Source organism: Methylobacterium sp. PvP105, assembly GCF_017876975.1.
GTDB lineage: Bacteria > Pseudomonadota > Alphaproteobacteria > Rhizobiales > Beijerinckiaceae > Methylobacterium > Methylobacterium radiotolerans.
In genome coordinates this window covers 1-55,429 of the sequence record NZ_JAGIPA010000007.1, presented here as the reverse complement: position 1 = coordinate 55,429, position 55,429 = coordinate 1, and the positions used below count along the sequence as shown (strand labels likewise).

59 protein-coding genes, 1 tRNA gene and 5 pseudogenes (1 of these 65 cut by a window edge) are annotated in these 55,429 nt (G+C 61.1%); 42 read left to right on the top strand and 23 right to left on the bottom strand.

Annotated features, from left to right (window positions below):
• On the bottom strand, positions 1–2,411 hold the 5' portion of the coding sequence (gene mobF, locus J3A75_RS36285) for a MobF family relaxase (RefSeq protein ID WP_209651400.1). The gene continues 523 nt to the left of window position 1, outside the view; 2,411 of the gene's 2,934 nt are visible here — the first part of the coding sequence; it begins with the start codon at positions 2,409–2,411; its stop codon lies beyond the left edge, outside the window.
• On the bottom strand, positions 2,408–2,779 hold the full coding sequence (locus J3A75_RS36280; protein ID WP_312892966.1) for a hypothetical protein: 372 nt from the start codon (positions 2,777–2,779) through the stop codon (positions 2,408–2,410). The genes mobF and J3A75_RS36280 overlap by 4 nt, the downstream gene beginning before the upstream one ends.
• Before the next feature lie 314 nt (positions 2,780–3,093).
• Here J3A75_RS36280 and J3A75_RS36275 point away from each other — a divergent pair, with 314 nt between their 5' ends.
• The 3 genes from J3A75_RS36275 to J3A75_RS36265 are packed head-to-tail and all read left to right on the top strand — an operon-like array spanning position 3,094 to position 4,884.
• The gene (locus J3A75_RS36275) at positions 3,094–3,486 is read left to right on the top strand and encodes a hypothetical protein (RefSeq protein WP_209651399.1); all 393 of its coding nucleotides are present in this window, start codon (positions 3,094–3,096) and stop codon (positions 3,484–3,486) included.
• 5 nt (positions 3,487–3,491) lie between these two features.
• Positions 3,492–4,301, top strand: coding sequence for a chromosome partitioning protein (locus tag J3A75_RS36270; protein WP_209651398.1), 810 nt, complete (start codon positions 3,492–3,494; stop codon positions 4,299–4,301).
• On the top strand, positions 4,285–4,884 hold the full coding sequence (locus J3A75_RS36265; protein ID WP_209651397.1) for a hypothetical protein: 600 nt from the start codon (positions 4,285–4,287) through the stop codon (positions 4,882–4,884). Before J3A75_RS36270 ends, J3A75_RS36265 begins: the two co-directional genes overlap by 17 nt.
• A gap of 167 nt (positions 4,885–5,051) precedes the next feature.
• On the opposite strand, the gene J3A75_RS36260 is transcribed toward J3A75_RS36265, so the two are convergent.
• Complete coding sequence (locus J3A75_RS36260; RefSeq protein ID WP_312892965.1) at positions 5,052–6,632, bottom strand: type IV secretory system conjugative DNA transfer family protein; 1,581 nt, start codon at positions 6,630–6,632, stop codon at positions 5,052–5,054.
• Between the two features lie 828 nt (positions 6,633–7,460).
• Between J3A75_RS36260 and J3A75_RS36255 the strand changes: the two genes are divergently transcribed.
• Positions 7,461–8,267, top strand: a complete 807-nt coding sequence (locus J3A75_RS36255; protein ID WP_209651396.1) for a hypothetical protein — start codon at positions 7,461–7,463, stop codon at positions 8,265–8,267.
• Positions 8,268–8,444: 177 nt separating this feature from the next.
• On the opposite strand, the gene J3A75_RS36250 is transcribed toward J3A75_RS36255, so the two are convergent.
• Positions 8,445–8,708: a hypothetical protein gene (locus tag J3A75_RS36250; protein WP_209651395.1), complete on the bottom strand. Its 264-nt coding sequence runs from the start codon at positions 8,706–8,708 to the stop codon at positions 8,445–8,447.
• Positions 8,709–8,829: 121 nt separating this feature from the next.
• On the opposite strand from J3A75_RS36250, the gene J3A75_RS36245 reads away from it, so the two are divergent.
• The 7 genes from J3A75_RS36245 (at position 8,830) to J3A75_RS36215 (ending at position 13,330) form a co-directional block, all read left to right on the top strand.
• Positions 8,830–9,576 (top strand): LuxR family transcriptional regulator, encoded by a 747-nt coding sequence (locus J3A75_RS36245; RefSeq protein WP_209651394.1) that lies wholly within the window; start codon positions 8,830–8,832, stop codon positions 9,574–9,576.
• Positions 9,577–9,667: 91 nt separating this feature from the next.
• Entirely contained in the window at positions 9,668–10,321 is a 654-nt protein-coding gene (locus J3A75_RS36240) for an acyl-homoserine-lactone synthase (RefSeq protein ID WP_209651393.1), read from the top strand.
• Positions 10,322–10,605: 284 nt separating this feature from the next.
• Complete coding sequence (locus J3A75_RS36235; protein ID WP_209651392.1) at positions 10,606–10,890, top strand: HU family DNA-binding protein; 285 nt, start codon at positions 10,606–10,608, stop codon at positions 10,888–10,890.
• A 333-nt stretch (positions 10,891–11,223) separates the two neighbouring features.
• Positions 11,224–11,484 carry a DUF3892 domain-containing protein gene (locus J3A75_RS36230; protein ID WP_209651391.1) on the top strand — a complete coding sequence of 87 codons (261 nt, stop codon included), beginning with the start codon at positions 11,224–11,226 and terminating at the stop codon, positions 11,482–11,484.
• Between the two features lie 60 nt (positions 11,485–11,544).
• Positions 11,545–11,727, top strand: coding sequence for a DUF3606 domain-containing protein (locus J3A75_RS36225; RefSeq protein WP_209651390.1), 183 nt, complete (start codon positions 11,545–11,547; stop codon positions 11,725–11,727).
• A gap of 573 nt (positions 11,728–12,300) precedes the next feature.
• Positions 12,301–12,720: a hypothetical protein gene (locus J3A75_RS36220; RefSeq protein ID WP_209651389.1), complete on the top strand. Its 420-nt coding sequence runs from the start codon at positions 12,301–12,303 to the stop codon at positions 12,718–12,720.
• 283 nt (positions 12,721–13,003) lie between these two features.
• Positions 13,004–13,330 (top strand): HU family DNA-binding protein, encoded by a 327-nt coding sequence (locus tag J3A75_RS36215; RefSeq protein ID WP_209651388.1) that lies wholly within the window; start codon positions 13,004–13,006, stop codon positions 13,328–13,330.
• A 15-nt stretch (positions 13,331–13,345) separates the two neighbouring features.
• Here the strand turns inward: J3A75_RS36215 and J3A75_RS36210 are convergent, their stop codons facing one another.
• The 3 genes from J3A75_RS36210 to J3A75_RS36200 form a co-directional block, all read right to left on the bottom strand.
• Positions 13,346–13,813, bottom strand: coding sequence for a hypothetical protein (locus J3A75_RS36210; protein WP_209651387.1), 468 nt, complete (start codon positions 13,811–13,813; stop codon positions 13,346–13,348).
• A 102-nt stretch (positions 13,814–13,915) separates the two neighbouring features.
• A complete protein-coding gene (locus tag J3A75_RS36205) occupies positions 13,916–14,497 on the bottom strand; it encodes a recombinase family protein (protein ID WP_209651386.1) in 582 nt (193 codons plus the stop codon).
• Positions 14,498–14,852: 355 nt separating this feature from the next.
• Positions 14,853–16,111 (bottom strand): IS3 family transposase gene (locus tag J3A75_RS36200; RefSeq protein ID WP_245372227.1). Its coding sequence is split into 2 segments (ribosomal slippage): positions 14,853–15,764 and positions 15,767–16,111, totalling 1,257 coding nucleotides; the frame shifts between segments, so codons are not numbered across the junction.
• 75 nt (positions 16,112–16,186) lie between these two features.
• Between J3A75_RS36200 and J3A75_RS36195 the strand changes: the two genes are divergently transcribed.
• From J3A75_RS36195 to J3A75_RS36155, 9 genes are all read left to right on the top strand, one after another.
• Positions 16,187–16,369 (top strand): recombinase family protein, encoded by a 183-nt coding sequence (locus J3A75_RS36195; RefSeq protein ID WP_312892968.1) that lies wholly within the window; start codon positions 16,187–16,189, stop codon positions 16,367–16,369.
• A gap of 593 nt (positions 16,370–16,962) precedes the next feature.
• Positions 16,963–18,120, top strand: coding sequence for a TauD/TfdA family dioxygenase (locus J3A75_RS36190; RefSeq protein ID WP_209651384.1), 1,158 nt, complete (start codon positions 16,963–16,965; stop codon positions 18,118–18,120).
• A 104-nt stretch (positions 18,121–18,224) separates the two neighbouring features.
• Positions 18,225–18,977: a phosphocholine cytidylyltransferase family protein gene (locus tag J3A75_RS36185; protein WP_209651383.1), complete on the top strand. Its 753-nt coding sequence runs from the start codon at positions 18,225–18,227 to the stop codon at positions 18,975–18,977.
• Positions 18,978–19,100: 123 nt separating this feature from the next.
• Positions 19,101–19,886 carry a formyltransferase family protein gene (locus J3A75_RS36180; protein WP_209651382.1) on the top strand — a complete coding sequence of 262 codons (786 nt, stop codon included), beginning with the start codon at positions 19,101–19,103 and terminating at the stop codon, positions 19,884–19,886.
• 115 nt (positions 19,887–20,001) lie between these two features.
• Positions 20,002–20,790: a methyltransferase domain-containing protein gene (locus J3A75_RS36175; RefSeq protein WP_209651381.1), complete on the top strand. Its 789-nt coding sequence runs from the start codon at positions 20,002–20,004 to the stop codon at positions 20,788–20,790.
• A gap of 16 nt (positions 20,791–20,806) precedes the next feature.
• Positions 20,807–22,018: an MFS transporter gene (locus tag J3A75_RS36170; RefSeq protein WP_209651380.1), complete on the top strand. Its 1,212-nt coding sequence runs from the start codon at positions 20,807–20,809 to the stop codon at positions 22,016–22,018.
• A 264-nt stretch (positions 22,019–22,282) separates the two neighbouring features.
• Complete coding sequence (aepX, locus tag J3A75_RS36165) at positions 22,283–23,194, top strand: phosphoenolpyruvate mutase (RefSeq protein WP_209651379.1); 912 nt, start codon at positions 22,283–22,285, stop codon at positions 23,192–23,194.
• An 11-nt stretch (positions 23,195–23,205) separates the two neighbouring features.
• Positions 23,206–24,396 carry a phosphonopyruvate decarboxylase gene (gene aepY / locus J3A75_RS36160; protein ID WP_209651378.1) on the top strand — a complete coding sequence of 397 codons (1,191 nt, stop codon included), beginning with the start codon at positions 23,206–23,208 and terminating at the stop codon, positions 24,394–24,396.
• 16 nt (positions 24,397–24,412) lie between these two features.
• Positions 24,413–25,507 (top strand): 2-aminoethylphosphonate aminotransferase, encoded by a 1,095-nt coding sequence (locus J3A75_RS36155; protein ID WP_209651377.1) that lies wholly within the window; start codon positions 24,413–24,415, stop codon positions 25,505–25,507.
• Positions 25,508–25,541: 34 nt separating this feature from the next.
• On the opposite strand, the pseudogene J3A75_RS36150 reads toward J3A75_RS36155, so the two are convergent.
• Positions 25,542–26,526 (bottom strand): annotated as a pseudogene (locus J3A75_RS36150) (IS630 family transposase).
• A gap of 182 nt (positions 26,527–26,708) precedes the next feature.
• On the opposite strand from J3A75_RS36150, the gene dxr reads away from it, so the two are divergent.
• The 4 genes from dxr (at position 26,709) to J3A75_RS37180 (ending at position 30,404) form a co-directional block, all read left to right on the top strand.
• Positions 26,709–27,875, top strand: coding sequence for a 1-deoxy-D-xylulose-5-phosphate reductoisomerase (dxr, locus tag J3A75_RS36145; RefSeq protein ID WP_209651376.1), 1,167 nt, complete (start codon positions 26,709–26,711; stop codon positions 27,873–27,875).
• 125 nt (positions 27,876–28,000) lie between these two features.
• Positions 28,001–28,363, top strand: coding sequence for a cupin domain-containing protein (locus tag J3A75_RS37470; RefSeq protein ID WP_354405182.1), 363 nt, complete (start codon positions 28,001–28,003; stop codon positions 28,361–28,363).
• Entirely contained in the window at positions 28,360–29,724 is a 1,365-nt protein-coding gene (locus J3A75_RS36135; RefSeq protein WP_209651374.1) for a hypothetical protein, read from the top strand. Before J3A75_RS37470 ends, J3A75_RS36135 begins: the two co-directional genes overlap by 4 nt.
• 38 nt (positions 29,725–29,762) lie before the next feature.
• Positions 29,763–30,404 (top strand): NUDIX hydrolase, encoded by a 642-nt coding sequence (locus J3A75_RS37180; protein ID WP_209651373.1) that lies wholly within the window; start codon positions 29,763–29,765, stop codon positions 30,402–30,404.
• Positions 30,405–30,579: 175 nt separating this feature from the next.
• Here the strand turns inward: J3A75_RS37180 and J3A75_RS36125 are convergent.
• From J3A75_RS36125 to J3A75_RS36110, 5 genes and pseudogenes are all read right to left on the bottom strand, one after another.
• Positions 30,580–32,424 (bottom strand): annotated as a pseudogene (locus J3A75_RS36125) (Tn3 family transposase); the annotation flags it as partial.
• Between the two features lie 12 nt (positions 32,425–32,436).
• Positions 32,437–32,643: pseudogene (locus tag J3A75_RS36120) on the bottom strand (transposase); the annotation flags it as partial.
• Between the two features lie 292 nt (positions 32,644–32,935).
• Positions 32,936–33,160 (bottom strand): hypothetical protein, encoded by a 225-nt coding sequence (locus J3A75_RS36930; protein ID WP_245364981.1) that lies wholly within the window; start codon positions 33,158–33,160, stop codon positions 32,936–32,938.
• Complete coding sequence (locus J3A75_RS36925) at positions 33,109–33,702, bottom strand: immunity 50 family protein (protein ID WP_245364982.1); 594 nt, start codon at positions 33,700–33,702, stop codon at positions 33,109–33,111. Before J3A75_RS36925 ends, J3A75_RS36930 begins: the two co-directional genes overlap by 52 nt.
• Positions 33,699–35,036 carry a DUF6968 family protein gene (locus J3A75_RS36110; RefSeq protein WP_209651372.1) on the bottom strand — a complete coding sequence of 446 codons (1,338 nt, stop codon included), beginning with the start codon at positions 35,034–35,036 and terminating at the stop codon, positions 33,699–33,701. Before J3A75_RS36110 ends, J3A75_RS36925 begins: the two co-directional genes overlap by 4 nt.
• Positions 35,037–35,082: 46 nt before the next feature.
• On the opposite strand from J3A75_RS36110, the gene J3A75_RS36105 reads away from it, so the two are divergent.
• Together J3A75_RS36105 and J3A75_RS36100 are read left to right on the top strand one after the other, a co-directional pair.
• Positions 35,083–35,529 carry a hypothetical protein gene (locus J3A75_RS36105; protein WP_209651371.1) on the top strand — a complete coding sequence of 149 codons (447 nt, stop codon included), beginning with the start codon at positions 35,083–35,085 and terminating at the stop codon, positions 35,527–35,529.
• Between the two features lie 233 nt (positions 35,530–35,762).
• Positions 35,763–36,161: pseudogene (locus J3A75_RS36100) on the top strand (transposase); the annotation flags it as partial.
• A 192-nt stretch (positions 36,162–36,353) separates the two neighbouring features.
• Here J3A75_RS36100 and J3A75_RS36095 read toward each other — a convergent pair.
• On the bottom strand, positions 36,354–36,632 hold the full coding sequence (locus J3A75_RS36095) for a hypothetical protein (RefSeq protein ID WP_209650993.1): 279 nt from the start codon (positions 36,630–36,632) through the stop codon (positions 36,354–36,356).
• A 428-nt stretch (positions 36,633–37,060) separates the two neighbouring features.
• Between J3A75_RS36095 and J3A75_RS36090 the strand changes: the two genes are divergently transcribed.
• From J3A75_RS36090 to J3A75_RS36055, 8 genes are all read left to right on the top strand, one after another.
• Positions 37,061–37,627: a TetR/AcrR family transcriptional regulator gene (locus J3A75_RS36090; protein WP_163006161.1), complete on the top strand. Its 567-nt coding sequence runs from the start codon at positions 37,061–37,063 to the stop codon at positions 37,625–37,627.
• A gap of 193 nt (positions 37,628–37,820) precedes the next feature.
• A complete protein-coding gene (locus tag J3A75_RS36085) occupies positions 37,821–38,024 on the top strand; it encodes a hypothetical protein (protein ID WP_209650994.1) in 204 nt (67 codons plus the stop codon).
• A 388-nt stretch (positions 38,025–38,412) separates the two neighbouring features.
• Complete coding sequence (locus tag J3A75_RS36080; protein ID WP_209651017.1) at positions 38,413–38,721, top strand: transposase; 309 nt, start codon at positions 38,413–38,415, stop codon at positions 38,719–38,721.
• Between the two features lie 26 nt (positions 38,722–38,747).
• Complete coding sequence (locus J3A75_RS36075) at positions 38,748–40,421, top strand: IS1182 family transposase (RefSeq protein WP_209650995.1); 1,674 nt, start codon at positions 38,748–38,750, stop codon at positions 40,419–40,421.
• Between the two features lie 199 nt (positions 40,422–40,620).
• A complete protein-coding gene (locus J3A75_RS36070; RefSeq protein WP_209651370.1) occupies positions 40,621–40,884 on the top strand; it encodes a DUF1883 domain-containing protein in 264 nt (87 codons plus the stop codon).
• Between the two features lie 63 nt (positions 40,885–40,947).
• Positions 40,948–41,343, top strand: coding sequence for a hypothetical protein (locus tag J3A75_RS36065; RefSeq protein ID WP_209651369.1), 396 nt, complete (start codon positions 40,948–40,950; stop codon positions 41,341–41,343).
• 183 nt (positions 41,344–41,526) lie between these two features.
• Positions 41,527–42,045, top strand: coding sequence for a hypothetical protein (locus tag J3A75_RS36060; RefSeq protein ID WP_209651368.1), 519 nt, complete (start codon positions 41,527–41,529; stop codon positions 42,043–42,045).
• A 103-nt stretch (positions 42,046–42,148) separates the two neighbouring features.
• On the top strand, positions 42,149–42,553 hold the full coding sequence (locus J3A75_RS36055) for a TIR domain-containing protein (protein ID WP_209651367.1): 405 nt from the start codon (positions 42,149–42,151) through the stop codon (positions 42,551–42,553).
• Positions 42,554–42,658: 105 nt separating this feature from the next.
• On the opposite strand, the gene J3A75_RS36050 is transcribed toward J3A75_RS36055, so the two are convergent.
• Positions 42,659–43,012, bottom strand: a complete 354-nt coding sequence (locus tag J3A75_RS36050) for a stability/partitioning determinant (RefSeq protein ID WP_209651366.1) — start codon at positions 43,010–43,012, stop codon at positions 42,659–42,661.
• Positions 43,012–43,698 (bottom strand): ParA family protein, encoded by a 687-nt coding sequence (locus J3A75_RS36045; RefSeq protein WP_209651365.1) that lies wholly within the window; start codon positions 43,696–43,698, stop codon positions 43,012–43,014. Before J3A75_RS36045 ends, J3A75_RS36050 begins: the two co-directional genes overlap by 1 nt.
• Before the next feature lie 259 nt (positions 43,699–43,957).
• Between J3A75_RS36045 and J3A75_RS36040 the strand changes: the two genes are divergently transcribed.
• The 6 genes and pseudogenes from J3A75_RS36040 to J3A75_RS36015 all read left to right on the top strand — a co-directional run bounded on the left by J3A75_RS36040 (position 43,958) and on the right by J3A75_RS36015 (position 47,561).
• Positions 43,958–44,227, top strand: coding sequence for a type II toxin-antitoxin system ParD family antitoxin (locus J3A75_RS36040; RefSeq protein ID WP_209651364.1), 270 nt, complete (start codon positions 43,958–43,960; stop codon positions 44,225–44,227).
• Between the two features lie 79 nt (positions 44,228–44,306).
• Positions 44,307–44,510: pseudogene (locus tag J3A75_RS36920) on the top strand (type II toxin-antitoxin system RelE/ParE family toxin); the annotation flags it as partial.
• A 494-nt stretch (positions 44,511–45,004) separates the two neighbouring features.
• Entirely contained in the window at positions 45,005–45,820 is an 816-nt protein-coding gene (locus tag J3A75_RS36030; protein WP_209651363.1) for a GntR family transcriptional regulator, read from the top strand.
• A 173-nt stretch (positions 45,821–45,993) separates the two neighbouring features.
• A complete protein-coding gene (locus J3A75_RS36025; protein ID WP_209651362.1) occupies positions 45,994–46,215 on the top strand; it encodes a hypothetical protein in 222 nt (73 codons plus the stop codon).
• 298 nt (positions 46,216–46,513) lie between these two features.
• The gene (locus J3A75_RS36020) at positions 46,514–46,747 is read left to right on the top strand and encodes a hypothetical protein (RefSeq protein WP_209651361.1); all 234 of its coding nucleotides are present in this window, start codon (positions 46,514–46,516) and stop codon (positions 46,745–46,747) included.
• A gap of 109 nt (positions 46,748–46,856) precedes the next feature.
• Entirely contained in the window at positions 46,857–47,561 is a 705-nt protein-coding gene (locus J3A75_RS36015; RefSeq protein WP_209651360.1) for an SH3 domain-containing protein, read from the top strand.
• A gap of 94 nt (positions 47,562–47,655) precedes the next feature.
• Here J3A75_RS36015 and J3A75_RS36010 read toward each other — a convergent pair whose 3' ends face one another.
• The 7 genes from J3A75_RS36010 to J3A75_RS35980 form a co-directional block, all read right to left on the bottom strand.
• Complete coding sequence (locus J3A75_RS36010) at positions 47,656–47,793, bottom strand: hypothetical protein (protein ID WP_209651359.1); 138 nt, start codon at positions 47,791–47,793, stop codon at positions 47,656–47,658.
• Positions 47,794–48,038: 245 nt separating this feature from the next.
• On the bottom strand, positions 48,039–48,671 hold the full coding sequence (locus tag J3A75_RS36005) for a RidA family protein (RefSeq protein WP_209651358.1): 633 nt from the start codon (positions 48,669–48,671) through the stop codon (positions 48,039–48,041).
• 501 nt (positions 48,672–49,172) lie between these two features.
• On the bottom strand, positions 49,173–50,093 hold the full coding sequence (locus tag J3A75_RS36000) for a DNA adenine methylase (protein WP_209651357.1): 921 nt from the start codon (positions 50,091–50,093) through the stop codon (positions 49,173–49,175).
• Positions 50,090–51,424, bottom strand: a complete 1,335-nt coding sequence (locus tag J3A75_RS35995) for a hypothetical protein (protein WP_209651356.1) — start codon at positions 51,422–51,424, stop codon at positions 50,090–50,092. The genes J3A75_RS36000 and J3A75_RS35995 overlap by 4 nt, the downstream gene beginning before the upstream one ends.
• Positions 51,425–51,563: 139 nt before the next feature.
• On the bottom strand, positions 51,564–52,127 hold the full coding sequence (locus J3A75_RS35990; RefSeq protein WP_209651355.1) for a recombinase family protein: 564 nt from the start codon (positions 52,125–52,127) through the stop codon (positions 51,564–51,566).
• Complete coding sequence (locus tag J3A75_RS35985) at positions 52,124–52,414, bottom strand: type II toxin-antitoxin system RelE/ParE family toxin (protein WP_209651354.1); 291 nt, start codon at positions 52,412–52,414, stop codon at positions 52,124–52,126. The genes J3A75_RS35990 and J3A75_RS35985 overlap by 4 nt, the downstream gene beginning before the upstream one ends.
• Entirely contained in the window at positions 52,411–52,662 is a 252-nt protein-coding gene (locus tag J3A75_RS35980; RefSeq protein WP_209651353.1) for a type II toxin-antitoxin system ParD family antitoxin, read from the bottom strand. Before J3A75_RS35980 ends, J3A75_RS35985 begins: the two co-directional genes overlap by 4 nt.
• 1,907 nt (positions 52,663–54,569) lie before the next feature.
• Here J3A75_RS35980 and J3A75_RS35975 point away from each other — a divergent pair.
• The gene (locus tag J3A75_RS35975) at positions 54,570–55,085 is read left to right on the top strand and encodes a hypothetical protein (protein ID WP_209651352.1); all 516 of its coding nucleotides are present in this window, start codon (positions 54,570–54,572) and stop codon (positions 55,083–55,085) included.
• A 191-nt stretch (positions 55,086–55,276) separates the two neighbouring features.
• Positions 55,277–55,352: transfer RNA gene (locus J3A75_RS35970), tRNA-Ile, on the top strand.
• The last annotated feature ends 77 nt before the right edge of the window (positions 55,353–55,429 follow it).

The window sequence follows — 55,429 nt, the reverse complement described above, 5'->3', positions numbered from 1 at the left end:
CCCTGCGCCGCGTAGACTGTGCCGGCATACGCGTGCACGATCTTGGGTTGTGGCCGCGCACGGCCGAACCGCGGTTGCTGCGCCAGATCCGACCACGCCGCCTCGATCACCCGTCCGTCTTCCAGCGCCAGGCGCAGACGCGCGCCTCCCTCCGGCTCCGCCGTGATCGCCTCGACACGGGCACGGTTGCCGTTGCGCAAACCGAGATGGGAGAGGCTCTCGCCAAAGCGCAGGGTGTCTCCGACCGCGATCGCCAGCGGCACGAGCTTATCTACGCGGTCACGCGCCGGCAGGGTGATCAGGTCGGGTCCGAGGCGTCCCTCGGCGCGCAGCGCGGCTCGTACCCGCACGTTCAACGCAGCCGCGTCGGCGTTGCGCCGGGTCACGATCAGCACATCGTCGCCGTGGGCGGCGCGCTGCTCACCCCAGATCGCGATCACGCGCGCCTGCGCCGCGTCGACGCCAGCGATCAGTTCGACCCGATCCTCGGCCACGTAGGCGCGCAAGCCTGCCTCGGCATCGCCGCGTGCCATCGCCACGGAGGCGGCGCGCTGCCAGTCCACCGTCTGACGCCGCACGTCTTCGAGCACGGCCGAGCGCCCGACCACCTCGGCGACCACCCGCAATGCACTCGCCCCCCCGACCGAGGCCAGCTGGCGTCTATCGCCGACTAGCACCACCTTCGCCCCGGCGGCGCGAGCGGCACTGAGCACGGCCTCCAGGTCGCGGGTGGCGACCATCCCGGCTTCGTCGACCAACACCAGAGTGTCGGCGTCGAGTTGTGGCGGGAGATCCGAACGGTGCGCTGCGTCGGGACCAGTCGCCCGCACCTGGTCGTGGCGCCAGCGCGCGATCGCCTGAGCCGGGATCCCGGTTGAGCGCGCGAGTTCATCGGCGGCGACCCAGGACGGGGCGAGGCCGATCACCCGCAATCCGGAGCCGTGGGCTGCGGCCACGAGCACCGCGGCCGTCGTGGTCTTGCCGGTGCCGGCGCCAGCCTGGAGCAGCGAGACTCCGTCCCGACCAGCGGCATGACGCACAGCCTCGCCCTGCTCGGGGCTGAGGTAATGAGCTTGTGTCAGTGCGTCCTCGACCGCCTCGGGCGTGATCCACGTCCGCTCCAGGGGGCGATCAGCCGCGCGCAGCATCGCAGCCTCGCAGGCGGCGATGCTCGGGCTGGTCCAGCACGTGCTGGCATCCGGCACCAACTCGGCATCGGCCAGCCGTAGCAGTGTGCCATCCCACTCGAGCTGGGCGAGTTCCGCCTCGACGGCGTCGACACCGAGGCCGACGACGCCGGCGACCTCCAGGGCACGCTGGAGCAGGTCCTTGCGTGCCACGACGCTCTCGTGCCGAAACAGAGCCGAGGCGGCGCGCGCCACCGGGCCGTCGCCGGGGATCTCGGGTGGGTCGAACGGGACTTCCCGCTCCGGATCGCGCTCGGCGTCTATCGCGCGGGCAGCGTCGCGCTCAGGATGCTGCGCGGCCAGCCACGGATCGATCATGCAAGCGGCGAGCTCCTCCCGCCAGCGCGCCTCCAGCTCCGGGCCGGTCGGCAGTTCCTCCTTTCCCCGGCGAGTGGCGAGTGCGGCGATCTCGCGCTGGGCGCTGCTGGCTCCTGCCCCTGCATAGGCGAGGATCTGCTCGGACCGCTTGGAGAAGGCCGCGAGCAGCGTCTCCGGCAGGCCGGCGATTTCCCACTGGCCGCGCCCGGCCTCGCGATACTGCAGCCCGAACCGCTCGCGCAGCCCCTCGGCCAGCGCCGCCCTGTACGCCGCCCCAACCGCGAGCTGAGCAGCGTACAATCGCTCGGGCTCGATAGTCAGATGCGTCCGCGACTTGTACCGACCGGCGCCGGCATTTGCGGGAGCACTAGCGACGTTGATAAATACACAATGCGTGTGAATATTTGGATCACCTTCACGCGTGGTGTAATGATCGAACCGACCGACGATCAGGTCTTGCGGTCGATGCTGCTCCGTGCCGCCCGCGCCGGTCCGGACGGTGATGAGCCCCTCCGCGGTGACAAAACTCAGCGCGCGCTCGACTGCGGTGCGGTGGGCCGCCTCGATCGCCGCGCGCTGCTCGGATGTGCCGGCCATCCAAAGGACGGACACGGACTTCCCGGGTGTCATGGTGCAGTCGACGCCCGCCCAGTGGCCCGGGCCCGCACCGCGGACCAGCGGCCTGCCGGTGGCCGGAGCGAGCCCTGCACAGAGATCCCGGAACGAGGCTGCGTCGATCGCGGCGCCGTGGCGCACGACGGTCTCGCCGCTGCTCCACCACACCCCGCCGCCATCCGAGAGGTAGTACTCATCACGCCGATCCGGGCGTGCCTCGCGCTGGCTGTCGTTGGTGTAGTACGCCGCCGCCGGTGCGCCGGCGCCGAGACGGTGCAGCGAGGCGGTCATCGCGCCGGATCGGCGGCGTCGCCCGCGCGGAGGCGGCAGACCTTGGACAGGTCGATACCGCCCGATGGTGCACCGAGGTCACCGACGGCCTGAGCCATGTCGAGGATGGCGCCGTCGATCTGCTCCATCCGCTCGATCAGGACCCGATGGCGGATCGCCACCTCCAAGGCCTGAGCGACGCAATCGGCCGCGAGGCTTTCGGGGGACCAGCCGCGCTCGGTCGCGGCAACCTTCAATCGGTCGGCGAGCGCCGCCTCCAGGGTCACGGTGAGCTTGACCTCCTGGACCATCGGCGTACCTGCTGCGTGAGGAACCACGCTCCACGGCCTGGCACGATCCGAGCCGCCCGGCGAGGCTCGCTCGGCCACGCGGTTAACGCTCGGTCACTTCAGTGCGTGTGGTGTGATGCCCCCTCTCATGCCGTACCCGTTACCGTATCGCAGCCGTACTGTGCCGTAGCCTGCCGGACGCGACTGGACACTAACGTGAGCCTGCCGTCATCTCCGGCATTCGAGCGATCGGCTGCACGCATCGGCAAGCGCCGGACTGCTAGGGCCTCGCCATGGCCCAGCGCCCCCGTCTCGACCTACGCCGCCTCGCCCACGACGCCGCCGCTACCCCCGGCAGCCGTCGCAGGGCGGGAGCGCCGGGTGGTCGGCCCGCCACGGGTCTGATGGATGCCGTGCGCGACCATCTCGATGCCCTCGTCGCCCTCCAGGCTAGTGGCCTGACCTGGGACGCGGTCGCGGCCGGGCTCACGGCGCAGGGCTACACCACCGCAAACGGCCGGCCGGTCACAGGACGCAATCTGACCGGCATCATCTCCAGCGTCCGCCGCCAAGCCGCTGCCCGTGCGGCCAAGGCGATGGCGCGGGCAGCCCATTCCGATCGGCCTGATCCTGCACCACGAGACGATGCCCAGACTGCCTCCGCTTCCCGATCGTCACGGCTCGCGCCCGAGCTTCGTGCGGAACGCGACGTGCCAGCCGCCGCGGACACGGACGCGCCGCTCACCGAAGCGGAGATCCGGCGGCTGCAGATCGAGAAGCACAGCCACCTGTTCAAGAAGGACTGACACCCATGCCCCGCATCCTCCTCGTCGCCCAGGAAACCGGCGGCATCGGCAAGTCGACCGTGACCCGCGGCTTGGCCGAGGCGGTGCCGGACGCCGCGATCCTGGAGATCGAGTCGGTGCCGCGCCTGACCGAGTTCAAGACCGCCACCGCCGCCAACGAGCCCGGCAGCGTGCAGCACTTCCGCATGCGCGCCACGCGCGAGGCGATCGAGGCCAGCGGTGGCAAGGCGGCACGGGCCGAGCTCGACGATGTGATCAACGCGCTCCATACGGTGAAGACCGCCACCCTCGTCGACATCGGTGCGAACACCTCGGCGAGCCTGCTCGGCATCCTCAAGGACGAGGCACCGGTCCTGAAGAGCGCGGGGATCGAGCTCGGGCTGGTGGTGGTGGTGGCGGCTGAAGCCGGCTCCCTCGCCGACGCGGGCAAGCTGCTGCAGGGCACGCGGGACTGGGCCGGGGCCCGCTTCGTCGTGGCCAATGCTGTGCGCGGCGCGATCGACCCGGCGATCCTGAAGCGGGTCGTGGGCGACGCGACAGTGACGCACCTGCGCGCCTTCGAGCTGGAGGACGAGACGCGCGCGGTCCTGGCGGCCGGTCAATTGCGCGGTGTCGGCCGGCTCGACCGGGCGAGCCTGGTCGAGCAGACCTCACCGGCGAAGGCCGGACGGATCCTGCGCGATCTCACCGCCTTCCGCCTCGCCGTGATGGAGGCGGTCAAGCCGGCCGCCCTCTGGCTCGTCGAGGAGACATCGGCCTCGCCGGCACGCGGCGGAACGCAGGCGGGGGGAGCCAAGCGTGCCCGCAACGCCTGAGGACGTGCGTGCCCGTCTCGCGCGGGCCGAGCGCGCCGCCCGTGAGGCCGCGGCCGCGTTCGCGCAGGACAGCCGCGCCGCACTCACCCGGCTGAAGGCGCGCCCGCAGCGCGAGCGCTTCGCCGCCCTGGAGGACGGCGCCCCGCAACTCCTGCCGGAACATCGGCGCGAGCTCCTGCTCTCCATCCGCGACCAGTCCGGAGAGGCAGAGCCGAGCGCTCGGCCGATCCCGGTCCACGCCAGCCGCATCGAGGTCTGGCGCGGGCGCCTGCCGTTCCGGGGGCACCTCGTCGTCCGCAATGCGCTGCTCGCGCTCTGCCTGGTGTCCGCGCTGCTCCTGGCCTACCGCCGCACACCGATCTCCTGGGTCGAGGTTCGAAGCAGTGGCGACGTGTCCGCGGACTGGGTCATGCCGGACGGGCAGCCCGCCGGCGACCGCCTCGTGGCCGGACGTGCCTACGCGCTGATACGGGTCACGGACGGCAAGGCCGAGCTGCGTGATTGGCGCCCCGGGGTCGGGTACGCCATGACGCATGTGCCGGCGGATTGGCTGCAGACCCGTCCCGGACCAGCCTCGCACTGAGCGTCGGAGCATCCTCGAACGAGGACGCTCCGACGCCGATCACGTGGCAAGCAAGCTGCCGACAGCCGCTGAACCGATTAGCCCTGTCAGGGCCGGTCGCACGTCCTCTCGCCCCCTGCCAATGCACGCCGACACATCGGGGACACGGGCGCGGCGAGGGCCTCGGCTCAGCGCGCTCGACCGACCGGCGCCACAGAGGTGATCAGCCTGCGGAAGCGCGGATCGGTATGCGCGACCGTCTTCTTCAGGCGCAGCGGATGGCGGGCGTGGCCGCCGCTGTTGGGAAACACCAGGAGCTCGTCGCCCGGCATCGCGATCAGCGCCTCCTTGGTCATCAGCCGAGCACCTTGCGAGGCACGGGTCGTGGATGGCGAGCCCTTGGCGTCGCCGGTCGGAGCGGTCTGCGTTTCGACGAAGGCGGTGTAGTCGCCGATCGCCCGCGACCAGCGCTCGGCCTCGTCCGGATCGACGGCCGGCACGTCGAAGATCGTGACGACCTCGGCGGTGTTGAGCAGCACGTCCGCTCCGGCCTCACCGTAGAGGCCGACGAGCTGGGCGCGATCCTGCCACATCGTCCACAGACTGGCGCCGTAGCCCGGCAACTCGCCCGCCGCAGTCAGCAGAGCATCGAACCGGCCGAGCACCGCGGCCTCGTCGACGAAGATCATCAACCGCTCGGTCGGGCGACTACGACGCACCGAGGCGAACAGGTCGGACAACAGCCAGCGCAGAAACGGGGCGAGCACGGCCTTGTACTCGGTCGGCACCGCCACAAACAGGTCGACGGTACCGGAGGACAGCTCCGCCAGCTGGAAGGTCGAGGCGCCGACGAGGTCGCGCAGGCGCCGGTCGGCGAGCCACTGGAACGCCTGCAGGGCAGTGGACTTGATCGGGTCCTTCGTCTTCGGATCGGCCTCCAGGATCTCCAGGGCCGCGTAGGCCGCGGGCTCGGGCCAGTGTGTGACATACTGCTGCAGGAGGCCGCGGAAGCGGCCCTCGTCGCTGAGGAGGTCCTGGACCTCCGTCACCGAGCACACCTCCGGGCGGCGAAGGGTGACCAGAAATGCGCCGGTGATCAGATCGACGGCCCGGTTGCGGAAGTAGGCAGAGGCCTCACCGTCCCCGGTGGCCTCGGGCAGGAGCGCCAGTGCGGTGCTCTGGAGGTACAGGACATCGTCCGGGTCGCGGCCCTGGAGTGGGTTCCAGCGGTCGGTGCCGCCGGCCAGCTTCATGGGATCCAGGCAGACGACGCGCCGGCCGAGTGCCCGGCGCCGAGCGGCTACGGAGCGGTAGACCTCGCCCTTGGGATCGAGCACCACCGCCGGGCCGCCCCAGCCCTGAGGTTCGGGGAAGGCGAGGTTCGGGATCAGGAGACCCGAGGTCTTACCCTTGCGCGGCGGCGCGATGGTGACGAGCGTACCCTGTACGGCGATGCGCACCGGATGCCCCGTCTCTGGATCCCGACCGAGTTCGAGGCCGTCGCGCAGCCACCCGCGCTCGGCCTCGTTGGCGAAGCGGGCCGAGCCGAACAGGTCGGAGGTGTCGCGCTTCTGTTCGGGCTTGGCGCGTCGCAGCAGCTCGGCACCGAACAGGATCAGGAGGGGGGCAACGGCGAGGAGCGGCCCCGGTGACCAGCCGTCGTTCGCGAACTCAGGGGCGCGGCCGATCAGCATCAGATACGGTACCGCGAGCGCATCGCCCATGTGGCGGGAGAACAGGGTCTCAAACCAGACACCTGGGCGCGTCACCCCTGTGGGCCAATACGCCGGGTCGAGCCCGTTCTGGATCAAGCCCGCGACTGGGTGGGCAAGAAGCACAGTCGCGAGAAAAGCTAAGAAGACCAGACGCATGCGCATGAGGGGTCGATCACAAAGGCCGGCGGCGTCACTGCAAGCACGGCTGGTCTTCCACGCTAGGAACTGAGCGACGACATGGCTTCCAGCCAAGCCATGCCGATTGGGAAAGACAGCCGTCGATGGATGTCGGGGAAGCCTTAAAGCAACGATAGGATGTCCCGCTCCAGGCGCGCGAGCGGCTCAACCTTATCCCCGGGGAGAGGCCTGACTTGCGAAAGATAAGACAGGCACCTCAGCCCGGCACTGAACTGATTACGGGTCGCTGACGTCCTCAGTTCGTTGTCTATGACCCTGAGCAAACGCGCCTCGGCGATAAGCTTGTCGTCTTCCAGAGAAGGCATATCACTCGCAGACGCGAACTCCCGCGCCACGTCGCCGTAATGGATCTCATCGCGATGAAGTTCAAGAAAAGTCAACAGCATGAAGCAGTTCGCCGCAATTTCCCTGTAGATCTTGTATGGAAATTCCGACTTTACAGAGTTAAAAACTGCCTGCTGCAGAGTGTAAAAATTTGGCACTGCGCATGTCCCTTAGCGTGACGTCGTCGGCATATACGCCTTTCCCTGAAATAACGTCTTGGGCAGCGCGCAAGATTTAAGCAGGAAAATAACAGCTTGGTCATTGTGTTTTCTAAATCAAGCACCTTTGAATGAAAGTGATATCACCCACCTCCTCGTTTGCAGCTAAATGGAGCCAGATCCCGCCCCGACAGACAAGCAAATGACACTGGCAAAATTGATCTATAGATGTGGCGAGCAACGCGATGGCCCTTTCGTCGCGGGTATTGCGCAAGCCAATGGCCTCATTCCCAAAGCTGGCCGGTTCATCGTCGACCAGAGCGTGATGGATGCGGTCCTGCGCATGGAGAAGACACCCATCGCTGATCTGCTGCGCACCCTCGATCATGCACGGCCACCCTTTCCCCTCACGTGGATTGAATGGGGCGGTCCGGAAGGAGGCCATCTTGGCTATCTCGTCGAACAGGCTGAGGGCACGTCCAGCTTTGCCTTCCGTCAGTTCTTGCATGCACGAGGTATCGAACGCGCGACGGGCTCAACCGTGGTGTGTACCCTCGGCCGTATCCACGTAGATCCGAGCGGGTTTCGCTGCGAAAACGTGGTCGAGGCCGCGACCAGTGGCAATGGGCCGGGCCCGAACCCGCATGAGCAGGCAGCCGCAGACCTGATCAGCATGTTCCTGATCATCAACTCGCCCTCGGGGGTCGTCACGATCGATGCGGCGCCGGACACGCAGCGGGTCGACGCGCGCCGGATCGCCAAAGGTCGGCCGCCGCTACCGAACCTGCGGCCGATCCGCCTCGACGTAGCCCGCCTGCGGCAGATCGATGTCGACGATGGTGCCGCACAAGCTGATGGGCGCCCGCGGGCGGAGCACTTTGTGCGGGGACACTTCAAGTTCCGGAACGGCCGGATGTGGTGGTGGTCGCCCCATATCCGCAACCAGGCTGGGAACGAGCCAGCCGCACTCCCACGCGACTATCAAGTCATGAGTTCCAAAGCAGGGTGAGGCCGGAATTTTCTGACCACCGACGGCGCCATCAGGGTCCGTCGCCGCCGACCACGCGGCTCCGGCTACAGCTTGGCCGAGGGCAGCTTAGTGGCGGAGAAGAGTCGCACCGGGACTGAAGTAGACCCAATCCGATCGGCTGTCCGGTCAGGTCGCGATCACGTCGAGGGCCACCGCTTAGGCCGGCGCGAGCTGTCGCTCAGGAGAGGCCGCCAGCGCTTCGATCGTTCGAATGGCGGCCATGCGCGCCTCGTCTGTCGTCAGAGCGCAGTACGCCCGAACCAGCCGCTGCAGTGTGGGCACCTCGGCACCATCGATCGCCGAGCCTCGGATCTCAGAGGCAACCCGCGGGGATCCAGGCTGCTTGAAGGCTGCGGGATCGACGCCCACCAGCTCAGAAATCTGCTGCAACAGGAGCAGCGTGCGCGTTTCGTCGGCCACCCTGGAACACCTGCTCTCGCGACAAATATCTGAGGTTGCTATAGCCTACGCCACCGCTGGGCGCATCTACGATACGGCCGCCTCCCAGTATCTGGCTTGTTTCGCGGGGATCGGTTCGGGGATGGTTGGCGCCCTCGGCATTCGACAGACTGCCTTCGATATCGTCCATCGCCTCCGCAGAGCGGTGACCGACGTCGATGTCTACTCGGAGCTGCGCAGAAGTGGCGCGGTCTTCGGGTATGACGTATTTCTGATCGCAGGGCTTCCCAGAGCGCCACACGAGAACCTGTACGATTGCTCGCTCATCTCGGGGTGGCCACCGGAATGGGGGCGCCGCTACCAGGATCGGCGGCACATGCACGTCGACCCGGTCATCCGCCATATCCGAGGCACGACCGATCCGTTCCTGTGGCAGGAGGCGGTCGAGGCGCAGGTCACGCCCCAGGGCATGGTCGTGATGGACGAGGCGCGCGCCTTCAGCCTCAACGAGGGCTTCTGCGTGCCGTTCCACCAGATCGATGGGACCGAGGCGGGCGTCAGCTTCGGCGGGGAGCAGGTCCGGCTCTCGCAGGACGAGCGGGCGGCGCTCCATCTCGTGGCGATCTATGCGATGTCCACGGCGAAGGCCATCGCCCGGCGTCGAGGCCCCGCAGGGGACGACGAGACGCCGCCGTCTCCCCTGACAGGTCGCGAGGCCGAGTGCCTGAAGTGGTCCTCGACCGGTAAGTCGGCCTGGGAGATCGGGGTGATACTGTCGATCTCCACGCGCACCGTCGAGCACCATCTCGGTAGCGCGGTCCGCAAGCTGAACAGCGTCACGCGCACGCAGGCCGTCGCCGAGGCGTTGCGCCGTCACATCATAGACTGAAACCTGGCGCGAGCCTTGTCCGTAGATCTACGGATGCCGCCTCCCCGTAGATTTCGCGATCAACCTCCATGCCCTGCATGGAGCCATCGCGATGTTCAGGCTGGTGACCGGTGACATCGACCGGGATCTTCCCGATCTGGCCGAGCGTATCTACAAGTTCAGGCACAGCTTCTTCGTCGACCATCTGGGATGGGAGGCGTGTCGAAAGCCGGATGGCCGCGAGCGTGATCAGTTCGATAGTCCCCACAGCATCCATATCGTCGGCGAAGAGCAAGGGGAGATCATTTCCTACGCACGTCTCCTGCCCACGACGCGGCCACACTTGGTGACGGAGGTCTACCCGGAGATCATGCAGGGGGCGCCGTCGCCGGCTGGGCCGCGGATCTACGAATGGACCCGCCATGCCGTCTCGCCGAAGAAGCGGGAAACCAAGGGGCCGAGTGCGCTAACGCGGGCGGCGTTCGCAGCTGTGGCACGCGCCGTCGAGGTCTTGGATCTCGAGGGTCTCCTCGTTCAGACCCACCCCGTCCTCGTCGATCGGGTCATGGACATGGGCTGGGATGTCGAGCCGCTCGCGCTGCCGACGACCTATGACGGGGCGCTCCTACTGCCGATCTACGCGCGCCTCGTCCCGCAGACGCTGACGGTAGCGCAGGCCGCTTTCTCGGCTCACGGCTCGGGTTTGGAAGCGCCCGCCCTGCGCGCGTCCTCGCCCCCAACAAATCGCCCCGCACCCGGACTTTAGCCGTTCGGCTCTCCTCTCGACTGAAGCAGGTAGGATATGTCGACGACAGCTAATGAAGCTGGTAGCGGAGGTGACCCCGTGGAGGTGGCAGCAAGTCTGGCAATCGATTTGCGTACCGCGATCGATAGGATCTCTGATCCCGATCTCCGAGATTTGATCGATCAGATTTTGCTAAATCTCGGCGCAAGGCTGGCTCTACGCCTGTCGTGATGAGCGGCATTTGATCGGAGCGCCTTCAGACATGCGGTTGCCGTCACGCGCACGAGGCGGCATCGTGTGGCGTGATGGCACGCATCGCGGCCAAGAACCCCCACCTCTACGTCCAGGACGTCGAGGCGATCGTCACCGCGATCCTCGACGCGATGACGGCCGCGCTCGTGCGCGGTGACTGGATCGAGCTTCGGGATTTCGGCACGTTCGCGGTTCGACACCATCCGCTGAGAAGCGCTCACAATCCGCGAACCCAAGCCGTCGTCGCGGTACCGGCGAAGGGCAGCGTCCGGTTCAAGCCGAGCAAGGCCATGCGAGCAGTTGTCGATTTGCGTGAGCAGGATGACGCGGACACGTGAGAGCGGTACCAAGCCGGACCGCAGGATCTCATCCATCAGCGGTGCGTCGCGACACGGGCCTGACAACGTCGCAAGCAGCCCAGAGAGGCCGCCTTTGACGCTGAGCGACTGGATCTTCGGCCTTTTGCGGAGCAGGCCGCCTGCGACAGAATGAGGGCCGTGTCGTCGTTTCCACCTGAAGAGCCTTCATGAACTGATACGGTCGAAATGCTCGCTCCATCGAGGGGAAAGACGCCATTGCGCCGCCCTCTGGCCCACCTTTGGTTGCAGAAACGGCCGCCAGCACTACCTAGTGGAAACCTCTGCTAAGAGGCAAATGAAGGAAGTGAGTTGATGGCTGATCGGGCGGTTAGAAAAACCCGCAAGGATGCTCAAGGGGATATCACGGCTCTCTGTGACGACGGCGAGGTTTGGTCCCCCCGGGACAAACAGAGCGCAATTTACGACATAGAGAACGGGGTTCATACGTATTATGTCCCTTGGACAAGCGGCAGGACAGAAATCCGTGTCGTGCACGGTCAACACGGGAAATACCTACGCACTGATCGAGATCAGACAACCCGCAACAATCTGGATGATCTCCCGGATTGCTAGAAATTTTCACCATTAAGTGCCCCTCCTAAGGCGGCACCCAATGCCTCAAAGGATACACCAATGGTAGATGATCTAACAATCAAGCAGCCGCAAGACCCGACAAAAATCAACATTCACGAGAAATGGGAAGTTGCGTACTGGACCAAGAAATGGAGCGTTACCGAAAAACAACTTAAGGACGCTGTCGCTGCTGTCGGGGTTTCGACAGCCAAGGTTGCAGCCCATCTGGGTAAGAAGGTGTAATCATCCTCTGCTGCACCGCCACTTTTTGTTGGCGGTGCAGCTTGCCTCTGCGAAAGCGGAGCGGGTAGGGCCCGAGGAACGGGTCCTCAGCCGCTTTGCGCAGCCGGTAAGTGTACCGACGCTGGCACAGGTGCTCGGGCCGGTCATGCGGCAAATCGACGATCTGCTGTCCTAAAACTGGACCCCGCCTCAATCCCGGCTGATCAACCTGGCCGCCGAGCATCCGCCGGCGATGATCAAACTCAAGGCGGCCGGGGTAAGGCTCGCGGGCCCCGCGGACCACGAGCGAACTCGGCCAAAGGCCGATTGAAGGCCTTCTTGGAGGAGGCCGGGCCACAGGGGCTCTCCCATGCTGAGATCAGCGATCGGCTGCAGGATGTAGCGCCCAACATCCTGGCGACGTACCTCAGCATGATGACGACGAGCGGTGAGGTCGAGCGGCACGGCGACGTTTACCGCGGCCTCACGTCTGCAGTCGAGCCAGCGGACGACACCCCTGAGGGGTGAGATCCCGAGGGCGCCGAATTCGACCAAGCCGAGGAGGCGTGAGCACTTCGCCTATGGAGAACGGAGGTGACGGACGTCTACCCGGAGATCATGCAGGGGGCGGCGTCGCCGGCTGGCCCGCGGATCTACGAATGGACCCGCCATGCCGTCTCCCCGAAGAAGCGGGAAGCGAAGGGGCCGAGCGCGCTGACACGGGCGGCATTCGCCGCGGTGGCGCGTGCCGTCGAGGTCCTGGATCTCGACGGGCTGCTCGTGCAGACCCACCCCGTCCTCGTCGATCGCGTCATGGACATGGGCTGGGACGTCGAGCCTCTGGCGCTACCGGCGACCTATGACGGGGCGCTCCTACTGCCGATCTACGCGCGCCTCGTCCCGCAGACGCTGACGGTAGCGCAGGCCGCATTCTCGGCTCACGGCTCGGGTTTGGAAGCGCCCGTCCTGCACGCGTCCTCGCCTCCAACAAATCGCCCCGCAACCGGGCTTTAGCCGTTCGGCTCTCCTCTCGACTGAAGCAGGCAGGACATGTCGACCACAACGAATGGGGCGAGTAGCGGCAGCGATCCCGTGGAGTTAGCGGCAAGCTTGGCGATCGATCTGCGAACTGAGATCGACCGGATCGCAGACCCCGACCTCCGAGAGTTGATAGACCGGATCTTGCTCAACCTTGGCGCGAGGCTGGCACTCCGCCTGTCTTAGCAAACGGCCCTCGATCGCTGCATTTCCAGACAGGCGGTTGCACTTCGATAAACGAGACGGCATCGCGTGGGCTATGATCCGATCCGAGCTCGTGGCCCGTATCGCGGCCAAGAACCCCCACCTCTACGTCCAGGACGTCGAGGCGATCGTCACCACGATCCTCGACACCATGACCGCGGCGCTCGTACGCGGTGACCGGATCGAGCTGCGGGAGTTCGGCACATTCGCAGTTCGACCTTACCCCGCGCGGATCGCTCACAATCCGCGAACCCAGGCTGTCGTCATGGTGCCGGCGAAGGGCAGAGTCGCGTTCAAGCCGAGCAAAGCCATGCGGGAGTTGCTCAAGGCGAAGCCCCTCAACGCCGAGCACGGACCTGCGCCCTCGCCACAGACCCGGTAGGGTCCGGGTCGACCATTAGGTGCCGGCTTGCGTGAACAGGTCGAGCTGGCCAGGCGTGACGCGAGCACGTGAGCGCGGTGCCGTGCCGGGACGCTTCGCTCGCGGTAACGGCAGGACTGGCAGAGCGACGCCCGGCTTGCCGTAGAGCACGGCACCGACGATCCGGCATCCGTCGCCGCGGTGGAACACGTTCGCCGTATGCGGCCCCGCCCGCAGGATCTCCTGCATCAGCGGCTCGTCGAGGCTGAGGTCGGACAGGGTCGCGAGCAGGCAGGTGAGGCCCGCCTCCTCGACAGAGAACGACTGGAACTCCGCGGCTCGCTGCCGCCAAACCTGGATGACCGCGCCGACGCTCGTCTCCGGAAATGGGTTCGGCGCCGGCCGCGTCGCGGCGTCAGCGACGAAGGCGGCGATCGTCTGCCGCTCGGCGATGTGGTCGGCAGCGAGCAGGGAGGCGGTGAGCTGACGAGGGTTGATCGGCATGGTGCTCCAGCTATCGGGCTCCGAGTCGGGCAGGAGAGCCACCAGGCTGCACCCCGACGCTGCAAGCAGCAGCTGGATGCAGGCTCTGACCGGGCCAGGTGCTCAGCCCTTAGAGGCGACGCTGTTGGCACGGGCACGGGGGAAGTAGCTATAGAAGGTGTCGCGATTGACGCCGAGGCGCTTGGCGATCTCGGCGACGCTGATCGTGCCGGCCGCCAGCATCGCCCGGCCCGCCTCCAAGTCGGCCTCCTTGAGCTTCCTCGGCCGGCCGCCTTTACGGCCGCGGGCGAGCGCGGCCTTCAGGCCCTCCATGGTGCGCTCGCGGTTGAGGTCGAGGAAGTACTCGGCCATGGCGCCGTGCATCTGCAGGGCGAACCGGCCGTGGGCGGTGGCGCTGTCGAACTGCTCGGTGAGCGAGCGGAAGTGCACCTCCTTCACGCGCAGGCCGTCGATGGTGCGCATCATCTCGACGAGGGAGCGGCCGAGGCGATCAAGCTTCCAGACCACGAGCACGTCCTCGGGACGCAGAAAGGCCAGGGCCGCCTCGAAGGCAGGTCGCTTGGTGCCGGCCTTGCCGGATTTCTTCTCCTCGAACAGGCGCTCGCAACCGGCCTTCGTCAGCGCGTCGCGCTGGAGGTCGAGGTTCTGATCCTGAGTGGAGACGCGGGCATATCCAACGAGCATGTCGGGACAGTGCCAAAAGCGCGTTTCTCCGGCAATAGAAAAGCCGACACGTTTCTCCGACAAAAACTGGGCCGTTTCAGGCCGCTCATCGACGGGTCCTGGCCATTGTCGGAAATACGATCGTTTTTCAGACAAAGAGCACAAAAGGACGAATGTGCGAGGAGTGTGGATTTCTGTCGGTCCTCCGCTAAGCGGCAAAGGCATCAGAGCCGGAATCGCGATCCCGCCCGCTCACGACCCTCTACAGAACCTGCCATTGCCCACCGCGTGGCTGGCATAGGTTGAGGCTGTCGTCTAATCACCCCTAACGATCACTTAGCCTGATCCATCGGCGACCTGCAGCTGTTGTTGCCCCCTAAAGACCGGACAGGGTCTCCTGGGTTGATCGGGTGATGAACTCGCGCGGCGAGCGGTAGCCGAGCGCGCGATGAGGATGAAGATCGTTGTAGTGCGCCAACCAAACGGGGAGCTGGCGCAGCACGCTCTCGGCATCCGGTAGAACCGAGACACGCACGTAGTCGCGTTTCAAGGTTCGCACGAACGCTTCGGCCATGCCGTTGCTCTGCGGGCTCTCCAGCGGCGTCGTCTTCGGTATCAAGCCGAGTTCGCGGGCGAAGCGGCGCGTGTCGCGGGCGACGTAGCAACTGCCGTTGTCAGTCAGCCACTCGATCAGGCTCGGTAGCTGGTTGACCGCCCCGAAGCGATGCTCGACGGCCGCCACCATCAGGTCTCGGACGTCCTCGCCCGTGATGCCCGCCGTGGTCGCCACGTAGCTCATCGCTTCCCGATCGCAGCAATCGAGCGCGAAGGCGACCCGCACACGCTCACCGTTCTCTGCCGCGATCTGCAGCCCGTCCGAGCACCAACGCGTGTTGCGCACGGCCACCGCCACCTTGCCCTTATGACGGCGCGTCTCGGCTCCGCCCGCATGTCGCTGGAGCAGGAGGCCGTGCACCTTCATGACCCGGTAAACCCGCTTGGCGTTCGGCGCAGGCCGCCCATCCCGCTCGGCCTGCCGGCGCAGAAGGGCATGGACTCGCCGATAGCCGTAGGTTGGCAGATCGGCGATAAGCGCCTGGATCGCGCCGAGCAACGCGGCGTCGGGTGCAGGCGGACGGCCGCGTCGGCCCCTGGGCTTCCAGGCGGGGGAGGCCTGCCTGGACGAGGCGAGGTGCGGGCGCGACACGCTCAAAGCTGCGGCCACAGCGCTCACCGGCCGTCCCCCGGCCACGAGGTCACGCGCGAGGGCAACTTTTTGGGGGCGGCAACCCGCTCCATCGCCTCGCGCAGGATCTCGGTCTCGAGCGTCTTCTTGCCCAGGAGCCGCTGCAGCTCACGGATCTGCTGCTGGGCAACACGAAGCTCGGAGGCTGGCACCACCTCTTCACCGGCACCGGCGGCCGTGAACGCGCCGCGCTCCATCAGCCGACGCCACGTGAACAGCTGGTTGGCGTTCAGCCCGTGGCGGCGGGCGACGAGCGAGACGGACTGGCCAGGCAGATAGGTCTCCTCGACGAGGCGCACCTTCTCCTGCGTGGTCCAGTGCCGCCGGCGCTGGACCGAGGTGATCACCTCGACGCGCTCGGCGCGGGGCGGGTCGTTGGAACTCACCATACGGTCGGTCATAGGCACACACTTCCATAAGCGTGAGCCCCTGTCCGGTCATTTAGGGGGCTACTTCAGCAGCACATCGTCCGCACCTCCAGGGCACGTGAGGCGATGGCGCGAGTGACGGAGCAGCCAGCCGACACCGGAACCGCCGCCGGCAAGGCGTTCATAAATATGCTCAGCGTGTTCACAGAGTTCGAGACGAACCTGCGCTGGGAGCGTAAGATGGAGGGCAACGCCCGGGCCAAGGCCGCGAGCGTCTAAAAAGGGCGACAGCTTTCGCTCGATCCCGCCCAGAGGCGATCACGCGCCACAGCTTCCGAGCGCAGCCTAAGACGGTTAGGCCACTCGTCACGCGCGCCGCTCCCGCATCAGGAATGCGCCAACCGGTAGTGTCTGAGCGTGCCGCCAAGAGCGGTGAACGCACCGCGGCTAGAATGCCAATATGTGTCCGAGTTGGTGGTTCGGCGGCGGCAACACAGCGTCGTCCCAGCGAAGACAACGCCACCAGCCGTGATCCCCTCAAGATGATGACGGCCAAAGCCAACAGAAACCGCATATTAAACCCTTCCAGCGCGCCCACGAATAAGTACAGCTCGAACAACCTCTTACGGCCAAATCGTCACGCGTAAGCTGAAGAAAACAGGCAGCGGTTCTGAAGCCAGAAACACTCGGTTACATAGACAGTTATAAATCTGTCATACGCGAGGCCCAAAAACCTAAGGTCGTCATGACAGCGATCACGAACGCTTTGGACCCTCGACAAGACGCACCGGTGTGCAGCGGACCCCGACGGGACGCACCAGCGATCTTTCCGAGAATTGAAGCAAGAAAGAAGTCTAGACAAAGGAAGTCCTATGATCAAAAGCGAAACTGATCACTTATCAATTGAATGGCAAGACGGACAATTGAGCAGGTACCACTGGGTATGGCTTCGGGACAACTGTCACAGCGACGTCTTATTTAACGCGTCGTGCAATCAAAAGTACTACGACACCGCGTTTATTCCGCTCGACGTAGTACCGACATCGACAACAATCAAAGATGGCGACCTACACATAACCTGGAGCGACAATCACAGCAGTGTGTATGACCTAGAATGGTTGCGCGCTAACGACTACTCCCGAAATACGGCCGCATACGACATCCCAGCTGGTCCATCTTGGAAACCCTGGACCGATGATCTGCCCAGCAGTATGGCAGCGTTCGATCAGTCAGCAGTCATGAACGACCGAGGCGCCTTAAAGAACCTGCTTGAGCACCTGTTCGAACACGGGATCGTTGTCGCAAAAGCCGGGTCGGCAGGCGGTATCAAATTTGAGGATCTTGTTCGACGTATTTCAGGCTTTCTACAACCATCCTACTTTGGTGACTATTTCGACCTGAAAACAAAACCGGACGATCAAACAGACAGCATATCATTCAGCACGAAAGAGTTACACCTCCACACGGATATACCTTATTACTCTAATCCGCCCGAGTTTCAATTTCTCTTTGGACTCGACGTTAGCGACGGATGCGCCGAAAATAACTTCGGCAATACTAGGTTTATTGACGGCTTAGAAGCGGCGAACTCGTTCCAAAAATCAGAAAAAAACCTCTACGAGGTGCTCTGCAATGAGGAAGTAATATACATCGCTGAATATCCAGAAGCACAGAAGTTGTTTGTCAATTCAACGCCTATAATCAAAAGGAATGCAGAAAATCAAATTACCGGACTGATAAACAACCCGTCTAAGATGTTTTTCAAGAATACCAAATTCAATGAAATGCCACGACTTTATGAGGCATATTCTAAGTTCAAGAAAAGCCTTCTTACCAAAAGCCCCTATTACACACATAAATGGCATCAAGATGATCTGCTGATCTGGGACAATCGACGCATCTTCCACGGGCGGGACGCGTTCAACTCGGGCACACATACTCGCATTCTACGAGGCGGCTATTTCGGGAAAAATGAACTAGAGGCCAAGTTATATTACGCCTCTAAGAAGGAAGAAACGAGCAACGCCTGAGCAGCATGGAAGACCAAGCCTAGCATTGGCTGCAAGACTCGTCTCGGACCTTTCAGCCGAGACGAGAAGGAGTTCAACGGTACCCAGAGTTAGCAGAGGCAAAAGTGCGCAGAGCTTTGATACTTGCAGCCGGCATGGGTACGAGACTACGGCCCCTTACGCTCTCCAAACCGAAGTGTCTAGTTGCAGTACACGGGACACCAATACTGGAAAGCACACTAAACGCTCTAGAAGTAAGTGGCTATGAAGAGGTCGCAATAGTCGTTGGCTACCTCGCCCACGAGATAATACAATTTGTCGGGCGCGACTGGAAAGGGATGAAGATACAGTATTATGAAGAGGAATACTATCAGGAAGCAGGGGTAGTGAATGCTCTATGGTACGCCCGCGAGTGGCTTCATTCGGATTGTCTGTTGGTCGAAGGAGACGTATTTTTCAGGCCCGTACTGCTCACCAAACTTCACGAAGACGAACATCAAAACTGCGTGGCAGTATCTCGATATGACGAAGATCGATCCGCTACCCTCATACTCACAAATGACAAACTTATGAGTTACAACGTCATAAAAGAACAGGATAAGAACGCTTCGATAGACTATACGTGCCATTATATATCATCCAACATATTCTGGATAAAAAAAGATACTTGGGACCTACTTAACGCTCACGTCGAAAAGTTAATTGAGTCCGGTGTAAAGCAGGAGTGCTATGAGACTATATTGAACGACCTCATCGGCGCCGATTTAGTTTCTCTCAAGGCGGTGCCGTGTGACGGGCAGTGGTACGAGATTGACAACGAAGACGACCTAGCTGCTGCGCACCAATTGCTCCCGAAGCAAGCGAAAGCCCCGCCGTAGGACCGGGCCGCTCAAGTTTTTTCACAGTCAGGTTTCGAGCACCTCCACGCACATACAAAACGATGCTGCACACCTGCAGCACGCAACACACTGCTGGGCCTATTATGACAGGGGATGCATTCCATGACTATGAAACTAATCTTCATGGGTCGGAAGGCAGCCGCATGCGCGGCCCTGCAGATCGCCTATGATGGCGGATCCGAAATACTAGTTGTGGCAGGGAAACAAGGCGGTGAAGAGCTTGAAGCGGGAGAGCACGAAGTGTTCTTGCTCGCCAAAAAGCTCGGGCTGGAGATTTGTACCGAAGACCTACTAAATGAAATGTTAGCAGACACCAAAAACGGCCGCCGTACAAGTTTAAACACCGTAGATTACCTGATATGCATTCAGTACGGCAGAAAGATAAAACGAGAAATAGTTGAGCTTCCAATCCGGGGTTCGATCAATTTCCATCCTGCCCCACTTCCGGCTTATCGCGGTTGGGGTACTTACAATGTCGGAATTCTTGAGGGTGCCACACGCTGGGCGACAAGCGCCCACTATATGACCGACCACATTGACGCGGGACCGATAATCGACACCGAATGGTTCCAGATAGATCCAGGACGTATAACAGCGGCTGATCTAGAACAAATAACAACACAGCATCTCATCTCGCAGTTCGGACGGTTGTACGTCGGAATGACTTCTCGCTCGCTTCCGCTTCCACAAGAGCAGGGAGCTGGCCGTACTTTCTATCGCGCCGAGGTTCTCGCGATGAAAAACGTCACCGATCAGGATACCGAGGATACCATACAGAAGAAAATCCGGGCTTTTTGGCGGCCACCTTACCCAGGCGCACAGGTCCTGATAGACGGCCGAAACTATACTTTGGTGAACGAGGAGATCCTTACACGACTCTGCACATAAATATTACGTCATATGCGATGGAAATCTAAATCGAGCATGTGAGCAGTCAGACTTGTAACTACAGCGCAAACGACCGCTCCATCCATCGGTATCAAACCAAAAGGTGTAGCTAAACATGACCAATCAGTCTCACGGTAATACCTCCGAGGAAGAGCGGTATACCAGACATAGTATCCTGCGTTCCGAGTTCGTTTATGGAAACGGTCTTCAGAGCCCAGACGTCTCTGAAGCGGAAATGTATTTAAAAGATACCGTCGGCAAGCTCGGGCGTGAGGTACGGTCTGTTCTGGATGTCGGCGCTGGGCTTGGAGGATGGTCCTTCTTCATGAAGGAAACGTTCGGCGTACATGTGACAGCCTTGGACCAATCCCCGGTCATGTGCTCTATACTCGAAGAACGCAACGCTTCTACCAAAACAATAGTTGACCAGATTAAATGTGGCAGCGCTCTTGACGGCTCGATTATGGACGGTGATGCATTTGATCTGATCTGGAGCCGTGACTGTTTCCTATACATCGCTGATAAACTCACCTTATGGAGAAACTTTCACCGTTGGCTGAAGCCGACCGGTGTTATTATTTTTACAGATTTTTTCGATGGTCTCGTAAAGGATCCCGGTTTTGAAGATTACAAGCAGAACTGTTCTTACCATCTTCTTCCTGCCGAGAGTTATGTGGACCAGCTTGGCAATGCAGGATTTCGAGAAATAGTTACGCACGATTTAAGTAAGCAATTCAGCCGTGCCAATCGCTTGGCACTCCAACGGTTGTCGGAGAACCGCCAGGAATTCATTCGCAAATACTCAGAAGAAGAATTCGATTTCACCTGCGATAGGTGGAGGAGCAAGATCCGATTTGAGGAATTTGGATCACTTAAGTATCAGCTTATCATCGCTTATCGCTAGCAAAAATGGTAATGAGATGAGCTATTCGGCCAAGTCAATATTGTTCATTAACATATCTCATCTAATTGACCACTATGCAATGCTTATATTTGCGACCGCAGTCTTGTTCATGGCAAGCCACTTTGGCCTTACATATTCAGAGTTGCTGCCATACGCAACCCCAGGGTTTGTTGCTTTCGGCGCCTGTTCACTAATCGCTGGCTGGCTCGGCGATAAATGGAGGCGGGACTACATGCTCGTGATCTTTCTTTTCGGCATCGGTGCATCGCTGATACTCACCTCCCTTGCCCGAACACCCTATCAGTTGAGTGCCGCCCTTCTCCTGGTTGGCGTGTTCGCGTCAATCTATCATCCGGTCGGTACCGCTATGTTGGTGGCGAGCTCCAGAAAAATTGGTCGCGATGTGGGCATCAACGGTGTTTGGGGGAACTTCGGCGTTGCCTCGTCCGCTCTTTTCACCTCGATGTTAAGCGAACTGTTCAGCTGGCGCGTCGCGTTCGCGGTTCCGGGACTCCTTTCCATCGTGATCGGAGCCGCCCTCCTCGCCCACTCTCTTAAAGCGGGTGAGAAGTCGGGCTCTTTTTCCTCACGGAGCACAGCACCCTTGGTAAGTAAGAGCGCAATGCGCCGTGTGGTTTTATGCTTGGCGATAACGTTGGTCGCGAGTTCTACCACGTTCAACGCCATTACGGTCTCGATGCCGAAGCTTATTAGCGATAAATCTTTGCAGATCGATGAGAACGGGCCGTATCTCGGACTGATCGTGTCGGGAATATATCTCTTCGGAGCTCTCGCGCAGTTTCTAATAGGCCGCCTTCTAGATAGATTTTCACTTCGCAATGTGTTCGTACCTTTGTCACTCATTGTAGTGACAACGTTTGTATTGGGTTCGTTTTTGTCGGGCCCGTGGTTTCTCGTTATCGCTGCATTGATAAGCATGGCCGTATTCGGTCAGGTTACGATCAACGACGCAATTGTTGCGAAGTACACCTCCGACGAATGGCGCTCACGTGCTTATGCGGCGCGCTACTTTGTTGGTTTTTCGGCCGCTGGAGCATCGGTCGGGATCGTTTCATACTTCTACACTGCTGGCGGGTTCAATTCTCTTCTTATCTTCCTCGGAGTCCTATGCACATTGATGTTAGTAGGATCAGTTGGTTTCCCACGAGATAAATCCGGGTTCGCTCATACAACCCCCGATGTTGCTACGGGCGTTTCAGCACCATGAATGACGATAATGGTCGAGAGATTGCCGGCCTTCCATGATCTAGCTTTTTGCCAACTAATCTTCAATCAGAGCGCCGCTCAAGCTCAGACCAGTAATGGAACCGAGAGCGCGTTAGACGGGGGAGGATCATCGGAGCTTGGCCGCTTGCAGATCGGGAAAACCCACCCTCAATAGGGTCTGAGATAGCCGTAATTAGGCGAGCCAAATGATAAATTGATGTGAGCTGCGCCGCCCGGAGCAGTAAATCAGAAGGAATGAGGGTCCATGCACAAAAATATCGTCGCGCCGCTTCAAGGTCTAAACAATCGGCCAAAAATCGACCGTACTCGTAATCTTAGAGAGCTTCTCAACGAGGGACGTTGTTTGCGTGTTATAGAGGCGCATAGCCCTATGTCTGCGGTCATCGCGGAAAAGGCGACCGTTCGCGATAGCAAGGGCAGCCGATCATATGATGCGATTTGGTCAAGCTCATTGACAGACTCCACTTTGAAAATGAAGCCCGATATAGAATATCTCGATGTACGCCACAGACTCGCGAATTTGATTGAAATCAGAGAAGTAACTAGTAAGCCAATAATAATGGATTGTGACACGGGCGGAAACATTGAACATTTTGCATTGAATGTCACTGCGCTTTCCAAGCAGAATATTTCTGCAATAATCTTGGAGGACAAGCGTGGTCTGAAGAGGAATTCGTTGTTCGGCAATAGCGTAGAGCAGCAACAGGAAGACGTGAATGATTTTGCTAATAAATTGACCCGGGGGAAGGAAATAGCGAAGTCAAGCGATCTAATGGTGATAGCGCGGATTGAGAGTCTCATACTGGAAAAAGGTATGCTTGATGCTCAGCGTCGCGCTGAGGCATATCTCAGCGCTGGCGCCGATGGTATTATGATACACAGCCGCAGGTCTGAACCGGCGGAGATATTTGAATTTGCGGAGTGGTACAAAAAGCTTGGACTGAAAACACCTCTTGTCTGTGTGCCGACAAGCTTCTTCGAGACAACGTTCGAAGAACTCGAGTTGCACGGGTTTGATATAGTTATATATGCCAATCATTTATTGCGCGCGTCCTACGCTGCGATGATGGCAGCGGCTACGGGAATTTTGCATAACGATAGGTCGAAAGAGATCGAAGGCATGTGCCTCCCTATTGACGAAATCATCTCGTTATAGGCGAACAGCATATGCCAGTTTCGCCCATTCAATTCGCCAAGGCCATAAGATTGGCCGGAGTGGATTTTGCAGCGGGAGTGCCTGACTCGCTCCTAGAAGGACTAAGTGAAAGCTTGCAGGAGGAGTTCGGGAGCGATCACCTTGTCGCGTGTAACGAGGGATCGGCGATTTCGATTGCGGTGGGCTCCCATCTTGGCTCGGGCAATGTGCCCGTCGTCTACATGCAGAATTCTGGAATAGGTAATGCGGTTAATCCGTTAGTCTCGTTGGCACACGAAAAAGTGTGGGGCATCCCGATCTTATTGATCATCGGATGGCGCGGAGAAATTTCCGACGATGATGTCCAGATAGCAGATGAGCCACAGCACTCAAAGCAAGGATATATTACTCTGCCGCTGTTAAAATCCCTCGATATTGACTATCTAGTCTGCGATAAAAGCACGCGTAATGTAAATGAATTAGCTTTTAAAATGGTGGAGGCAGCGAAGGAAAACGCAAAGCCCGTCGCCCTCGTATGCAGAAAAGGGTTTTTTGTTCGGGATAGAGCTGCCATCGCTTCGGAGCCGTCCAAAAGGCCGACAATCACAAGGGCCGAGGTGCTTACAGCTTTCATAGATGGCCTGCCTGACGATACAATCAATGTAGCTACGACAGGCTATACTTCACGCGAGCTATTTGAGCTGCGCTCTGGGCGAGGTAAATCCAGCAGCGCCGATTTGCTCGTAATCGGTGGAATGGGACACGCGTCCGCGATCGCCTATGGCATCGCGAGGAAGGCCCCGTCGCGAAGAGTAGTTTGTTTCGACGGTGACGGTGCATTGCTTATGCATATGGGTGGAATGCTTCACGCGGCAAAGGCTAAAAATCTAGTGCACGTTCTGTTTAACAACGGAGTACATGACTCTGTCGGCGGTATTTGGACCGACGCTAAAGATATCTCATTTTCTTCCTTAGCGTCGGCGGCGGGATACAACCGCGTGGCGACTGTCGAGTCGCTTCACGGCCTTTTCAGTGTGATCCAAGAAGCGGCGAGTTTTGAGGGCAGTTTCTTTATAGAGGTGAAGTGTAGCCCAAGTTACCCATCGAGTGCTGGCCGCCCCAATCGTGCTCCTCGCCATAATAAAGAGGACGTGATGCTAGATCTTGTTGGCCATAGACCGTCAATCAGAGGAAAGTCGGCACATAGCCTTCTTGAGAGTTAAAGGTCGGAGAGCAGAGATGGGGCACACCCTCTTCACGCCAGGTCCAGTAAACATATCCGCGCAGATACATAAGGCAATGTGCCGTGACGTTGGATCACGTTCTGAGGAGTTTGGCCGAGCATCACGTTGGATAGCGCGCCAAATCTTGAGTTTATGTAGTGCATCAGAACGGTACCGTACAGTACTAATTCAGGGAAGTGGCACGTTTGCCATAGAAGCGACGTTAGGAACTCTCGTAGGAAAAGAGCGCAGGGTGCTTATCCTGTCCAATGGTGCATACGGAGATCGCGCCGCATCGATAGCCGCGCGGCTCGGAATCTCTTATGATGTCCTTCGCGTACCCGAGACAGAAATGGTCGACGCGAGGCTGCTTGAAATATCTTATGACGCCCATCCGGCGGCGGACTACATATACGTCGTGCATTGTGAAACGACTACCGGTATCATTAACCCGCTTCCTGAGATTGCTCGATTTTGCAAGGCTCGGAACATAAAGCTTATTGTAGATGCGATAGGGACTATCGGCTCAGAGACCATCGACGTGGAGGCCGAAGAGATATGCGCCGTGATAGGATCGTCTAATAAGTGTATCGAAAGTTCGCCCGGTGTGGCTTTCGTCGTTGTCGATGCAAGTGAGCTGGAATGCAGCGGGGGTAATCCCTTCTCAGTCAGTTTAGACCTTTTCGAACAATGCCGGTCTTTTGAAAGCACTGGACAATGGCGCTTCACGCCACCAACACATTCGGTCCTGGCACTACAAGCAGCACTGGCGGAGTTGGAGGCTGAGGGGGGGATCTCTGCACGTCGTGCCCGTCACCAAGATAAACGGAATAGGATTTACGATGGTATGCGTCGACTCGGTTTTGAGACGTACATACCAATTGAAAGAACTGGCTGCCTGATATTGACCTTCAAAACGCCGTCTTGGCCCTTGTTCACTTTTCGGAGTCTCTTTGAATTTCTTTCGGCTCGGCAAATCGAAATATATCCCGGGAAGCTATCGGATGCCGACACCTTCCGTATAGGGTGTATCGGGAAGACGACATACACAGATGTCGATAAATTGCTTTCCCTTGTTGGTGACTATCTTTCAGATGCCAGACGAGAGTGATCTCCTCCCGACCAGGAGGTAGCTGGGCATAGGCTCAGACGGATGGTGCGGCTTTGCCTTTGACGGCGTCGAGAATGGTTACGGCCGGCTGGATCAGACGAAAGGCTTAGGCCTGTCGTTGTGCTTGGCGATGTAGCGGTTGATCGCGGCCGGAGATCCGCGATCCGGCCGAAGCTGCCGCGCCGCAGTCGTCTTCGTTCGAGGACCGAGAAGAGGCTCTCAACCGCGTTCGTCCCTGAGTCCGTGATCGGGGTGAAGTGGAAGATCCAGCGCGGAAGTCAGGCCAACGAGGCGCGGACCTCCGGGTGCTTGTGAGTGGCATGGTTGTCTAAAATGGCGTGGATTCCCTTGCTGGCCGGCACTGCGGCCCCCTGGCGGTGGCGCTGCGTGCAGCCGCCGACCACATTCCTGTCCACCACGTCGAGCGCGGCGAACAGCGTCGTCCTGCCATGCCGGACGTAGTCGTGCTTCTGGGTTTTGGGACAGCTTGGCCTGACGCGCCGGACCGGTCGCGTGCGCTCCAGCGCCTGGATCTGGGTCTTGTCATCGAGAGACAGCACGGCCGTGTGGCGCCGCGGGTCCATGTACAGGCACCCGATAACATCGATGTTCGCCGCGAAGGCAGGGTCATGGGAGCGCTTGAAGCTGCGCAGTCGGTGCGGCTGCAGGCGGTGCGCATCTCAGATGTGGCGGACAGGGCGCAGCGAGATCCCCGCCGCATCGGCCAGGGCACGGCCAGTCCGATGGGTGACCTCTCCGGGCGGCTCCGAGCAGGTCGGGGCCAGCACCTCGGCCACGGCGTCGGTGGAGTGGGGTGGCTTAACGGGCGGGCGGGTCTCAACGCCTTACTTGGCGTAGCACTGCTGCCGGCGCGAGTTGGCGGGTCGGCTAACACCTGCCCGCTCGGCCACCCCAAAGACAGGCAGATGCTCCGTCGAGAGCCGGACGATGCGAGTGCGCTGGATGTGCTTGAGAGGTCGCGTCCGATCAGCGACGATGGCAAACAGGCGCGCTTGCATATCGCTCTTATTGATCCCGCCTCAATGATCTTCCAGAAAGCTGTGATCGTGTGTGTTTGCTCCTTTTCACCGATGTGCGCCATCTCAAATCGACGGCGACAGTCGATATCCATCTAAAAGGACATACACGCTGAGCCGTTTGATGCTAGGCGTGATTGCGCAATCCCAAGTAGGTGAAGCCCATGAAATCCATTACGATCCTTGGTTGTTCCGGTTCGATCGGAACTAGTGCTCTTGCTTTCATGCGGCAGCATAAAGACGAGTTCTCTCTGAAAGCGGCTTCTTTTGCCTCTTCGTGGAAGGAAGCAGTATCTATATACAAAGAGTTTGCTCCTGAAGTTGTCGCTTTTGCCGACGGTGGCGCTGCGGATGAGTTTAAAGCAGCGAGCGGAGCCAAGTGCCACATCGTGACTGGCCCAAATGCGGCAGCTGAAATCGCCAGTATGAAAGCTGATGTTGTTCTCGCTGCAATATCTGGCTCGGCTGGCTTCCCATCGGTTCATGCTGCAGTAAAGGCCGGCAATCGGGTGGCTCTTGCGAATAAGGAGGCCCTGGTTTGCGGAGGCACGAAGCTGCTCGCTTTAGCTGAAGCTCATTCATCGGAGATAATTCCTGTCGACTCCGAGCACAGTGCGATCTTCCAATGCATGAAACTCGGCCAGAAAAGTGAGCTGCGTCGCATTCTGCTCACCGCGAGCGGCGGACCGTTTCGTGACTGGAATAAGGAGCGTATTGCGGCTGCAAGGCCGCATGAGGCGCTGCAGCACCCGAACTGGCGGATGGGACCAAAGAATTCTCTTGATAGTGCGACGTTGGCTAACAAAGGTCTTGAGCTCATCGAAGCATGCTACTTTTTCGGCGTACCTGAAAACCAAGTAAATGTTCTTATAAATCCATCCTCTCTGCTTCATTCAGCAGTGAGCTTCATTGACGGTTCTATGGTCGCGCTCTTAGGCCACAACGACATGAAAAATGCTATCGGCTACGCTCTAGCTTACCCGAAAAGGATGCGGACGGGTATCGATGATCTCGATCTAAGCGCAATCGGATCGCTCGAGTTTAGGGTAGTTGATCAGGATCGCTTCCCATGTCTTGGCCTTGCTCGTGCCGCCGTAGCTTCAGGACCAGGAGCAACCATGATGTTCAACGCTGCTAACGAAGCTGCTGGTCGCCTTTATCTGGACGGTTGCATTAGTTATTATGATATCAACCAGATCATATCGGAAGCATTGTCGTTGGATACGTCAGTGTTCGACGTAGATTTGAACGAAATAATGGATGCCGACCGTGAGGCTAAAGTTCTTGTCTCCGATATCTCCAGCAGTTTTGTCGCTAAGCGTGGTCGGTAACACTCTTAGCCAAGCTCCGATGTCTTTTGATTGTGTTTCTATTACGCTAGCTGTCGAAGAGGACAGATAGTTAGGTCTCCGTTGTGTCCCTAGGACTATCTTTTGATTGATGAGGAGTATCAAAAATGGACGGTCGCTGCCTCAATGTTTCATGTCAGCAAGCAGAAGAACGCACTGGGCCACCGCGGGGATGGGTTATCTTGGAAGGGGCGCCGGAAGTGAGATCTAGGCGCCTCTATGAGAGTGATGACGGTTTAATTTGGGCCGGAGAGTGGACATCAACTCCAGGGACCTTCTTCGTTGAATATGATAAGTTCGAATTCATACATATGATATACGGCTCTCTAGTTATTGAGCCGGAGCTCGGCTCGCCTATAGTTTTATCTTCCGGTGACAGTTTTGTTATAGAGCCTGGTTTTCGAGGAAGGTGGACTGTAAAGTCAGACATGAAGAAGCGCTATCTTTTCTGCGCGGGACACAAATCATGACGAGCGGTTCTGCGCACGTGACCGGTAAACAAAGAAAAGGATTTCACATCCATGTAGTTGGTGGCGGTGTAGCAGGCACCGGATTTCTTGTTTGTGCGGCAAGGAATAGGGTTTTGCAGCGTTGGCTCGCATCGGGAATATTTCTCTCCGAACAAAGTCCTGATATCGGGGGCGGTAGCCTCCTCCGGTATGGAAATGTCAAGTCCATCTCACAAGCCGGCGGATTTATCAAAGCGTTCGAATCGCCCGAGGTTGAAAAGTATCTACCAGACGTCTTGATGACGCCTTATGCCGAGTACTTAAAGGGTAGGAGAAATGAAGAAGTCAATCTCGACTTTGCGGGTAAATTTTTAGGCGTCGTCGGGTCGAGGATGAGAGCATTGATCGACAGTGAGGCAAATAGCAAAGCTCTGACCGGTGTCGAAGCGGTATCGATCAGGCAGACGTTGGACGAAAGGCTTGTTGTCAGGCTCGCACCTCGATGCGGCTCCGCTTTCGAGGTGCAAAGCAATTATGTTGTTATGAATTTAGGTGCACATCAGTCCTTGAGCGAAATCGCGGGGGAGCAATTCGCCGGAATATTTGAACTTAAATCCTTCTTATCAAAAATTATCCTTTCTGAATGCATCTTAAATGGGGATAAGTCTAGTACTGATCGATGTAGTCAGGCCTTGAGACAGGGACGCGGCGTCACAATTCTTGGCGGGGGGCACAGTGCCTGGGCATGTGCCGTTTCGTTGTTGGAGATATGCGACAGTTTGTCTATCCCGCAATCCGCGGTAGGTATCATCAGACTGGTTCAGAAAGGGCCGCTTAAACTTTTCTATCCTGATGCTGCATCGGCTCTGGAAGATGGTTATGTTTTCGACTTGGCTGCCGATGTCTGCCCGGTGAGTCGGCAGGTAAATAGGTATAGTGGACTTCGAGCTCACACTTTTGATTTGGCGCGTCGTATTCTCGCAGATGAGGGTGAACAGGAGAGGAGACTCAGTTTCGTAGCGGTTGATGGCGAGCAACATAGCTCCCGTGTTCGGCAGCTCGTGCATGACTCCGCCTATCTTATTCCGGCTTTTGGTTATAAGCCGAATATAATTCCATACATAGATGCTCGTGGTAACAGGACTGAATTTCTTTGTGATCGTCATGGATTGATAACTGATGAACAATGCCAGGTGCTTACGCGTTCTGGACTACCAATCAAAGGGCTTTACAGTTTCGGCATTGGAGCTGGGATGCGATCTTCCCCTGATGTAGGAGGCGAGGCTTCTTTCAACGGTCGAATCATTGGTGTCTGGCAGTTTCACCACAGCATGGGTGATGTTGTAGTGCAGTCGATACTGGCAGCGGACGCCCAAAGCTGATTTTGGACTGATCTTGGTCAATGCGCGGGAGGCTTTCCGTGAATGATTCTATAGAATTCCGTTGGATCCGAGAAATACTTGCTATTGCACAGTCGGGGTTGGCGCATTCGCAGGATCCGTTTGATGTCGAGCGCTTCCGTCGATTGGCGACAATAGCCGCGGAGATGCTGTGGTCCGACCATAAGTTCGAACGGGCAGATCTTGTGTCGGCGCTTCTTCGTGACAGCGGTTACGCAACGCCTAAAGTAGAGGTTCGCGGCGCTGCCTTCGATAATCATGGTAGGATCCTATTAGTACGGGAGAAGATGGATCGGGATAGGTGGACGTTGCCTGGCGGTTGGGCTGACGTGAATCTTTCGCTGAGAGAGAATATAGAAAAGGAAATCTTTGAAGAAGCAAGAGTGATGGTTCGATCCTATAAGGTTGCTGCCGTTCTAGATCGAAGATTTCACGCCCACCCGCCTTATCCATACCATATCTACAAAGTTTTTATGCTTTGTGAGCTGGTCGAGCAGTACGCATTTAATTCGTTCGAGTCGACTGAGATTAGTGATCTGGGATATTTTAACCAATTAGAGATTGAAGACCTTGATTTGTCTATTCAACGTGTGACTAGAAACCAAATCGATAAAATGTTCGAACACTATCGTGAGCCGAAAAGACCAACCGAATACGACTGATTGTGCTATTTATATTTTCAAAACGGTTCGTTACACGGGTTCGGTAAGTATCTAGCACGTACATTTTGCTGGTCGGGTGAGGCGCTGGCAGAAGCCTAATCTCACCTTATTGGGGTCACTGCAAGGAAGAGACGTCTGCGTACGCTAAGGCCGAACGGAGCAGGAACACGGTTCCTTACGCGGCGAGGAGCGAGGGTTTGCTCCGGAGCGGTCGCAGTTCGCCCGGTGCCGGCTGGTCATCGGCGTCCCAGGCATAGTCGCCCGTGAGCGAGAGGTGCTCCCAGCCGAGTGGTGCGACGTGCCGCATCAGGTCGGGTTCGACGCCCAGATCGGCCGCGGCGCGAGCGAGGTAGCGCGTGTTCCAGAGGATCACGGCCGCCACGATCAGGTTCAGCCCCGAGGCGCGGTAGGCCTGGTTCTCGAACGTGCGGTCGCGCAGCTCGCCCAGCTGGCAGAAGAAGATCGCCCGTGCCAGCGCGTTGCGGGCCTCGCCCTTGTTGAGCCCAGCCTGCACGCGTCGGCGCAGGTCGAGATCCTGCAGCCAGTTCAGCATGAAAAGCGAGCGCTCCAGCCGACCGACCTCGCGCAGGGCTAGCGCCAGCCCGTTCTGGCGCGGATACGCTCCGAGCTTGCGCAGCATCGCCGAGGCGCTCACCGTGCCGGAGCGGATCGAGGCCGCCACCCGCAGGAGGTCGTCCCAGTGCCGGGTGGCGTGGGCCACGTCGATCGGCCCGCCGGTGTCGACCAGGGGCGCGAGCAGGGGATCGACGCTCACGCCGGGCGGGAGATGGAGCCTGCGCTCCTTCAGGTCGCGCAAGCGGGGCGCGAAGCGGTAGCCGAAGAAGGGCATCAGCCCGAACACGTGATCGGAGGCACCTCCGGTGTCGACCGCATGCTCCGCGATGGCGAGGCCCGACTGATGGGAGAGTAGGCCGTCGAGCACGTGCGGCGCCTCGCCCGCGGTGGCCGCGATCACCTTGGTGTGGAACAGGCCGTACTGGTCCGAGACGTGGGTGTAGAACGACACCCCCGGCTCGTTCCCGTGACAGGCGTTCACGTCGGCGATGGCCTCGCCCGGGCCGCCGGCGAAGAAATGCTGCCCGTCCGAGCTCGCCCGGGTGCCGTCGCCCCAGAGCTGGGACAGCGGCAGGGCGCGATGCGCATCGATCAGGCGCGCGAGCGCTTCCGCGTAGGCCGCCTCGCTCACGTGCCAGTCGTGGACGAGGGCGAGCTGGCGCAACGAGGCGCCACGGCAGGTCTCCGCCATGCGGGTCAGGCCGAGGTTGATCCCGTCGGCCAGCACGCAGGTGAGCAGCGCGGCACGATCGTCGCAGGTTCGGCCGGTCCGCCGATGCGTGAAGCACTCCGAGAACCCGGTCCAGGCGTCGACGTCGAGCAGCACGTCGGTGACGCGCACCCGCGGCAACCGATCGTAGAGCGCCTGCCGGACGGTCTTGACGGTCGGTGGCGTGAGGGCGCGCAACGGCGTGATCGTCAGCCCCGCCTCGTCCAGGCGGATCTCGGGCAGCGTGCCGGCCCTGGCCCGCGCCGCGACGGCCGCGGCGGCCTCCTCGAGCCGAAGGCTGCGCTCGGCCAGGTGGTCCTCGAAGCGCAGTGCGACGGCGAGCGGCAGGGGACCGGTGTTCCTCAAGGCCTCGAAGGCCGGGCGGGGCAGGAGATCGTCGTCGAAGGCGCGATAGCGCCGCGAACCGGCGACCCAGACGTCGCCGGCCCGGAGCCGATCGCGCAGTTCCGAGAAGGCGCACAGCTCGTAGGCGGCGCGGTCGACGCGCCCCTGGTCGAGGACGAAGGCCCGCCAGCGCCGCGGCACGAACCGGAGCGGTGGGGCGGCCGGCAGCTTGCGCTTGCCATCGCGGTAGGTCGTGCGGATCAGATCGAGCGCGGCCACGAGGTTCTGGACCGCGGGCGAGCCCTCGAAGGCGAAGGTGTCGAGCAGCCGGGGCGCGAACACCCTGACGCTCTTGTGACGGGCGACCAGTTCGGCTGTCGGATCAATTAGAGCGGCATCCGATCAGGTTGCGTCGTATCCTGCAGCGGCGAGGTAGGCTCGACATTCAGCTGGCGCGAAGCGGGTTAAGCTGCGCCGTATGGCTTCCCAGAGGTCTGGGATGGTTCGCGCCGCCGCGCGACGCAGCAGCGCCTTCAGCTTCGCGAAGGCCATCTCGATCGGGTTGAATTCGGGCGAGTAGGCCGGGAGGTAGAGCGCTACTGATCCAGCCAGCCGTTCCTGCTCCGTTCGGCCTTAGCGTACGCAGAAGTCACTTTCTTGCAGTGACCCCCACTTGAGGGTCCCCGGATTTTGATCTGGCCGAAGGTGTCCTTCCGGATCCATTCGGCGGCCTGCAGGCCCGCCGCCAGGCCGAGTTCCTGGGGCGTTCGCCACCCCAGGGCGGTGTTGCGCGTCAGGGCTATGGGATCGGCCACGTAGGCATCGTACTCGTCTGCCGGTTCGCGAGGGCCTAGGCCGATCGGGTCCCACACGCTACGCAGTTCTGGCATCGTCGGCCGCGTCAAGCATCGCGCCCGCCCGGCTCGCCGGGCTCGAAGGCGATTGCGACCGAGCGGGCGCGGATCAGCCCGTCGAGCCCGTAGCAGGGCTCAAGCTCGATCTCGATATCGTCGGGTGTGGGGTCGAGGGCGAGGTAGTTCCGTCGCTCCGGCCGGTCGGGCGCGCGGCGCAGGATTAGGCCGCCGATGACGTTCTGACGGCTGAAGCCGTCGAGGCGCAGATCCATGATACCGTGTAGGGTGAAGGTAACGACGGCGTGCCGTCCGGGCCGACGCGGTCGGTGGTGATCCAGCCGTGCAAACGCAGGGTGCTCGGTCCGTCGCGGTTGAGGTGCAGGCCGAGGATCTCGCCATCGTGAAAGCTTGGCATCTCCCCGAAGTGCTGGAGCAATTCGAGGCCGCCGGGCACCTCGGCGAAGATGCTTTCCTCCGCCAACGCAGGCGACCACGGGCGGCCGTCCCAGTGGCGCATCTCCAGGGTCTCGCCCTCGCGTACCATGTCCGCCTCGAACGCGGGATGATCCATGATCCGGGCGTCCACGATCGCCTCGCCCTTGCGCCTGACGCCGACGACGGCGATCCCGCGTAGCAGGCGGTCGATGTACGCGCGGGTGGCTGCTTCGTCGGTGACCCCGTCGTCGCGGTCCAGCAGGTTGGGGTGGGTATGCCATTCGCCACCCTCGAACCCGAGCAGGATCACGCCGTCATCAAGGCGCGCGACGACAAAGGTCAACACGCCATCCGGGCTGACGTGGCGCTCGACGATCATGGCGTGGCAATCCTCGTACCGTCCGATCCGGCGTGGATAGGGGACGCGCCGCGCTCGGTGAGAAGAAGCCGCACCTCGCTGTACCGCGGCATGGCCAAGTCCCCGCATACCTCCAGAACACCGAGCACAACGAGCCTCGCGAGGCTCGCGAGGGCAGTCTCAAGAAGGGGGTCCGGCCCGTCATCGCCCATCTCGCCGTGCAAGCGCGCCGATCGCGACCTGTGGCCGATTGCCTCCAAGGCTGCCTGGGTGACACGCGCCACCTTCAGAAACCGCGGCCCGCACTCGGCCTGGACGATGCGGTCTAAAAGATCGTCGCGATCCATTCGGTCGAAGAGCCGGGCGCGGAGATCGCCAGCGCCAGTCTGGCCGAGGCGCAGAGCATCTGCGGTGGGCCAGCCGAACCAGGTGGGGTCGGTCGTCTGCGAGGGCAGTAGGTCGTTGTTCCTCCTGAACGCCGCTTCGACGCGCATGGTTCGATCAGTGAGAGCCATCGCCAGGAGGAGCGCCTGCAGCCCATCGAGCCCGTAGGCCCGCAACCGTGCTTCGTGGTCGGGCCAGCGCAGCAGGTACTCGCAGCACCACACCCCATCGCCGATCTGCGACGGGCGGAAATAGGACGCTTCGACGGTTAGGTCGGGCAGCAAGCTGAAGCTCTGCGCCAGCATCACCTCGCCGCGCGCGGCGAGGCCGGTGAACGCCTCTTTGCGAGTATCGGGGTCGGGATCGGTCAGGCGTGCGGCGAGCGCGGCGCGGATGGCGGGGGTGTCGCGGTCGATCTGCTGACCCAGGCCGAACGTCGCCCAGTCCCGCACGTGCGGCTCGGTATCGGCTGACAGCGCCATGAGGGCGGAGACCGCCTCGTCGGTATCATGGCCTGACACGCCGAGCGCGACTGCGAGGCGCACGTCCGGCTCCGGATGCGCACGCAGTGCGGCGAGGGGCGAGATGACGCGTGTCTCGTGCAGGTGACCTAGGGCGATGCAGGCGGCGGCCAGAACGCGCGCGTCGGCCGGACCGGCGACTTCGGCCAAGAGCAAGGCGTGCAGAGCCTGGAAGCGCTCCTCGCAAAACACGATGCTCGCCTGCCGATCGCGCACGCCCAACTGGCCGAGCACGGCCGCGGCCACCCGCCGTTCACGCGGGTCAAGGCTGACGCAGCGCGCCGCGCACATTTCGAGCACCGCTCGGCTGCCGGTACGCTGCAGCTTGCCGATAGCCTCCCAGGCCGGTTCATCGTGCGGCTCGCCCACCGCGGACGTGTCCACGCTGTCGAGGGTAGCGACGGCGCGCGCGAACAGCGCGCCTGGGTTGTCGATCTCCGTCTGGCTCACAGGCCGAGCCTCCATGTGCGCACGATCCGTGCGATGGTAGGCCGGTATGACCGACTGGATCGAGCATTTCCGCGCGGCGGCTTGTGGGCTGACCATCGCGCATGTCTGGCGCGGGCACGGCTCGGCGCTGTTCATCGAGCTGGGCGCGCTCACGCCGACGACGCGCCGCGACGGCTCTCCCGGCGAACCGAGGGGAGAGATCAGCCTGATGGTCGAGTGGAGTTGGCGGATTGAGGATGGGCAGTCGATCGCCTACGGCAGTTGGAGTGACGAGGATCTGTGGCCCCCGGCCTTCGCCCGTCTCGTCGGCCGAACGGTCGAGGAGCTCTCGACGTTCGGCCGCCCGCCGGAGGTGTTGCTATCGCTGGGTAGCGACCTGCGCGTGGCATCTTTCATGACGGCGGAGGGCGATCCGGCGTGGGCACTGTCCGACCGGCGCGGTTCTCGAACGATCACCGTGTGCTGTCGGGCAGGGATGATCCGTGTCGAATGATGTCTGCTTGGGGTCGTGAACTGGCGCGGCGGCAACATTCGCTCTTGTTGACGTCTGAAAACGGACTGGCGGAAATCCACCCACCCAGGCCATAGACCTCTGCCGCATCGACGACTTGGAAGGAGGCCTACTAGGACGCCCTGCACCACTCCGTAACCTGCCCGATACTGTTGGCGAAGTGAGCGTGGCCGGCCTGTGGAGCGTTGAGAAGGTTTCCAGTCCGGAGGCCGCCCATGTCGCTCCGTTCGCAACCTCTGCCGCCTGTCCCTGAAGACACCGCTCGGATCGCGCAGACCGCTTTCCGGCGCGGCAACCCCTACATGCTCCTGCGCGACCGGCTCGGCGCCCTGTTCGCCGATGCCGACTTCGCCGACCTCTATTCGACGCTCGGTCAGCCAGCCTACGCGCCCTGGCGCCTCGCGCTCGTCACGCTGATGCAGTTCCGGGAAGGACTGAGCGACCGGCGCGCCGCCGAGGCGGTGCGAAGGCGGATTGACTGGAAGTACCTGCTCGCCCTCGATCTGGCGGATGCCGGCTTCGACTTTTCGGTCCTGTGCGAGTTCCGGGCCCGCCTGCTCGAACACGAGGCGGGCGAGCGCCTGCTCACTCGTCTCCTGGACGCCGAGAAGGCCCATTCGCGCCAGCCAGGGATCCACACGGCACTCGGTTCCGAAACGTTGGCGTAAGCCGTCCGCCGGACGCGCCGGGCAAGCGGCGCGTGTCGCGGTATGGTCGATGAAAGCGGTCAGCGATCTGCAGGGATAACCAGGATCGCAGCAGCGGGGTCGATGCCCCGCTGCATTTTGTTCGGAATGCGCCGGGATTTACTCGGCTGCTGCGCGTGCACGCCGAGCAGTCCGGCCTGCGGTGTAGCCGGAGGTGTAGGTCGCGCGGCCGGCGTTGAGCTCTGCATAGCCCTGATCGGACGGCGCAGCGGCGTCCGAGCTCAGGTTGCCGAACAGGCCACCGGGACGTGAGGTCGGCACTTCGATATGGGCGCCCCAGACGTTGAGCACGCGGGTGTCCTGAGCGAAGGCGGGCGAGGTCGAAGCGGCAAGGCTCAGAGCCAGCAGGCTTGCAGCGGCAGCGAGGCGGGGGGTCATAGTCTTGTCCTTTGGTGTTCTTTGCCGATTGGGCTGTATGCGTCGCCTGAAAGCGGCGGCGTGCAGCAACGCTAGCAAATGCGTTTCGGTTATACCAAGGCTACAAGATGCGGCTGGTTATGCGTGTATTGCATGAGATGCGACTATGTCGCCTTGGGCGTTGAGCATCGAACGGGAGCAGGAATGCCTTGGGATACGAAGCAAATGGTCAGGCGCTACGGGAGAGCGAACCTTACAACCGCAGAAACTCGCCTTCACGAAACGCGAACCGTTCGTCGCGTTTTGGTTCGAACCGCTGCTCCGCGTTCCCGTCGCGTTGAGCTGTCATGAGATCAGATGAGCCCAAGCATGAAGCCGAGCCGGTCCTTCAGCCAACAGGAACTGCGCGCCGGCCTGCGGGGAGGAGCCCGGTCCAAGATCGCAGCGCCGTGACGGTCGGTAAAATCAACGCCGCCGCAGCTCGTCTGCTTGGGCGTCGCATCCCACCCTCTCGGCTTACAACCGCGCAGATTGCACGAGAAGCCGGCGTGTCGGTGGGGGCCCTCTACCGCTTCTTTCCCGACAAGGAGACGCTGGTCCTCGCACTGGCCGCGGAGCGCTTCGAGGCATTCGAGGCGACGCTTCAGCGGGAGGTCGAACCCGGGCTCCTGACAGCAAACGGGCCAGCCTTGATCGCCCGCCTCGTGAATGCTGCCGCCTCCCTGTTCGCTGCCCATCCGGAGCTTCGCACCATCGTCTACGATGGACAGGAATTCGATTGCGGCGACCTGCCTATGCAGGGGCGGCCCGGTCTCGGCGCAGCCGCACTGATCCGGCGCCATATGGTTGAGGGGCTCGGTTACAAGCTGACGCCCGACCTCGAACTCCGGCTGCGCGTCGCGGCAGAAGCCGGAGATCGGTTGATCGGCTTTGCCCTCGAGCAGCAGGACCCGCAGCAGCGCGAGGCGATCCTGGACGAAGCGAAGCGCCTGCTGTCCGGCTACCTGTTCGGATAGCGATGTGCATCGCGCAGCGACCTGGACCATCGCCTGCGGCCAAGCTGTTCAATGTCTTCCAGAGCAGGTCAGTCGGAGCGTTCGCGAAGGATCACCGGAGGCGACGGTCTGGAGTTGACCCGTTTTGGTGGAGCGGTGGAACGTGAACCGCTCCGGGATTTCCGGAGGCTCCAACTCTTGAGAGGATGGAGCCATGACGAAGCGCAGCACACCCTTTTCACCTGAGGTCCGCGAACGCGCGGTCCGGATGGTGTTCGACCACCAGGGCGAGCACGGCTCGCAATCCGGTTCGATCTGGTCGTTGACGAAGACGGGCGCCGGTTCAGCTGTGAATTGCGGCACCGCTCAGGGTCGAGCGCGAACGTGCAGTTCCGGCAGGCTGACCAGCACAAACTGACATCTGTAGCGTGATTGCCAGCAGCCATCCTTCAATTGCTGCATTGCCGCACCAAGCTCTCTAGCGTCCTCCCAAGGGACACCCACCGGCTCGGTCCAAGGTGACCCCCCTTCCCCGCGGGCTGGGTCGGTGGGGCTCGTGCATTAACAGCACAGCGGGGTGGAACTCTGCGGCGCCCGGCGACTTATCGCAGTGCAGCAATGCGATAGCGTCAGCGCCGCTGCGCTGCAGCCCTTCCGAGGACGTTTCCTCCCGTGACTTCGGGCCGCTGCTTGAGGGCGGCCTCTTTTGTTCCGAGCCCTATCAGAGTTTGGAGTGAGCCCCTGGGGGTGGACAGTTCGGGCAGGACTAATTGACCGGATCACTGGGTCTTCGGAGGATGAAGACCGTGGACCGACATCGTTCCCACAGCATCGCATTCAAGCGCCAGGTCGTACAGGAGTACCCGTCGGGCGAGACGCTGCTCGGCTTGGCCAAGCGCCATGACCCCTCGCGCAACCTCCTGCGCGTCTGGGTGCAGAAATACGAGGCTGGCGCGCTCGACGACGATGCAGCCGCCGCCGACACGATCCAGGCCTATGAGGCACGGATCGCCACGCTCGAACGGCTTGTCGGCCGACAGGCGCTTGAGCTTGAGTTTTTAAAAGGGGCACGACACTGTTGGCGAAGTGAGCGTGGCCGGCCTGTGGAGCGTTGAGAAGGTTTCCAGTCCGGAGGCCGCCCATGTCGCTCCGTTCGCAACCTCTGCCGCCTGTCCCTGAAGACACCACTCGGATCGCGCAGGCCGCTTTCCGGCGCGGCAACCCCTACATGCTCCTGCGCGACCAGCTCGGCGCCCTGTTCGCCGATGCCGATTTCGCCGATCTCTACCCGAAGCTCGGTCAGCCAGCCTACGCGCCCTGGCGCCTCGCGCTCGTCACGCTGATGCAATTCCGGGAAGGACTGAGCGACCGGCGCGCCGCCGACGCGGTGCGAGGCCGGATTGACTGGAAGTACCTGCTCGCCCTCGATCTGGCGGATGCCGGCTTCGACTTTTCGGTCCTGTGCGAGTTCCGGGCCCGCCTTCTCGAACACGAGGCGGGCGAGCGCCTGCTCACCCGTCTCCTGGACGTGGCCCGTGCCGGTGGGCTGCTGAAGGCCCGCGGTCGGCAGCGCACGGACAGCACGCACGTCCTGGCCGCCATCCGCACGCTGAACCGGCTCGAACTGCTTGCCGAGACGCTGAGGGCGGCCTTGAATGCCGTGGCCAGCGCGGCGCCGGCCTGGCTTGGGTCTATCGTTCCGGCGGACTGGCACGAGCGTTACGACCGAAGGGTCGAGGATGCCGACCTTCCCGGACCGGGGCCCAAACGCGATGCCCTCATCGCTCAGGTCGGCGCGGACGGCTTCCACCTGCTCGATGCACTGGACAAACCTGACGCGCCTCAGTCCGCACGGGATCCGGCTGCGGTTGCAGTGCTGCACCGGGTGTGGGGGCGGCACTTCGTGCGGGGCGGTTCAGGCCCGCAGGGAAATCCGACCTCCAAGGTTCGATTGCTCCCCCTTCAGAACCGCGGCCCAGGCGATCGCATCCAGTCGCCCTACGATGCCGAGGCTCGCTACCGCACCAAGCGTAACACGGGCTGGATCGGCTACATGGTCCACCTGACCGAGACCTGCGACGCGGGCGCGCCGCACCTGATCGTCCATGCCGATACGACCGCGGCGACCGTGCACGAGATCATGCGGGTCGAGGCGATCCACGCCGCGCTGGCGGCCAAGGGCCTGATCCCCTCCGAGCATTTGGCGGATGCCGCCTACATCAGCGCAGCTCAGCTCGCCGCTGCTCGTGAACGCCACGGCATCGACTTGATCGGTCCACCCCGGCCGCAATCGACGTGGCAGTACAAGACCGCGGGCGGCTTCACCAACGCCGACTTCGACGTGGATTGGGACGATCACGTCGTGCGCTGCCCCGCGGGTCACCGCAGTACGGCCTGGCACGAGTTCACCCGCCGCTATTACGGCGAGGCACGCGGGCGGCGCATCCGGGTCTGCTTCGACGCCGCTCTCTGTGCCCCCTGCTCATCCCGGGCGCGCTGCACATCGGCCCGCGCGCAAGGGCGGCAGCTGACGCTGCACCCGCGCGCCGAGCACGAGGCACTCGCGGCGGTCCGGGTCCGGCAAGCCGGCGAGACGGAGCATCTCTACGCTCAGCGACGCGGCGTCGAAGGCACGATCGCCCAGGCCGTAGGCGCGTTCGGACTGCGCCGCTGCCGCTACCGCGGCTTGGCCAGGGCCGGCCTGCAGAGCCTCGCCACCGCCGCCGCCCTCAACCTCGATCGGCTCGCCGCATGGTTCGCTCGGCGCCCCCTCGCGACAACCCGCACCTCCCGCTTTGCTACCCTCGCCGCGTAGCCACTCACTTCGCCAACAGTGTCCTGCCCTTATGCGAATGGGCCCAAGGCAGACAGATGTAGGGTATGGACAAGGACCGGTGTCCCGTAGCCGGCGCCCACGTCCAGACCACCCTCGGCGCGGAGCGTATGAGACCCTATCTACCGATCACGAGGCCGTACCGGTCTGCTGCTTGATCGTCGCCGTGTGAGCTGCTGCCGTGAACTTCCTTCACTATGAGGTCGACCTTCGTCCTGGCGAAAGTGTCGAGGTCACGCTCGACACGCGTGCCAACGTCAAGCTGCTGGATGCATCCAACTTCGAGGCCTATCGGAGCGGTCGACAGCACCGCTTCTATGGCGGTCAGGCCATGCGCTCGCCAGTCAACATCGTCCCGCCCCATTCGGGGAAATGGCATGTCGTGGTCGATCTCGGCGGGTACGCCGGCACGGTCAGGGCGTCGGTGCGAACGGTGCGGGGTTAGAGGATGCCCCAGCACCCAGCCGATGCGTTCCTTCCGGCTATCCGGCGCGCTCGGTTCGGGCAGTTGGTCATCTACGAGATATCGGACACGGAACTCCAGCTGATCGAGCGCGGCGCTCCTGAGTCGCTGTTTCTTACGTTCGGCATCTTTCTGATCTCGATCGGTATGACCATCCTCGTCACGCTGCTCAGCACCCCAATCGCGTCGATCAGACTGTTCACGACCTTCGTGGTCATCTCGACGATCGGCTTGGTGATCGGATCGATCCTGCTGTGCCTGTGGTGGTGGTACCGCAAATCGCGCTCCGATATCTTCAGAACCATCCGAGAGCGCCTGCCGCCGGAGGGAGAGGCAGTCCCGCTCGTCATCGACGCCGAAGAGCGGCAGACGACCGAGCGCTCACCGTCCTTCCCTCCGGATCCAGCGGCTCCTGCGCCACCGGGCGGACATCTCGAATAGGGTGCCTGCTGTGACTCCGCCGGCGCCAGCACGATGCTGGTGCAGCACTGTTACTTGCCGGACTTCGCAGCCGCCTCTCGGCACGCCGGCACCGCCTCCTGGTTCGGTCTCAGGCTGTGCGGTAAAGTGAATGGATAAGGGGTGCATGCCCGCTCGCATGCAGAGCGGATGAGGTGGATCGCGATGGACGGCGAAGAGTTCATCGTGATCGCCGATCGCCTCGACCGCGCGCACGTTGCCTTTGCGCGTGAGCACGAGCCGGTCCTGAAGAGGATCGGCAAAGCCGTCACACCGTTCAACAAGGCTTGGAGTGGTTCCAACATCGGCTATCATGCCTGTGTCTACTACGAGGCATTCTCACTTCCTCCGACCGACGCACGCTTCAGCCAGGAAAGGGGATTGGAGCCCAGCTACATCGAGGGGACACGCGGATCCTGGGTTGAATACCGCTACGCGGACGTTGTCGAGGCTATCTACCAGCACGCCGGAGACCCCGACTTGTCGGCCGTGCAAGCAAGCGCAGGGACCATTCGAAGCATGGTTGAGGAGGCTCGGGGCGATCTCCTATCCAGCCTTCCCTCGCCGCTCGAGAGTCTCCGAACGACACCTACCTGGCTAAACTCGTCGACCGCACCGAGAATGCCGTCATCCACCAGGCCGATGAGTTCGCCCGCGCCATGCTGCCTTCCGGGCAGTTTGTGACCACTGATATGAGGGCGCTGTCACAAGGCATCCGCGTCGCCCCCATCAATCTGTCCTGGGCGATATCACCGCACTCAATGCACCGGCCGAAACCGCGAAGGAATTGGCCGGGGTCGCGCGCCAAGCCGGGTCGCACCTGACCCGCGCTGCTCGACGCAACCGCAGGGACCGGCTTGTGGGAACGAACGTGTTCATCGGCCATGGCCGTTCACCGGCTTGGCGGGTGCTCAAGAACTTCGTGAAGGATCGCCTCGGTCTTCCCTACGACGAATTCAACCGCGTCCCTGTCGCCGGCATCACCAACATCGCACGGCTGTCCGAGATGCTGGAGGCCGCGGCCTTCGCGCTGATCATCCTGACCGCCGAGGACGAGCAGGCCGATGGCAAGCTTCAAGCCCGCATGAACGTGATCCACGAAGTCGGCCTGTTTCAAGGTCGGCTCGGTCTCATTCCGGGACCTCGCTCGAACCCGAGCTGTCAGACGGTCATGGCCTCGCTCCGGCTCTGAAACGCGTTGAGGCGCTGTCTATGTAGTGCAGCTCGCCGCAGACCCATGTTGCCCTAACCCGACCTTCGGGTGGTAGCTATCGGCGAGCTGTGAAATATATAGTAGCTACTTAGTAGCATATTCCTGTTCCAGCAAGGCGGTGGCGTGCTCGAACGCCTCACCCAGGCCCCAGCCCTTAGCATCGGCAATGCGGGTAAAGGCAGCGATGGTCTCAGGCTTGGCCTTAAGGTTCAACTGGGCGTTCCGGCCAGTACGGCGGCGGCGCTGCGGCGGCTTAGCGGGCGCGGACTCGGCCTTCTGCGACTCGCGGCTCCGAAACCCAACTGCCTCGGCGGCCTTCCGGGAAGTCTCGGGTGCGGGTTTGGTCGCCTTGGGCTTGGTCGAGCTGAACTCGGCCGGGTCGAAGGCATCCAAGTCATCGCCAAAGCCAAGCGACGGACGGTCGGTCCTTGAAGCCATCAGGCGGCCTCCACACGGCTGGCGGCAGCTCGGAGCTTGGCGACAACTTCGCCCGCGAACTCCCGGGCGTTGGTCTGGGCCTTCCCGAGGTTCGATGTGCTAGCGGGATTGAGGCTCGCCAGCGTTCCGCCGTAGTCGAACAAATCTCGGAAGGCGGCCCGCTCCACGATAGTGGTCGCGAACATCTCGATGCCGCCGGCCTGTAACTGCTCCTGGACGTTCCGGAGAGCCCGAGACGTGACGGCCGCACCTGTACGGGTCAGGACAACAGCGTGGGCGATCCGGCGCCTAGCTGTCTTCTCTTGGGTCCGGATCAGCCGGATGGTCTTCGCGCCGCCCTTGGCGTCCATTGCAGAGCCCTGCACAGGGATCACAACCAAGTCCGCCATTGCGATGGCATTGGCAACCATCAGGCTCGCCGTACCCTCCAAATCGACTACGACAAACTGAGAGGCCTCAGCTGCGGCCTCGATCGCGTCGACCACAGAGTCTTCGGTCACATCGCTGATGATTGTGATGGTCTCCGGCTTTCCTGGAAGCTTGGACCACTGGCTGATCCAGCGCTCCGGATCCGCATCGATGATTGTCACCTTGGCGCCACGCTGACCAAGCTCAGTGGCAAGGAGTAGGGCAGTCGTGGTCTTGCCGGCCCCCCCCTTGGGGTTGGCAAACGCTATGACAGGCATGCGAGCATCTCCGAGAGGCGATACATCATATGCCTGATCGGCTACCGAATAGCTACCGGCTACTTTTATTTAGCTAGTAGCTACTAGTTAGCATGTCGTGGCAGATGGCAACCAGTCGGCAAGGCGTGAAGCGGTGCGCGGACGGATGATTGCCAGCTATCTCCCGCTACAAGAGTGTCAACATGTGTCCGAGTGAGCGATAAGAATTTTTGTGAAAAACGCTTATCCTGGATATGCTCAGGTCGAGGACAAGGCCCCCATGGCGACCATGACCATCTCTCTGCCCGACCCGTTGAAGGAGTGGATCGAGGCGCAGATCAAGCAGGGCGATTACGCCAGCACGAGCGACTATGTCCGCGATCTCGTCCGCCGCGACCGGGAGCGGCGTGCCCATCCCGAACTGACGCTCGAGGATCTGCGCCGGATCGTCGATGACGCTCGCGCCAGCGGACCGAGCCGGCGCAAGGTCCCTGAGATCCTCGCCCGGGCCAAGAAGCACGCGCAGGCCGCTCAGCCGCTGGATGAGTGACTACACCCTCACGCGGAAAGCCGAGGCGGATCTGTTCGACATCGCCGTTCACGGCTACCGGTAGTTCGGTGTCCGCCAAGCCGAAGCCTACGCCGCCGGTCTGGAGCAGGCCTTTCAGCTCCTCGCCGACAATCCTGGAATGGGCCGCAAGGCCGACGCGATCCGCCCGGGCGTGCACCGGCATGAGCATGCCTCCCACGTCATCCTGTACGAGGTGGTGACTGGTGGCGTCCTGATCCTGGCCATCATCCACGGCCGCAGCATGAGGCGGCTCGCGCTGTAGGGAAGGGGCGTCTCACGCTGAAGGATCGAGTGGGCCCATCACGACTCAGGCCGCCCCTGAAACCGGCAGGGCTAGATACGGCCAGTGCCGAGCCCACGGTTCAGCATCGTAGCAGCGCCGGCTACTCTGGGTGGCATCGCTACAGCGTTCAGCGATCCGGACGCAGCCTCAACGTTGACTTAGCCGTGCTCGCCAGCCGACATGCGATGTCCGGCTACGCATCGCCTCGCGCGAGTCGCCGGCACCATCAGGAGATCACGCCGCCGCAAGTCGACCCCTGAAAAGCCAACGGCCCCCCAGTCGCCAAACTGGAGGGCCGTCGAAACCCAAAGGGCCTGTGAGGCCGGATTTGCTGCCCCTCACAAGCCATGAGATGCCCCCGGGCGTCAAGCGAAAGCGCCAACTTTCGCGATGGTGAGGCTTTGCCTGTGGACCGGACGCCCTAACCGGCGGCCCGGAACGACCTGTCGTGGCCCGACGAGGGCCGAGAAGGGATGTTTGCAGACGAGATCCGCCGCGCCATCGAGGCGGCGAGCCGAATCGCCTTGCCGCAGGTCACGGCGCAGCTGTGGCGCGCTTTCGGGGATGGACACATCACCGAGGCTGAGGCCGAGCACCTGTCCGCGCTGATCGAGGCACGTACGCTCACCGGGAAGCCGGCTCGTTTCGCGCAGCCGTCGAGCCCGGCAGAGCCGCAGTGGGCCGAAGCGGCCGATACCCCTCAGATCCTCCCAGGAAGCTCCAGGCGGTCGGTGGGCTCACGCCCGCGCACGGACGCCTCGATGGAGCGTCGCCGCCGCTGGGCGGCCTCCGGACGGCTCCCGCCGGGGTTGGCGGCGCGGTTCACCCTGGCCGAGCAGGCGGTGCTGGCGCTCGTGGCGGCCGAGAGCACGCGCCGGGGCGATTGCCGCCTCGCCGTCGGCCACCTCGCGGCGATCGTCGGTGTGGCCGAGACCACCGTGCGCAACGCCATCCGCGAGGCGGCCAAGCTCGGGCTCCTCACCGTCGAGGAGCGGCGCATCACCGGCTTCCGCAACGACACCAACATCGTCCGCATCGTCGCGCCCGAATGGACGGCCTGGCTGCGCCTCGCCCGCAAGACCCATCCCGCGCCTCTGCCCCAGCAGGCAGCGGTGGCAGAGGGGGGAGGGTGCAAATCCCCAAAGCGCACGCATACTCAGGTTCTAAACCCGTTAGATTCGAGGATAACCCAACCGTCAAAAGGCTGCCGGAGGGCAGCGGGCGACCTCGAGCGTGCGACACCTTCGAGAATCCGGCAGGGTGGTGGAAAGGTCAGAGCCATGCGCTGAGGGTCTGAGCCCGGCCGATCTGACGAACGCCCTCCACCATCACGGCATCCTCGGCTCACCGGCACACAGCCGGCCGATCACCTGCGACCGCGCGATCCGCCGACACGCCGACGTGCGTCGACACGGGTGTATGGCTCGGCTAGACGCGCCGCTCCCGATTCCGGAGCGGCCCGATGCACCATGACAGGAGCGATGACCTGCCGGCCCTGCTCCTCGCCCTGGCTACGGAGAATGCCGAACTGCGCCTGCAGCTCGGCGAGGCCCAGGACCTGCTGATGGAAACCGCCATCGACGCCGGACACCTCCACGCCCGCATCGAGGCCGTGCAGATCGAGCGCGACGCCTGGCACACCCAGGCCGTGCAGCTGCAGACCCGCCTCCAACGGGAGGGCTGATCGGCGACAAGCCGAGCTTGGCCTGCTACACCGCGGCCTCTTCCCGCCACGTGCTCGAGGCGTTCGCGACACCGCATGGCACCGCGGCGGGCAAGTGCGCGACGACAGGCGACCGCGGGCCAGTTCCCCTCGGTTCGCCCGTGACCCCTCGGCCGGGCGGTCGCGTGAGGGTCGGCGCCGCGGTGGAACTGGTCACCGCACGCGCCGGCTCACGGCCCACTGATATGCCGGGCTGAACCCGCGCGGCATGTCCTTGGCATGGGGAGGCAGATCCGCCGCCAGGCCAGTTGGGCCCACGATGCACGTCGACCTCGATCAGGACCTCGACCAACCGGCAGAACTCACGCTCTGGCCCGGCCATGCTCCGGCTCATGCCGCCGAGATGCGCAGCTTCCCGACCCTGCGCGCCGCTCTGGCCGCTGCCGCTGCAGCCATCGATGTCCAGGATGCCATCCCGTGGATCATCACGGACAGCGGTGACATCCTCGCGCCCAACTGGATCCGCGCCTACACGGCGATGGCGCTGCCATAAGTAGCCCAGGCCGGCTAGCTACGCCCCCTTCGCATCATCTCCGCCGTCCGGCACTTGACCGTTGGTTGCGGCCACGCAACCGTAGCTTGACGGTTTCGAGGCGAATGACATGGCACGGCGCAGGAGAAGCTCCTCGCGAGGCGACGGCACGTTCGCGCTGGTCCTACTGGCCATCATCGGTCTGCCTCTCACGCTGCTCGGGTATGTTGGCGACTCGTCGAAGCCTGCAGCCGTCCCGACCACCTACGCCGCATTGCCGGGGAGCGCGGGCTCATCAACCGGCACGTTGACGTACTACGGTGGCTTCTCGTCCGATGCCGCCAAGCCTGCTCCGCAGGTCCCGCCTCAGCCTGAGGTGGCCGCACCTGAGACGCTGTACGTGTCGGGGCGCAAGGTGGCGTTACGCGCTGGGCCTGATCCGAAGGGTAAGATCTTGGACCGCTACGGCGCGGGACAGGCCCTCGAGGTGATCGAGCGCAGCGACGACTGGGTGCGAGTCCGACATGCCTTGACCCAGCGAGAAGGGTGGATCCAGGCCAAGCGGTTGCGGGATGCGCCGCCCGAGACAGAGACCGAGAAGCCGACGCCGACACGTGCGTCGCCAGCCTTGAGCGTGGCGGAGATTAGGAAGCGGCTGATCGCCGACTCCATCGCGTCCTACCCCGGCCCGTGCGCCTGCCCCTATCAGAGTGCGCGCAACGGCTCATCGTGTGGTCGGCGCGCCGCTTACGTCCGGCCCGGTGGTTATGCCCCCTTGTGCTATGCGAAGGACATCACGTCCGACATGATCCAAGAGTATCGATCGACCCACTGATGCTGAGTACAAGTAACGCGAGATCGAGAAGGGCGCACCTACTCATCAGACACTTCGATGGGGTTTGTGTCGCAGGAGGGACGCCGCAATGTGTTCAATCTGACAGCAAATTCTCGCGTTCGAGGACGAGGCGGATGTCCTCGAACGCGGCGGCGATGTTGTTTTTCGGGAACCGGATCTGGCCGAGGCCCTGGATGTTGGAGAACTCCTCACAGCCCTCCTCAAGCAGCACGATAGCCCGGGTGAAGCTCGACCTGGGTGAAGCACTCAAGCAAGCGGCAGTGCTCGAAGAGCCTGATCGTGCAAGCTAGTAGCTACCAGCAAGCTCTGTAACATCTGATAGCTACTAGCTAGCACGAATGCGGAACGGGAGCTACAGCAAGAGGCAGCCCACCGATGGTGGACTTCTAGCTTCCGACACCGTTCGCTTATCGGAAGCCAGAGGCGTGATGGTGCTGGCCGGCGAGAACCTGCAGATCACGGGATCGGCATCCGGCGTCGCAGCTCGTCAAGCCGTTCAGCAGGCGACTGGACTTCCGAGCGCTCCAGTCCAAGGTCGCGCAACAGCCAGTCGCCCTGCTCGTCGAGACGGCCTACCGGACGGGTGCGGAAAGCCACGAAGCCCCGCGCCCACCGGGCAATCCGCCCCAGCAGTCCGGCCCCGCGCTCGCCGACCAAGTCGCTCCGATCACCGAGTCCCGCCTCTCGGACAGCCGTGACCTCGATCTCGACCACCGCATCTGCGCGAGCGAGCGCGGCGGCAACAAGGACAGTCACTGCAGCCGGCGCCTTCGAAGCCCAGCGAGCCTGCCGAACCCGCTCAAGAGCGCAGAGATCGCCGGCGCAGGTCAGGATGAACGTCGCCTTCCTCACGTCGGCCAGCGCCATCCCGCCGGCGGCCAGCAGCGCCTCCACGTTGGCCATCGCCAGTCCCAGCTGCTCGGTGAAACCAACGCCCAATCGCCCGTCTGGCGCGATGCCGAGCTGGCCGGACACGAACAGGGCTCGCCCCAAAGGGGCTTCGCGGGCGTGGGCGTAGATGGTGCGGAGCCGATCCGGCACCGCCCAAACGGTCGGCGGATCGAGGGTGAGGGGATTGAGGGTCGTCACGGCTGTTCGCCTTGGTTGCACCCCGTGCCCCGAAAATCGGGCTCCACTGTGCGGGGCAGGTAAAGCCCCGGGCGCGCTCACGGCCGCGAGGCTCGGAGACGCGATCTGGTGTGGGTGCAAGCGAGCGGCGAAGACCGCTCAAGCTGGCCGGAGGCTACAGGCCCCCGTCACGCCGACCGCATCGGGCGGGGCGTTTCCATCGGACGACCATGGTCGGACGGAGGCTGCACATACCGTCACGCTAGCGTAGAGCGTGAGACAAGACAATCGTCAGTCACGATCCGCGGGGAGGGCAGGATCTCTCATCGGCTCGAAGAAGACATCGGGCAAGTCCGCCGCTGATCGGCGCGAGCTCGCCACTGTGATACCTTGTAAAGGCGAGGGCCGCGGGCCAACGGCTGACCGCTCGGCGGCCCGTGCGAAACTCAAGATTTTTGCACCGCATCGCCGCTCGCTGAAATCCTTGGGCTTTTTTGATGCATATTTCCGGTGAACTTCACATCAAACTGCCAGCTCAAACTGGGATGATGTATCCAAGGCTTGCAGGCCACCCATTTCCAAAGATACGGGGGCAACGCAATCGGAAAAGAACATCACTTCCTTGCCAACCCGGCCATTACGAACTGAGTAATTCAAATTGTATTCTAGTTTGTCATATGCCTGATACAGATCTACGATTTCAGGTTCATTATCGTACGATACGACCCATTTTACTTGGCCACTAAGACCAGATATGACGTCGCGAAGCCTCTCGTGATCTTTTGACTCGAAAAAATCATAATATAATTCGCGCCCTTTTCGGAAATAAGGCGGGTCGATGTAAACCAAAGGGGATTTTTCGTCGGCAATCGACTGGCAATTTTCTATAAGTTCAGCCGCATCGAGATTTAAAATACTGATGTTGTGTCGATTTTTGGCAATTCTGCGCACGCGGGCCGCAAGCTCATTTTTATTAAATCTAGCATCAAGACCATAGGCTGATTTCTGGCCATGTCCGCCGATCATGCCGCCGTTCAGAACCCCGGAATGGTTAGTCCTGTTCAGGAAGAATGTCGCGAAGCCGGTTTCGAAGCTAATCTCGCCATTAGCTTCCTGAAAAATCTTTCGCTGGTTAATCCACTCGTCGGTCGTGAGAGGGATATCCAAAATACGTTTTTGGAAACGCTCGGGCTCATCAAGAAGAGCCTTCCAGAACGAAAAAATAGGCGCGCTTAGATCGTTCAGGAAAATCCTATTCACATATCCGTGCAGTAACAAACATAAGCCGACGCCGCCGCCGCCAGCGAACGGTTCGATATATACACCGTCCAGCAATTTATTCTGTCGAACCAGGGCTTTAAAGTAGGGCGCTAGTTTTGCCTTCCCACCAGGATATCGCAAGGGCGACACATGGAAAGAGGCGCGGACGTTAGGGCTACTCATTTACACGTCGCCTGAAAAAAGGCTTCCACGCCGCTCCATGCCCCGATCAGATCGTTTTTCGAAGGAAACATATCAGGGTTGTGCACATATTCATGCAGACGCTGGACCGAGATAACGCTGTCCTTCGCCGTTAAGGCTGTCCTTGCAGCAGTCCCCTGCTGCTTCGTCAAACCCAGAGCCGGATGCTTGAGAACCGCCTCGACTTTTTCGGACAGACTGTAGGCCTTGCCCGCATTCTTAGGGTCGGTATGGACAGTTTTTATGGCGTTATCGTTGCAGTAAATAACGACAACAGCTTCAACGAAACTACGGAAAATACAAGCTCCAGCGATAGGGAATTTGTCAATGTTAAGCTTTTTCAGCTCCCAGAATAATTGAGCGACTTTTGTGTTTGAAATCGCCAGCCCGAACGAGGCTGGAATTAGGGTTTTTCGATCGAGTGGGCTTGGTGTCGGTGGTGCTGGTTTAGGCGAAGGCAGCGGAGACTTCAAAGTTTGAGATACCGGCTCGGCCGCCTTTAGCTTCGGACCGGACGGCATCGAACTTTTAGGCAGGCCATCGACGTACTTAACCTGCTGTTCAGCCGTTTTCACGGCATCGACCTTGATCGTTTTATGAGCAAGATCAAGAACGATTTGCTTCAGAATTTTTATGATTTCCGCCTGCGGATAGATAAAGAAATATTCGCCGTCCACGATCTGAATGCCGATTTTCTGCCGAACAGCGGGATTTGAAATTATTCGGTCTAGCGTCGTGATCGGAAAATTGTGAGAGATCAATGCTTTTTCAGCATCGGTCAAGTTTCCCTTCTGTTTCACAAATTCGATCAGGTCGAGTGTCCGGTCACCCCTGAAGCGTGCTGTTTGCACACCGTTCCAATCGACAATGCCTCGGCCACCATTTTGACCGGTATGGCGCAGCTCGATCCAGCGGCGGGCTGTCTCTCGATCCGACATTAAAACGCCTGAGATCGGTTCGACCTTTGACGGATCGAATTCGTCGGCCAAGTCGGTGAGTTTGCCTCTCAGGGCATCGGGAATTTTCAAATCCTCAAGCAAGGAAGGATTTGCTAAAATCTGCAACGCAGCTGTTCTTCGGTTTCCTTCAAGGGCAATATATTCAGTTTTTTTCGGATCGGTTCGCAACACCATCATGCGATCCATCGGGTTCAAGCCGAATTTAGCGATATCACTCGCTAGTTCGGCGATTTTTGAGCCTTGATCATCAAGTAATGCCTGACGAATGTTTATTTGGCCGTCTTCTGTCGAAATACGTGGATTGTCGTGATCGAGCCGAAGCTCAGAAATCTTTAGATCGACACCACCGGACATTGCGCGTTTGCCCCGTACTATTTAAGTTATTAAACCGCAGCGCCTAAGCCGCTACAAGAGCTAGAGTTGCAGAACACAGCTATAGATTGAAACGCGATGCTTGGAAGTGTCATTTCGGACACACAGTGATCTACCGTAATCACCCAGCTTGATGTCCCGCATTCAAGTGACGCCGCAGCGTAGCGGGAGCGACCCCCACCATGCGGGCAACTTCCGCTCGTCCCTTGCCGTCCTCGATGAGGCGAACGGCCAGGTCGCGTTTTTCGGGCGTGAGCAATGGCGGTCGGCCGGCCCGCCTGCCGCGTCGCCTGGCCGCCTTCAGCCCAGCCTTGGTCCGCTCGGAAATCAGGTCCCGTTCGAGCTGCGCCAGCACACTCATGATGCCGTACAGCGCCTTGCCTGTGGCAGTGCGGGTATCCATGCCATCCATGATCGAGTGAAACTCGACGCCGCGCCCGTGCAGCTCGTCCAGGAGCAGGGCGAGGCCGGCCGTGGTGCGGCCGAGGCGGTCGATGCGCCAGACGGTCAGCGTGTCGCCGGGCTGCAAGGCTGCGAGGGCGGCCGTCAGACCCGGCCGCTTCATGGCGGTACCGGAGATACCTTTGTCCTCATGAATTACCTCACAACCATCTGCGTGCAGCGCGTCGTGCTGCAGGGCGAGGGTCTGTTCGTCCGTCGAGACGCGAGCATAGCCGATCTTCATGCAAGGGCGCTTTCCCAATCCTGCCGGCCGTGCAGGACGCGGATGATCAGAACGCCTGGCCCGTCTTCGACATAGACGATCATGTGCGCCTGATAGGGATGCAGCCGCATGGGCGGCGTCAACTCGTGGCGTTCGCGCGCCAGGCGTGGGTTATCGGCGAGAAGCTGGAAAGCCGCGAATAGCCCGTCCTGATAGCGGTCGGCTTGGGACACGCCGTATCGGACCGCGCCCGCTACGTAGGCGTCAGCAATGTCCTCGTCCGCCTGCGGTGACGTGCGGAAGATCATTTGGCTTGGACGGCTGCCAGCCTGTCGCGGCCGAGCTGGCGAATTTCATCGGGGGTGCGGGAGCTGATGCCGCTGGCCAGCCCTTCATCGACCAGCCGTTGCAGCTCCGCGATCTTGTTAAGCCGGTCCTGATCGCGGCGGATCAGGTCGCGCACATAGTCGCTCGCGTTCGCGTAGCGGCCGGTGCCAGCCTGGGCCTCGACCCAATCCTTCATCGGATCGGGGAGCGATACGTTCATGGTCGCCATGGTCGGTACCTCCTGGCCTATCATGGCAAGGATTGCCAAAAACTGTCAAAAGCTGCCCGCTATTTTAAGCGCACGTTTTTGCGCGATCCGGCCCTAAATTTCGCAATAGCTTAGCGAGTGGCCGAGAATCCGCTCAAAAACGGGCCTTTTCGAGCGGCATTTTTGCCTATCACCTTTCGCCGCATCGAAGCGGCTGACGCTGCTCGATGCCTAAAGCCAAGGGGAAAGGCACACCTTTCGCATCGTGCACCCATCTATGAGAGGATGCTCAAAATGGCTTCCTTTAAAGGGATCTCTAGAGGCGGCTTGCGGCGTGATTTGAACGTGGGACTAACAGTGCATTTGAGCGTTTCAGTCTATCAGACATTATCACAGGAAAGCTACCGCGCTCAATTGCATATTTGCACGGTCACTATGCAGCAAGCTCACAAGCGAAAATTGGGAGGAATCATTGCGCTCATTTATTTTAGCAGCAATTGTTGGCCTTATCGGCATCTCGACGCAGTCAATGTCACCAGTTCAAGCAGCGGAAAATTCGACATCGCCGAGACTACGTGTTGCTGAAGCGACATGCACTTATGAGGGTAAGTCGTACAAGAAAGGTGAAACTGTTTGTCGCGCGAAAGAAAAGCACGAATGTGGCAACGATGGCTGGATCAATACGAGGCAAAAGTGCTGAGCATAAATGCTCAGATCGCATGATCGCAGCGTGCTCTAATTAGCAAAGAACGCCGCATCAACATGAGATTTTGAGATCAAAATACAAATAAACTTATCGGTTAGAGCGGCGGCATTGCGAGATTGCCGCCGTTTTGATTTGAATCTTGAGATAGCAGCGCTGGAAAACACCTTAGCGACGACTAAACTCGATAAAAAGCAAACAGAAATACAGAAATATTGAAAAAAATATTTATTCTTTCTTAAAATCATTACCTGTCCAGTTTAGCGTTACAACTCCAGCTTTCGTAATATCCTGGCTGAGATCGGCGGGCGAGAATGCCTTGGTTGATGTCTCAGTTCTCGGCAATTTGCCTCTTATGGCCGAAAAAACGTGCGCCGTAGGCGCGTCTCCCACCTGAACACTTTTATCATCAGCACCGAACGACCAAACTGCTCCTGGCTGGATCAAAAGGCCATCCTTAGGTTCTTGCATTCCTTTGAAAGGCTTGCATTTTGCAGATTTCGCACATCTTCCAGTCTCGTCCCAGAAGATAAATACGGCGGCTTTGGATGAATTTTTTACGTTTATGTTTAGGGGGAATGCTATTGCGGTGCTTGATAGAAGCATACCAGAGACTGCGAATATAACCGCAATACTGCACGATTTCATCTGACATACCCCTTCAGACTAAACAAATTTGATAACTATCCTTGAAGTCTGTAACTCAAAATCATTGCCTCGTACGCTAAAATCGTATGCTATAATACTGCATCTCCGATGACAAGAAGGCCGGAATTTCGGCGTTCGATACAAGCGAATGTACGATGACGGGTTCTTCTCGATAGCTTCCTGCCTTTGCGAGGCGCCATATCGGTGACGAGCCGCAGGGTGGGCTAAAAGGTAGACCTTTCGCCCCATAGAATACGGTTGAGGCCAGTCAGTCGCGATAGGCTGCCCCTTCGCCTTCGCGAGATCTATGGCCGAACATAGACCGCCTCGGCGCTGCCCTGTTCGGGCTCATTCAATCCAGCCGCCTCTGCTCCGCAGGGTCGCTCCCGCCGCATCGTCTTACTAAGCTTGAGCAGTCCGCGCACCCAAATCGGGCTCGGACGGCTTGGGTTGGGAGGACCATCTCCAGTTCAAGCTGCAGCGCGGTGCTCGCCTGTGGTGGATCGGTGGCGTATGGGCCTGATCGCCGCACCAAACGCGGCCTTACGCGATCCCACCAAGGAGAGACGCAGTTCGGATGTCACAGGACAGCACACTCGCAAACGCCTTGGCCGATGTGAGGCAGAAGCGAGCAGCCCTCGAAGCGGATTTCAATCGGATCGGCGCGGAGCTGACGAAACTACGCCTCGCGGAGCGCTCCCTCGCCGCCATCGTGGATGGGACGCCGTTGGATGAGCCCTTCGCCGAGCAAACAGTCCGCCATGCCTCCGCTGATGACGATCAAGCTCGCGGCGGCCGGCGTACGGGGCGCGGGCCACGCGGACCGCGCGCGAACTCGGCCAAGGGCCGGTTGAAGGCGCTTCTAGTGGAAGCCGGCCCGCAGGGGCTGTCTCAAGACCAGATCAACGACCGGCTGCAGGATGTGGCGTCCAACACCCTGGCCACGTACCTGAGCACGATGACGACGAGCGGTGAAGTCGAGCGAAATGGCGACTTCTACCGCGGCATCACTCCAGCGACCGGGCCGGTGGACGACGCCTCTGAAGGCGGAGATCCCGGCGGCGCCGAACGCGACCGGGCCGAGGAGGCGTGAGCGCTTCGTCGATGGCCCCAGCGGTTCGCCACGGAGCAAGACGCCTATAAAGCATTTCACGAGCTCGTTGCGGTGCACGGTCTGACGATCTTCATCGACCGCAGATCGGCTCCTCGGCACTGATCGCATGGACGCTCGGCTTGAATGGTACGGGTTGTGAGCGTGCGAGCTTGGCAGCTATGGAGGCCCGGGGGCCTGTAGCTCAATGGTTAGAGCCGACCGCTCATAACGGTCTGGTTGCAGGTTCGAGTCCTGCCGGGCCCACCAACATTTCTGAGATCGCGATGCCCTACATCCTCCAGCGCTTGGCGGCCGGCAGCTACGACCTGCTCCTGGATGGGGAA

What these genes read in the sequence shown, in the direction of transcription:
- J3A75_RS36270 (WP_209651398.1), top strand. Translation starts at nt 3,492, where the DNA reads ATGCCCCGCATCCTCCTCGTCGCCCAGGAAACCGGCGGCATCGGCAAG.
- J3A75_RS36255 (WP_209651396.1), top strand. Translation starts at nt 7,461, where the DNA reads ATGACACTGGCAAAATTGATCTATAGATGTGGCGAGCAACGCGATGGC.
- J3A75_RS36245 (WP_209651394.1), top strand. Translation starts at nt 8,830, where the DNA reads ATGGTTGGCGCCCTCGGCATTCGACAGACTGCCTTCGATATCGTCCAT.
- J3A75_RS36240 (WP_209651393.1), top strand. Translation starts at nt 9,668, where the DNA reads ATGTTCAGGCTGGTGACCGGTGACATCGACCGGGATCTTCCCGATCTG.
- J3A75_RS36235 (WP_209651392.1), top strand. Translation starts at nt 10,606, where the DNA reads ATGGCACGCATCGCGGCCAAGAACCCCCACCTCTACGTCCAGGACGTC.
- J3A75_RS36230 (WP_209651391.1), top strand. Translation starts at nt 11,224, where the DNA reads ATGGCTGATCGGGCGGTTAGAAAAACCCGCAAGGATGCTCAAGGGGAT.
- J3A75_RS36225 (WP_209651390.1), top strand. Translation starts at nt 11,545, where the DNA reads ATGGTAGATGATCTAACAATCAAGCAGCCGCAAGACCCGACAAAAATC.
- J3A75_RS36215 (WP_209651388.1), top strand. Translation starts at nt 13,004, where the DNA reads ATGATCCGATCCGAGCTCGTGGCCCGTATCGCGGCCAAGAACCCCCAC.
- J3A75_RS36210 (WP_209651387.1), bottom strand. Translation starts at nt 13,813, where the DNA reads ATGCCGATCAACCCTCGTCAGCTCACCGCCTCCCTGCTCGCTGCCGAC.
- J3A75_RS36205 (WP_209651386.1), bottom strand. Translation starts at nt 14,497, where the DNA reads ATGCTCGTTGGATATGCCCGCGTCTCCACTCAGGATCAGAACCTCGAC.
- J3A75_RS36190 (WP_209651384.1), top strand. Translation starts at nt 16,963, where the DNA reads ATGATCAAAAGCGAAACTGATCACTTATCAATTGAATGGCAAGACGGA.
- J3A75_RS36180 (WP_209651382.1), top strand. Translation starts at nt 19,101, where the DNA reads ATGACTATGAAACTAATCTTCATGGGTCGGAAGGCAGCCGCATGCGCG.
- J3A75_RS36175 (WP_209651381.1), top strand. Translation starts at nt 20,002, where the DNA reads ATGACCAATCAGTCTCACGGTAATACCTCCGAGGAAGAGCGGTATACC.
- J3A75_RS36170 (WP_209651380.1), top strand. Translation starts at nt 20,807, where the DNA reads ATGAGCTATTCGGCCAAGTCAATATTGTTCATTAACATATCTCATCTA.
- aepX (WP_209651379.1), top strand. Translation starts at nt 22,283, where the DNA reads ATGCACAAAAATATCGTCGCGCCGCTTCAAGGTCTAAACAATCGGCCA.
- aepY (WP_209651378.1), top strand. Translation starts at nt 23,206, where the DNA reads ATGCCAGTTTCGCCCATTCAATTCGCCAAGGCCATAAGATTGGCCGGA.
- J3A75_RS36155 (WP_209651377.1), top strand. Translation starts at nt 24,413, where the DNA reads ATGGGGCACACCCTCTTCACGCCAGGTCCAGTAAACATATCCGCGCAG.
- dxr (WP_209651376.1), top strand. Translation starts at nt 26,709, where the DNA reads ATGAAATCCATTACGATCCTTGGTTGTTCCGGTTCGATCGGAACTAGT.
- J3A75_RS37470 (WP_354405182.1), top strand. Translation starts at nt 28,001, where the DNA reads ATGGACGGTCGCTGCCTCAATGTTTCATGTCAGCAAGCAGAAGAACGC.
- J3A75_RS36135 (WP_209651374.1), top strand. Translation starts at nt 28,360, where the DNA reads ATGACGAGCGGTTCTGCGCACGTGACCGGTAAACAAAGAAAAGGATTT.
- J3A75_RS36930 (WP_245364981.1), bottom strand. Translation starts at nt 33,160, where the DNA reads ATGGATCTGCGCCTCGACGGCTTCAGCCGTCAGAACGTCATCGGCGGC.
- J3A75_RS36925 (WP_245364982.1), bottom strand. Translation starts at nt 33,702, where the DNA reads ATGATCGTCGAGCGCCACGTCAGCCCGGATGGCGTGTTGACCTTTGTC.
- J3A75_RS36105 (WP_209651371.1), top strand. Translation starts at nt 35,083, where the DNA reads ATGACCGACTGGATCGAGCATTTCCGCGCGGCGGCTTGTGGGCTGACC.
- J3A75_RS36095 (WP_209650993.1), bottom strand. Translation starts at nt 36,632, where the DNA reads ATGACCCCCCGCCTCGCTGCCGCTGCAAGCCTGCTGGCTCTGAGCCTT.
- J3A75_RS36085 (WP_209650994.1), top strand. Translation starts at nt 37,821, where the DNA reads ATGACGAAGCGCAGCACACCCTTTTCACCTGAGGTCCGCGAACGCGCG.
- J3A75_RS36075 (WP_209650995.1), top strand. Translation starts at nt 38,748, where the DNA reads ATGTCGCTCCGTTCGCAACCTCTGCCGCCTGTCCCTGAAGACACCACT.
- J3A75_RS36060 (WP_209651368.1), top strand. Translation starts at nt 41,527, where the DNA reads ATGGACGGCGAAGAGTTCATCGTGATCGCCGATCGCCTCGACCGCGCG.
- J3A75_RS36050 (WP_209651366.1), bottom strand. Translation starts at nt 43,012, where the DNA reads ATGGCTTCAAGGACCGACCGTCCGTCGCTTGGCTTTGGCGATGACTTG.
- J3A75_RS36045 (WP_209651365.1), bottom strand. Translation starts at nt 43,698, where the DNA reads ATGCCTGTCATAGCGTTTGCCAACCCCAAGGGGGGGGCCGGCAAGACC.
- J3A75_RS36040 (WP_209651364.1), top strand. Translation starts at nt 43,958, where the DNA reads ATGGCGACCATGACCATCTCTCTGCCCGACCCGTTGAAGGAGTGGATC.
- J3A75_RS36030 (WP_209651363.1), top strand. Translation starts at nt 45,005, where the DNA reads ATGTTTGCAGACGAGATCCGCCGCGCCATCGAGGCGGCGAGCCGAATC.
- J3A75_RS36025 (WP_209651362.1), top strand. Translation starts at nt 45,994, where the DNA reads ATGCACCATGACAGGAGCGATGACCTGCCGGCCCTGCTCCTCGCCCTG.
- J3A75_RS36020 (WP_209651361.1), top strand. Translation starts at nt 46,514, where the DNA reads ATGCACGTCGACCTCGATCAGGACCTCGACCAACCGGCAGAACTCACG.
- J3A75_RS36015 (WP_209651360.1), top strand. Translation starts at nt 46,857, where the DNA reads ATGGCACGGCGCAGGAGAAGCTCCTCGCGAGGCGACGGCACGTTCGCG.
- J3A75_RS36000 (WP_209651357.1), bottom strand. Translation starts at nt 50,093, where the DNA reads ATGAGTAGCCCTAACGTCCGCGCCTCTTTCCATGTGTCGCCCTTGCGA.
- J3A75_RS35995 (WP_209651356.1), bottom strand. Translation starts at nt 51,424, where the DNA reads ATGTCCGGTGGTGTCGATCTAAAGATTTCTGAGCTTCGGCTCGATCAC.
- J3A75_RS35990 (WP_209651355.1), bottom strand. Translation starts at nt 52,127, where the DNA reads ATGAAGATCGGCTATGCTCGCGTCTCGACGGACGAACAGACCCTCGCC.
- J3A75_RS35985 (WP_209651354.1), bottom strand. Translation starts at nt 52,414, where the DNA reads ATGATCTTCCGCACGTCACCGCAGGCGGACGAGGACATTGCTGACGCC.
- J3A75_RS35980 (WP_209651353.1), bottom strand. Translation starts at nt 52,662, where the DNA reads ATGGCGACCATGAACGTATCGCTCCCCGATCCGATGAAGGATTGGGTC.
- J3A75_RS35975 (WP_209651352.1), top strand. Translation starts at nt 54,570, where the DNA reads ATGTCACAGGACAGCACACTCGCAAACGCCTTGGCCGATGTGAGGCAG.